This window comes from Salinimicrobium sp. CAU 1759 (assembly GCF_054482715.1).
In genome coordinates this window covers 576471-634141 of record NZ_JBTLRK010000001.1, presented here as the reverse complement: position 1 = coordinate 634141, position 57671 = coordinate 576471, and the positions used below count along the sequence as shown (strand labels likewise).

54 protein-coding genes, 1 tRNA gene and 1 pseudogene (2 of these 56 cut by a window edge) are annotated in these 57671 nt (G+C 42.6%); 26 read left to right on the top strand and 30 right to left on the bottom strand.

From position 1 onward, the window contains the following. The 3 genes in view from ACXYMT_RS02885 to ACXYMT_RS02875 are tightly spaced (at most 9 nt apart) and all read left to right on the top strand, a layout consistent with a single transcriptional unit that may run on beyond the window. Positions 1-807 carry the 3' portion of an efflux RND transporter periplasmic adaptor subunit gene (locus ACXYMT_RS02885; protein WP_459057581.1) on the top strand. Its footprint begins 309 nt before the window's first position, so only the last 807 of its 1116 coding nucleotides appear in the window; the start codon falls outside the window, past its left edge; it ends in the stop codon at positions 805-807. A gap of 9 nt (positions 808-816) precedes the next feature. After that, entirely contained in the window at positions 817-3954 is a 3138-nt protein-coding gene (locus ACXYMT_RS02880) for an efflux RND transporter permease subunit (protein WP_459057580.1), read from the top strand. Positions 3955-3957: 3 nt separating this feature from the next. Then, on the top strand, positions 3958-5361 hold the full coding sequence (locus tag ACXYMT_RS02875; RefSeq protein WP_459057579.1) for an efflux transporter outer membrane subunit: 1404 nt from the start codon (positions 3958-3960) through the stop codon (positions 5359-5361). 52 nt (positions 5362-5413) lie between these two features. Here ACXYMT_RS02875 and ACXYMT_RS02870 read toward each other — a convergent pair whose 3' ends face one another. The 4 genes from ACXYMT_RS02870 to ACXYMT_RS02855 form a co-directional block, all read right to left on the bottom strand. Then, positions 5414-6340: a DUF5996 family protein gene (locus tag ACXYMT_RS02870; protein ID WP_459057578.1), complete on the bottom strand. Its 927-nt coding sequence runs from the start codon at positions 6338-6340 to the stop codon at positions 5414-5416. A gap of 63 nt (positions 6341-6403) precedes the next feature. Further along, positions 6404-6907 (bottom strand): YciI family protein, encoded by a 504-nt coding sequence (locus tag ACXYMT_RS02865; RefSeq protein ID WP_459057577.1) that lies wholly within the window; start codon positions 6905-6907, stop codon positions 6404-6406. Beyond that, positions 6904-7389: a CYTH domain-containing protein gene (locus ACXYMT_RS02860; RefSeq protein WP_459057576.1), complete on the bottom strand. Its 486-nt coding sequence runs from the start codon at positions 7387-7389 to the stop codon at positions 6904-6906. The genes ACXYMT_RS02865 and ACXYMT_RS02860 overlap by 4 nt, the downstream gene beginning before the upstream one ends. Positions 7390-7398: 9 nt before the next feature. Further along, positions 7399-8061, bottom strand: coding sequence for an NAD(P)H-binding protein (locus ACXYMT_RS02855; RefSeq protein ID WP_459057575.1), 663 nt, complete (start codon positions 8059-8061; stop codon positions 7399-7401). A 150-nt stretch (positions 8062-8211) separates the two neighbouring features. On the opposite strand from ACXYMT_RS02855, the gene dinB reads away from it, so the two are divergent. Next, positions 8212-9309: a DNA polymerase IV gene (gene dinB, locus ACXYMT_RS02850; RefSeq protein WP_459057574.1), complete on the top strand. Its 1098-nt coding sequence runs from the start codon at positions 8212-8214 to the stop codon at positions 9307-9309. A gap of 169 nt (positions 9310-9478) precedes the next feature. Here the strand turns inward: dinB and pyk are convergent, their stop codons facing one another. From pyk to ACXYMT_RS02825, 5 genes are all read right to left on the bottom strand, one after another. Continuing rightward, positions 9479-10909 (bottom strand): pyruvate kinase, encoded by a 1431-nt coding sequence (gene pyk, locus ACXYMT_RS02845; RefSeq protein ID WP_459057573.1) that lies wholly within the window; start codon positions 10907-10909, stop codon positions 9479-9481. After that, the gene (locus ACXYMT_RS02840) at positions 10910-11398 is read right to left on the bottom strand and encodes an IPExxxVDY family protein (RefSeq protein WP_459057572.1); all 489 of its coding nucleotides are present in this window, start codon (positions 11396-11398) and stop codon (positions 10910-10912) included. A gap of 109 nt (positions 11399-11507) precedes the next feature. Then, a complete protein-coding gene (gene rnc / locus ACXYMT_RS02835) occupies positions 11508-12245 on the bottom strand; it encodes a ribonuclease III (protein WP_459057571.1) in 738 nt (245 codons plus the stop codon). A gap of 7 nt (positions 12246-12252) precedes the next feature. Then, positions 12253-13506 carry a beta-ketoacyl-ACP synthase II gene (fabF, locus tag ACXYMT_RS02830; protein ID WP_459057570.1) on the bottom strand — a complete coding sequence of 418 codons (1254 nt, stop codon included), beginning with the start codon at positions 13504-13506 and terminating at the stop codon, positions 12253-12255. A 17-nt stretch (positions 13507-13523) separates the two neighbouring features. Continuing rightward, entirely contained in the window at positions 13524-13760 is a 237-nt protein-coding gene (locus ACXYMT_RS02825; RefSeq protein WP_013069791.1) for an acyl carrier protein, read from the bottom strand. Positions 13761-13908: 148 nt separating this feature from the next. Between ACXYMT_RS02825 and purN the strand changes: the two genes are divergently transcribed. From purN to ACXYMT_RS02805, 4 genes are all read left to right on the top strand, one after another. Next, positions 13909-14511: a phosphoribosylglycinamide formyltransferase gene (gene purN, locus ACXYMT_RS02820; protein WP_459057569.1), complete on the top strand. Its 603-nt coding sequence runs from the start codon at positions 13909-13911 to the stop codon at positions 14509-14511. Next, positions 14504-14986 (top strand): ribonuclease HI, encoded by a 483-nt coding sequence (gene rnhA, locus ACXYMT_RS02815; RefSeq protein WP_459057568.1) that lies wholly within the window; start codon positions 14504-14506, stop codon positions 14984-14986. The genes purN and rnhA overlap by 8 nt, the downstream gene beginning before the upstream one ends. Positions 14987-15043: 57 nt before the next feature. Next, a complete protein-coding gene (locus ACXYMT_RS02810; RefSeq protein ID WP_459057567.1) occupies positions 15044-15967 on the top strand; it encodes a PfkB family carbohydrate kinase in 924 nt (307 codons plus the stop codon). A 64-nt stretch (positions 15968-16031) separates the two neighbouring features. Next, positions 16032-17930, top strand: a complete 1899-nt coding sequence (locus ACXYMT_RS02805; RefSeq protein ID WP_459057566.1) for an amidophosphoribosyltransferase — start codon at positions 16032-16034, stop codon at positions 17928-17930. Positions 17931-18364: 434 nt separating this feature from the next. On the opposite strand, the gene ACXYMT_RS02800 is transcribed toward ACXYMT_RS02805, so the two are convergent. Then, entirely contained in the window at positions 18365-19117 is a 753-nt protein-coding gene (locus ACXYMT_RS02800) for a UDP-2,3-diacylglucosamine diphosphatase (protein ID WP_459057565.1), read from the bottom strand. A gap of 129 nt (positions 19118-19246) precedes the next feature. On the opposite strand from ACXYMT_RS02800, the gene ACXYMT_RS02795 reads away from it, so the two are divergent. Next, entirely contained in the window at positions 19247-20200 is a 954-nt protein-coding gene (locus ACXYMT_RS02795) for a ring-cleaving dioxygenase (RefSeq protein WP_459057564.1), read from the top strand. Further along, on the top strand, positions 20200-20847 hold the full coding sequence (locus ACXYMT_RS02790) for an alpha/beta hydrolase (RefSeq protein ID WP_459057563.1): 648 nt from the start codon (positions 20200-20202) through the stop codon (positions 20845-20847). Before ACXYMT_RS02795 ends, ACXYMT_RS02790 begins: the two co-directional genes overlap by 1 nt. Here ACXYMT_RS02790 and ACXYMT_RS02785 read toward each other — a convergent pair. Next, complete coding sequence (locus ACXYMT_RS02785; protein WP_459057562.1) at positions 20844-21296, bottom strand: 6-pyruvoyl trahydropterin synthase family protein; 453 nt, start codon at positions 21294-21296, stop codon at positions 20844-20846. The two genes, ACXYMT_RS02790 and ACXYMT_RS02785, sit on opposite strands and share 4 nt — an antisense overlap. Positions 21297-21415: 119 nt before the next feature. On the opposite strand from ACXYMT_RS02785, the gene ACXYMT_RS02780 reads away from it, so the two are divergent. Beyond that, positions 21416-22036: a 2OG-Fe(II) oxygenase gene (locus tag ACXYMT_RS02780; RefSeq protein WP_459057561.1), complete on the top strand. Its 621-nt coding sequence runs from the start codon at positions 21416-21418 to the stop codon at positions 22034-22036. Positions 22037-22169: 133 nt separating this feature from the next. Here the strand turns inward: ACXYMT_RS02780 and ACXYMT_RS02775 are convergent. Next, positions 22170-22316 (bottom strand): annotated as a pseudogene (locus ACXYMT_RS02775) (DUF6090 family protein); the annotation flags it as partial. Positions 22317-22480: 164 nt separating this feature from the next. Here ACXYMT_RS02775 and ACXYMT_RS02770 point away from each other — a divergent pair. After that, complete coding sequence (locus ACXYMT_RS02770) at positions 22481-23995, top strand: tetratricopeptide repeat protein (RefSeq protein WP_459057560.1); 1515 nt, start codon at positions 22481-22483, stop codon at positions 23993-23995. A 201-nt stretch (positions 23996-24196) separates the two neighbouring features. On the opposite strand, the gene ACXYMT_RS02765 is transcribed toward ACXYMT_RS02770, so the two are convergent. Genes ACXYMT_RS02765 through ACXYMT_RS02745 form a run of 5 tightly spaced genes read right to left on the bottom strand, consistent with a single transcriptional unit; the run spans position 24197 to position 26867 of the window. After that, complete coding sequence (locus tag ACXYMT_RS02765; protein ID WP_459057559.1) at positions 24197-24325, bottom strand: hypothetical protein; 129 nt, start codon at positions 24323-24325, stop codon at positions 24197-24199. After that, the gene (locus tag ACXYMT_RS02760; RefSeq protein WP_459057558.1) at positions 24325-24501 is read right to left on the bottom strand and encodes a hypothetical protein; all 177 of its coding nucleotides are present in this window, start codon (positions 24499-24501) and stop codon (positions 24325-24327) included. Before ACXYMT_RS02760 ends, ACXYMT_RS02765 begins: the two co-directional genes overlap by 1 nt. A 33-nt stretch (positions 24502-24534) precedes the next feature. Next, the gene (locus tag ACXYMT_RS02755; RefSeq protein WP_459057557.1) at positions 24535-24717 is read right to left on the bottom strand and encodes a hypothetical protein; all 183 of its coding nucleotides are present in this window, start codon (positions 24715-24717) and stop codon (positions 24535-24537) included. 1 nt (position 24718) lies between these two features. Continuing rightward, positions 24719-25486, bottom strand: coding sequence for an enoyl-CoA hydratase/isomerase family protein (locus ACXYMT_RS02750; RefSeq protein WP_459057556.1), 768 nt, complete (start codon positions 25484-25486; stop codon positions 24719-24721). Positions 25487-25538: 52 nt separating this feature from the next. Next, the gene (locus tag ACXYMT_RS02745; protein ID WP_459057555.1) at positions 25539-26867 is read right to left on the bottom strand and encodes an MATE family efflux transporter; all 1329 of its coding nucleotides are present in this window, start codon (positions 26865-26867) and stop codon (positions 25539-25541) included. Positions 26868-27017: 150 nt separating this feature from the next. On the opposite strand from ACXYMT_RS02745, the gene ACXYMT_RS02740 reads away from it, so the two are divergent. Then, complete coding sequence (locus ACXYMT_RS02740; RefSeq protein WP_459057554.1) at positions 27018-28643, top strand: M14 family metallopeptidase; 1626 nt, start codon at positions 27018-27020, stop codon at positions 28641-28643. A 12-nt stretch (positions 28644-28655) separates the two neighbouring features. Further along, positions 28656-30395, top strand: a complete 1740-nt coding sequence (locus ACXYMT_RS02735) for a M14 family metallopeptidase (RefSeq protein WP_459057553.1) — start codon at positions 28656-28658, stop codon at positions 30393-30395. 172 nt (positions 30396-30567) lie between these two features. Here ACXYMT_RS02735 and ACXYMT_RS02730 read toward each other — a convergent pair whose 3' ends face one another. After that, complete coding sequence (locus ACXYMT_RS02730) at positions 30568-31074, bottom strand: GNAT family N-acetyltransferase (RefSeq protein WP_459057552.1); 507 nt, start codon at positions 31072-31074, stop codon at positions 30568-30570. A gap of 108 nt (positions 31075-31182) precedes the next feature. Between ACXYMT_RS02730 and ACXYMT_RS02725 the strand changes: the two genes are divergently transcribed. Next, positions 31183-31259 (top strand) — tRNA-Ala (locus ACXYMT_RS02725). A 208-nt stretch (positions 31260-31467) separates the two neighbouring features. Continuing rightward, positions 31468-32511 carry a redoxin domain-containing protein gene (locus tag ACXYMT_RS02720; RefSeq protein ID WP_459057551.1) on the top strand — a complete coding sequence of 348 codons (1044 nt, stop codon included), beginning with the start codon at positions 31468-31470 and terminating at the stop codon, positions 32509-32511. Positions 32512-32592: 81 nt separating this feature from the next. On the opposite strand, the gene ACXYMT_RS02715 is transcribed toward ACXYMT_RS02720, so the two are convergent. The 5 genes from ACXYMT_RS02715 to ACXYMT_RS02695 all read right to left on the bottom strand — a co-directional run bounded on the left by ACXYMT_RS02715 (position 32593) and on the right by ACXYMT_RS02695 (position 42347). Continuing rightward, the gene (locus ACXYMT_RS02715) at positions 32593-33444 is read right to left on the bottom strand and encodes an alpha/beta hydrolase family protein (RefSeq protein ID WP_459057550.1); all 852 of its coding nucleotides are present in this window, start codon (positions 33442-33444) and stop codon (positions 32593-32595) included. Further along, positions 33438-36197: a PD-(D/E)XK nuclease family protein gene (locus tag ACXYMT_RS02710; RefSeq protein WP_459057549.1), complete on the bottom strand. Its 2760-nt coding sequence runs from the start codon at positions 36195-36197 to the stop codon at positions 33438-33440. Before ACXYMT_RS02710 ends, ACXYMT_RS02715 begins: the two co-directional genes overlap by 7 nt. 63 nt (positions 36198-36260) lie before the next feature. Next, the gene (locus tag ACXYMT_RS02705; protein WP_459057548.1) at positions 36261-37667 is read right to left on the bottom strand and encodes an OmpA family protein; all 1407 of its coding nucleotides are present in this window, start codon (positions 37665-37667) and stop codon (positions 36261-36263) included. Positions 37668-37975: 308 nt separating this feature from the next. Then, positions 37976-39172 carry a glycine C-acetyltransferase gene (gene kbl, locus ACXYMT_RS02700; RefSeq protein WP_459057547.1) on the bottom strand — a complete coding sequence of 399 codons (1197 nt, stop codon included), beginning with the start codon at positions 39170-39172 and terminating at the stop codon, positions 37976-37978. Positions 39173-39203: 31 nt separating this feature from the next. Then, positions 39204-42347 (bottom strand): UvrD-helicase domain-containing protein, encoded by a 3144-nt coding sequence (locus ACXYMT_RS02695; protein WP_459057546.1) that lies wholly within the window; start codon positions 42345-42347, stop codon positions 39204-39206. A gap of 230 nt (positions 42348-42577) precedes the next feature. Between ACXYMT_RS02695 and ACXYMT_RS02690 the strand changes: the two genes are divergently transcribed. Continuing rightward, positions 42578-43186 carry a superoxide dismutase gene (locus tag ACXYMT_RS02690; protein WP_459057545.1) on the top strand — a complete coding sequence of 203 codons (609 nt, stop codon included), beginning with the start codon at positions 42578-42580 and terminating at the stop codon, positions 43184-43186. 280 nt (positions 43187-43466) lie between these two features. Here ACXYMT_RS02690 and recJ read toward each other — a convergent pair whose 3' ends face one another. After that, positions 43467-45164, bottom strand: coding sequence for a single-stranded-DNA-specific exonuclease RecJ (gene recJ, locus ACXYMT_RS02685; RefSeq protein ID WP_459057544.1), 1698 nt, complete (start codon positions 45162-45164; stop codon positions 43467-43469). A 155-nt stretch (positions 45165-45319) separates the two neighbouring features. Between recJ and ACXYMT_RS02680 the strand changes: the two genes are divergently transcribed. Then, positions 45320-45670 (top strand): hypothetical protein, encoded by a 351-nt coding sequence (locus tag ACXYMT_RS02680; protein ID WP_459057543.1) that lies wholly within the window; start codon positions 45320-45322, stop codon positions 45668-45670. A gap of 2 nt (positions 45671-45672) precedes the next feature. Here ACXYMT_RS02680 and rsmI read toward each other — a convergent pair whose 3' ends face one another. Together rsmI and ACXYMT_RS02670 are read right to left on the bottom strand one after the other, a co-directional pair. After that, entirely contained in the window at positions 45673-46341 is a 669-nt protein-coding gene (rsmI, locus tag ACXYMT_RS02675) for a 16S rRNA (cytidine(1402)-2'-O)-methyltransferase (RefSeq protein ID WP_459057542.1), read from the bottom strand. A gap of 9 nt (positions 46342-46350) precedes the next feature. Continuing rightward, complete coding sequence (locus ACXYMT_RS02670) at positions 46351-47142, bottom strand: hypothetical protein (protein ID WP_459057541.1); 792 nt, start codon at positions 47140-47142, stop codon at positions 46351-46353. 100 nt (positions 47143-47242) lie between these two features. Between ACXYMT_RS02670 and ACXYMT_RS02665 the strand changes: the two genes are divergently transcribed. The 8 genes from ACXYMT_RS02665 (at position 47243) to ACXYMT_RS02630 (ending at position 54656) form a co-directional block, all read left to right on the top strand. Next, positions 47243-47911, top strand: coding sequence for a thymidine kinase (locus ACXYMT_RS02665; protein ID WP_459057540.1), 669 nt, complete (start codon positions 47243-47245; stop codon positions 47909-47911). After that, complete coding sequence (gene alr / locus ACXYMT_RS02660) at positions 47883-48992, top strand: alanine racemase (protein WP_459057539.1); 1110 nt, start codon at positions 47883-47885, stop codon at positions 48990-48992. The genes ACXYMT_RS02665 and alr overlap by 29 nt, the downstream gene beginning before the upstream one ends. A gap of 35 nt (positions 48993-49027) precedes the next feature. Beyond that, positions 49028-49465 (top strand): large-conductance mechanosensitive channel protein MscL, encoded by a 438-nt coding sequence (mscL, locus tag ACXYMT_RS02655; RefSeq protein ID WP_459057538.1) that lies wholly within the window; start codon positions 49028-49030, stop codon positions 49463-49465. A gap of 1 nt (position 49466) precedes the next feature. Continuing rightward, positions 49467-49676, top strand: a complete 210-nt coding sequence (locus tag ACXYMT_RS02650) for a hypothetical protein (RefSeq protein ID WP_459057537.1) — start codon at positions 49467-49469, stop codon at positions 49674-49676. Positions 49677-49974: 298 nt separating this feature from the next. Continuing rightward, entirely contained in the window at positions 49975-50964 is a 990-nt protein-coding gene (locus ACXYMT_RS02645; RefSeq protein WP_459057536.1) for an aspartate-semialdehyde dehydrogenase, read from the top strand. Positions 50965-50986: 22 nt separating this feature from the next. Further along, positions 50987-51274: a hypothetical protein gene (locus ACXYMT_RS02640; RefSeq protein ID WP_459057535.1), complete on the top strand. Its 288-nt coding sequence runs from the start codon at positions 50987-50989 to the stop codon at positions 51272-51274. A gap of 149 nt (positions 51275-51423) precedes the next feature. After that, entirely contained in the window at positions 51424-53595 is a 2172-nt protein-coding gene (locus ACXYMT_RS02635; protein ID WP_459057534.1) for a prolyl oligopeptidase family serine peptidase, read from the top strand. Positions 53596-53687: 92 nt separating this feature from the next. Then, positions 53688-54656: an ABC transporter ATP-binding protein gene (locus ACXYMT_RS02630; protein ID WP_459057533.1), complete on the top strand. Its 969-nt coding sequence runs from the start codon at positions 53688-53690 to the stop codon at positions 54654-54656. A gap of 1 nt (position 54657) precedes the next feature. On the opposite strand, the gene ACXYMT_RS02625 is transcribed toward ACXYMT_RS02630, so the two are convergent. The 4 genes from ACXYMT_RS02625 to accC all read right to left on the bottom strand — a co-directional run. Next, a complete protein-coding gene (locus tag ACXYMT_RS02625; RefSeq protein ID WP_459057532.1) occupies positions 54658-55113 on the bottom strand; it encodes a hypothetical protein in 456 nt (151 codons plus the stop codon). Next, positions 55113-55781, bottom strand: coding sequence for a monofunctional biosynthetic peptidoglycan transglycosylase (gene mtgA, locus ACXYMT_RS02620; protein WP_459057531.1), 669 nt, complete (start codon positions 55779-55781; stop codon positions 55113-55115). Before mtgA ends, ACXYMT_RS02625 begins: the two co-directional genes overlap by 1 nt. 2 nt (positions 55782-55783) lie before the next feature. Continuing rightward, positions 55784-56899, bottom strand: a complete 1116-nt coding sequence (locus tag ACXYMT_RS02615) for an NAD(P)/FAD-dependent oxidoreductase (protein ID WP_459057530.1) — start codon at positions 56897-56899, stop codon at positions 55784-55786. A gap of 167 nt (positions 56900-57066) precedes the next feature. Beyond that, positions 57067-57671 carry the end of an acetyl-CoA carboxylase biotin carboxylase subunit gene (gene accC / locus ACXYMT_RS02610; protein WP_459057529.1) on the bottom strand. Its footprint extends 742 nt past the window's final position, so the window shows 605 of its 1347 coding nt (coding positions 743-1347); its start codon lies beyond the right edge, outside the window — the gene reads right to left on this strand; its stop codon occupies positions 57067-57069.

Here is a 57671-nt window from a genome sequence, read left to right as displayed (position 1 = left end):
GCGAATGTCAATGCAGCCCAGGTTGAAGTGGATAAGCTAAAACCTTTAGTTGAAAAAGGAATTATTAGTCCGGTACAGCTGGAAACTGCAAAAGCCAGGTTGGAGCAGGCAAAAGCGGGCTACAGCAGCATTGCCGCCAGCATTGGATACGCTAATATCAAAAGTCCGGTGGATGGTTATGTAGGGGCGATCAACTTTAGGGAAGGAGCCTTGGTAAGCCCGGGTGATCCTACGCCGCTAACCACTGTTTCAGATATTGATGAAGTTTATGCTTTCTTTTCCATGAATGAAAGGGATTATCTGAACTTCATCCAGAATGCAGAAGGAGAAAATCTTTCAGAAAAAATCAAGAATTTCCCTCCGGTGCAGCTGCAACTGGTGAATGACCAGATCTATTCAGAAACAGGAGAGATACAAACGGTAACGGGACAGGTAGATCCAACCACAGGAACAGTAGGTTTCAGGGCGATGTTCCCGAATCCGAATAACATTCTTGCCAGTGGAAACAGTGGCCGGATAAGAATCCCGCGGACCTATGAGAATGTACCTGTAGTTCCCGAATCTGCTTCTTTTGAGCAACAGGGAAGGGTCTATGTTTACGGAGTTCAGGGGGATACTCTTGCGGTGTCTATTCCGATTCAGGTGACAGACCGTGTACAAAACCTTATCGTAGTGGAATCCGGAATTAACCCCGGAGAAAAAATTGTTGCCCAGGGCGTTGGAAAGCTTCGAAACAATACTCCAATCGTTCCGCAGCCCATCCCTTTTGACAGTATTGCCGCTTCGGTTAAACCAATCTTTAAATAAGAAAGAAGAATGCTTAAGACATTTATTGAGAGACCTGTTCTTTCTACGGTAGTCTCCATAGTAATAGTAATGTTGGGGATCCTGGCCATCACAACCCTGCCGGTGACCCAATATCCCGATATTGCTCCGCCCACGGTGCAGGTATCTGCCAACTACCCCGGAGCCAATGCCTCTACCGTTCTCGAGAGTGTGATCATTCCAATTGAAGAGCAGATCAACGGAGTGGAGGGAATGGATTATATTACCTCAACAGCGAGTAACAACGGTAGTGCCAGCATTCAGGTTTTCTTTGACCAGGGTGTGGATCCCGATATCGCCGCGGTAAACGTGCAGAACCGTGTTGCCAGAGCTACTCCGCTATTGCCAAGAGAGGTGACACAAAGTGGAGTTACCACTCAAAAACAGCAAACCAGCGCCTTGATGTTCTTCACTGTAATTTCTGAAAGTGAAACTTATGATGCGACCTTCATTCAGAATTACCTCAACATCAATGTAATTCCCGAACTTAAAAGGATCAACGGCGTTGGAGACGTGAACGTCTTTGGAGCCAAGACCTACGCAATGCGCATCTGGTTACAGCCCGAAAAAATGGCGGCATATAATCTTATTCCTGCCGATGTTATTGGCGCCGTGAACGAGCAAAGTCAGGAAGCCGCAGCAGGTTCTCTTGGTCAAAATAATGCGGAAGCCTTTGAATATGTAATTCGCTACAGCGGCCGCTATAATTCTGAAGAAGATTACCGAAATATTGTCATAAAAGCTCTTGACAACGGAAGGTTCTTAAGACTCGAAGATGTCGCGCAGGTAGAACTTGATGCCCAGGGTTACAATGTGATCGGCTTTACGAATAACAAACCTGGTGTGAGTATGGGAGTTTACCAGACTCCCGGTTCTAATGCACAGGAGATCATTGAAAATGTCCATGAAAAACTTGAAGAACTTGAAAAGAACTTCCCTACGGGTCTCGAGGTGCGCATTAACTTTGACACCAACGAGTTCCTGAATGCTTCTATAAACAAGGTAGTTCTTACTATTTTTGAAGCCTTTTTGCTGGTGTTCCTGGTGGTATTCGTATTCCTGCAGGATTTCAGATCTACTTTGATTCCTGCCATTGCAGTACCCGTTTCCATTATCGGAACTTTTTTCTTTCTCAACCTGTTCGGCTATTCCATCAACCTGCTAACGCTGTTCGCCCTTGTTCTGGCCATCGGGATCGTTGTGGATGACGCTATCGTGGTCGTGGAGGCTGTTCACGCCAAGCTGGAACAGGGTGTCGAAAATGCCAAAAAAGCGACACATTCTGCCATGGAAGAGATTGCAGGTGCGATTGTTTCCATTACGCTGGTTATGGGCGCCGTTTTTATTCCGGTGACCTTTATCACAGGGCCTACAGGAGTTTTCTACGAGCAATTCGGGGTGACCTTGATGGTTGCCATCGCTATTTCGGCCGTGAATGCCTTGACATTGAGTCCGGCGCTTTGTGCCTTATTTCTGAAACCTCATGATGAAAAAGTAGCCAAGAAAAAAGGCTTTTTGAAGCGCTTCTTTGCAGCCTTTAATGTGGCTTTTGAAGCGACCACAGCGGAATATTTAAGATCGGTTTCCTTCCTCTACAGGCACAAATGGATCACAGGCGTGATCCTGGTTGCTGCCGTGGGAGCAATTTTCTGGGCATCGTCTACAACTCCTACCGGGTTTGTTCCCGATGAAGACCGCGGAATGATCTTCGCCAATATCGAACTTCCTGCCGGGGCTTCTCTTGACAGAACTGTAGAGGTTACTACTGAATTGAGCCGCAGAATTCAGGAAATTCCCGGAGTAGATGTAGCTTCCTTCGTTAACGGATTTAGCTTTTTAGGTGGTGCCGGAAGCAACTACGGAATAGGATTTATAAAACTTGACGATTGGGATGAGCGAACTGGGGAAGGCATGTCTGCCGAAGAGATCACCGGAAAGTTCTTTGCTACAGCTGCCGGAATAAGCGATGCCAATATTCTCTTTTTTCAGCCCCCTAGTGTGCCCGGGTTTGGAGCATCATCGGGATTTGAGATGAAAGTACTCGACCGTACCGGCGGTAGCTTTGAAGACCTAGATGCCGCTACACGAAATTATCTGGCAGATCTTTCAGCACGGCCTGAAATTTTATACGCCAACAGTTCCTTCAACACCAATTATCCGCAGTATGAAATAGATTTAAATATTCCGAAGGCGAAAGAGGCAGGAGTAGATATTGGAAGTATCTTCTCTACCCTTCAGTCTTACATCGGATCTGTTTACGCAGCCGACTTTGCACGCTTCGGAAAACAGTATCGGGTGTTTGTACAGGCACTGCCGGAGGATCGCGCTTCAGTAGAAGACCTTAATTCTATTTTTGTAAGAAATGCTCAGGGAGAAATGGCACCTATCACCCAATTCGTCACCCTAAGCAGAGTTTATGGGCCACAGTCGGTAACCAGGTTCAACCTTTTCAACTCGGCCAGTGTGAACGGGGCTGCAGCACCGGGATATTCTTCGGGAGATGCTATTTCGGCCGTTCAGGAAGTGGGGACAGGTTCGCTGCCGGAAGGTTTTGATATAGGATTTTCAGGTTTGACGCGGGAAGAGATTTCCGCAGGAGATCAGACAACTTTTATTTTTCTACTGAGTATTCTTTTCGTCTTCTTCATTCTGGCGGCGCAGTATGAAAGTTATCTCCTGCCTTTAGCAGTGCTTTTCTCTCTGCCAATCGGGGTAATGGGAGCTTATGTTACCACTGCCCTCACCGGACTTGAAAACAACATCTATTTCCAGATCGCGCTCATCATGCTTCTCGGCCTACTTGCCAAAAATGCCATTTTGATCGTGGAATTCGGAATACAAAGACGCGAGGCCGGAAATTCCATAGTTGATTCTGCAATGGGAGCTGCAAAAGCCCGACTACGACCCATTCTTATGACTTCCTTTGCCTTTATTGTTGGTCTGCTTCCGCTGGTGTTTGCCTCCGGAATTGGAGCTGCCGGAAACAGATCCATAGGTACAGGTGCAGTGGGCGGATTGCTGATAGGAACTGTGCTGGGAATTTTCATCATTCCTATTCTCTTTATCCTCTTCCAGTGGCTGCACGAAAAAGTGGCCGGGCAACCTAAAGCCGCAAATGATAATATTTAGAAAATGAAAAAACTGAAGATTTACAAGTTCATTTTAGTTCCGGCTGTTTTGCTTTCGCTGCAATCTTGTTTTGTGGCAAAAGAATATTCGCGTCCTGCCGAAGTAGTCGAGGCGGAAACTTATCGAACCGATGAACTTCCAACCGATACCATTTCCATGGCCAGGATCTCCTGGCGGGAATTTTTCACAGATCCTGTGCTAACAGATCATATTGAGCGGGCGCTGGAAAATAACCTCGATATTCGCATTGCGTTGCAGCAAATAGAGGCTGCCGGGGCATACCTGAAACAGGCAAAGGCTCAATACCTGCCGTCTTTAGGACTATCATCACAGGTAACTCATCAACAACTTGCACCAAACAGCCAGTTTGGGAGCTTCTTTGACGGTTCAATAACTCAATATGAAGCAACGGCCAACCTTTCCTGGGAAGCAGATATCTGGGGCAGGATCAAAAGCAACGAGAGAGCACAGAGAGCTGCATACCTGCAAACTGTGGCAGCGCACCAGGCGGTAAAAACCAGACTGGTGGCAAACGTTGCAAATCTTTACTATCAGCTTCTGGCTTTGGATGAGCAACTGGAAGTAACAAGAGAAACAGTTGCCAACAGGATGAACAGCCTTGAGACCATCAAAGCTTTAAAAGAAGCAGGAAATGTTACTGAAGTCGGCGTCAAGCAAACTGAGGCCCAGCTTTACCGTGCACAGGCAGTGGTCATAGATCTCGAAATCCAGATAAGGCTGCTGGAAAACACTTTTTCTATTCTGCTGGGAGAAGCCCCCCATCAAATAGAAAGAACAGCCTTAGAAGATCAGGTTCTGAATACCGAACTAAAGACAGGATTTCCGGTACAACTACTTAGAAACAGACCGGATGTTATAGCTGCGGAATATAACCTGGTAAACGCTTTCCAACTCACGAATGTGGCAAGAAGTAATTTCTATCCCTCCTTAAGTATATCTGCGACCGGCGGATTCCAAAGTCTGGATCTGGCAGAACTTATTGATGCCAATTCCCTTTTTGCAAATGTGATAGGCTCACTTGCGCAGCCACTCTTCAACAGGAGACAGATCAGGACTCAGTATGAAGTGGCGCAGGCACAGCAGGAGATCGCCTTTTTAGAATTCAGAAGATCTATTCTCAATGCCTCACAGGAAGTATCTGATGCCTTATACAATTATGCCGCAGCCGACAAAAAGCTGGAAATAAAACAGAATGAATTTGAGGCCTATGATCTCGCAACCTCATATTCTGAAGAACTGCTCAACAGTGGCTTTGCAAATTACCTGGAAGTACTTACAGCCAGAGAAAACGCTTTGAACTCCCAATTGGAGCTGGTGAATATCAGGTACGACGAATTAAGTGCAATAGTAGATCTATACCAGGCGCTTGGCGGCGGCTGGCAGTAGAAAATGATTTTATCCGTACAATTGCCCTGCCTCCTGGCGGGGCTTTCTTATTCTAAAGTGCCGATAAAGGCGGCACTCTAAGATCTTCGATATCCCATCCCGCAAGTCTGGCACCGGCCAAATATGCATTTTCCATAAAGTCGAGCAAAATTTCAGCAGGTCGCTCTTTTTTCAGAAGTTCATCGTAAGGCAGGATTGCCAGCCAACTGCCGTTATTCTCTACCCATTGTGCTTCAGCAAGTCCCAGATCTGTTTTTTCAATGCCTTTGGGAGCAGGACTGGTATAGGAGTAAAACGCAGGTTGCGGAATATTGGGATCTCCCGGCCAAAAGCCAAAGCTAATGCATTCGTGGCTGTATGCATCCTTGTCTGAAACCCTTGCTTCAGAAGGCATTTTTGGCGCCCTTTTTCCGGAGAACCTTGTAACCGCCAGGTCCATAGAATGCCAGTAAAGATGTACGGGACAGGTCTTTCCATAAAATCTGCCACTAAAGTTTCTGAAAACATTAGAAGCCCAAAGCATAACTTTGTAATAGCGCTGCACGTAGTCACTGTCGTAGGCTCCAATGTCGTGCAGATCCTTAAAATACCTGTCGATGTTGAGATCGAAAGGCTTATCAAGAAGTTTTAGTTCAATTCTGAATCTTTTTAAAATGCCCTGAAGCTGCAGGTAGAAATCGGCTACCGATGTATCTTCGGAAAGACCAAAAGACGCTTCTTCTCCCCTTGAAGTAGCTACCTCTAGTTTGTGCTGCTGTAGGTTCAAGAGCAGAGAAAAAGTCTCAAATTCATCTCCATAAGGAATAGGCCCGGTTGTAAAACCTTTGGTGTCCACATAAAGTGTGATATACCACCAGTGATTCTTACGCGGATTAAAGCTCATCCTTATCTTACCCATGATCTGAAAAAACAGGTGTAAAGTGAGCTTCTGTGTTTCGCTGCCTTTATACTGCAGCTTTGGTAAAAGATTTTTTTCCATAGCAATAAATTTTAATGACTCAAACCTGCCATAAAAAATTGCTAAGAAAAAGTAGATTGGGATTTACTTTAATTCACTGCCTTTCGCGGCCCACCAGGGATGGATCTCCACCTCAAGTCTACCGGCCTGCACTGCAGGATCAAGTCTTGCAAGGCTATCGGCCATTTCTAAGGTGGGAGTATTATAAACTGCAATACCACGAATGTCTCCGTCATCACCAAAAGGGCCTGCGAGGCTCATATAACCTTCGCTTGCCATTTGACTTAAGTGTGCCATATGCTGCTGCTGAAGTTGTGCCGCTGCTGTGGAATCCTGACTGCGATTCTCTCCCCTTTTCAGAAAGACGATGTAATACTGCTGCATGAGGTACTGTTCTCCTCCATCTTCATACACAAAGGTTTGGTAGCCTTTATTCTTAAGATCTTCTGCTTCCTGTCCTAGGTTAGGAATTGTATCGGGCATTCGCGCCTCTACTTCTTCGGGCCCCGGAATACCCCTGATGTCTTTGCCTTGATTACATGCTGCTAAGATCCCAATTGCAGCTATTAAAAAAAGTACTTTTTTCATGGTCTTTCTTTTTGCCATTCCCTGAACGGAAATTTACTTAAAAACGAATTATAATATTTTTGGTTGCCGGTAACTTCCTTTCCCAGCCACTGTGGTTTCTCAATTTCTTCATGCTTTTGCTTCAGCTCAACTTCGGCTAAAAGTAGGCCTTCATTTTCTCCCAGGAATTCATCTACCTCAAAAATATGCTTTCCAACTTTCACTTCATGTCTATATTTTTCAATCACTCCGGGCTCGCAAAGCTTCAGCATTTTTTCAGCTTCAAAAAGAGGAATTTCGCGTTCCCATTCAAACCGGGAAAGTCCGTCGCTGCTGCTCTTTCCTTTTACAGTCAAAAAGCCCTGATCTCCTCTTATTCTCACCCTCACAGTTCTTTCGGGTGCTGAGTTCAAATATCCCTGGACGATCCTGGTTTTATTAAGTGCTTCCTCCCTGAAATCGGGGGTGTCTAAAATGAGAAATTTACGTTCTATTTCCTGCATGTCCAATCTTTAACGGTAGCTCGTGGCGATTTCCATAATCTCATCTGATTTTATGCGGGTTGCCGAATATTTATTGTTGGCCACATAGGTCATCGCATCGGCTATTAAACCTGCATGAATGCTTTTATACTTCTTGAGCGGTCCCACCAGCAAGTGGTTACCAACACTCATGACCTTTTTCCATGCGGCCTCAAAAGGTCGTTTTTCCTCTCTTTTTCCGGCGATGAGCGATGGCTGAAAAATATAAGTCTCAGCAATTCCCTGCGCCAGCACATCCCGCTCCATCTCTCCCTTTGTGCGATTATAAAAGAATTTACTGTCCGCATCGGCTCCTAATGAAGAAATGACAAGAAAGCGCTCAATGCCGTTCTCCTTGGCCAGTTGTGCGGCTGTAACAGGAATTCCGTAGTCGATCTTACGGTAAGTCTCGTCATCGGGTGTCCTGGCCTGGGTGGTACCAATGCAGCAGTGCACTTCATCGGCTTTAAAGTCTTCAGCATATTGATCAAGCTCAAAGAGGTCAATTAAATGTTCCTCGATTTTGTCACTTTTGAGACCTGTAGTTGACCGGGAAAAAAGTTTGATCTTCTCATATCGCTCATCCTTCAAAAGCCGGTTGAGAAGCTCTCCGCCTGTAAGTCCTGTTGCTCCGAGTATGATCGCTGTTTTCATAGCTTTAGTTTTTTATGAAGGTAGAAGATTTATACTTCAAATCAAAGGTGGTCAAAAAGGGCAAATCAGGGTTAAATTTTTCTTCGGAAGAACTTAATTGCGGATGGACTTCAGCAAAGATGAAGCTGAAGTTTCACTAATTTTACAGCGATGGAGGAGACAAAACAGCGCAAGATCATTCACGTAGACATGGACGCTTTCTATGCCTCGGTGGAACAGCTGGATAATCCTGAATTACGCGGGAAACCGATCGCCGTAGGTGGCAGCTCCCAACGTGGCGTGGTAGCCGCGGCAAGCTATGAAGCGCGAAAGTTTGGCGTTAGAAGTGCCATGAGCAGCGTGTTGGCCAAGCGCAACTGCCCAGATCTCATCTTTGTCAAATCCCGCTTCGACCGTTATCGCGAACTTTCAAACCGCATTCGAAGCATCTTTTTTGAATATACAGACCTGGTGGAGCCGTTGTCCCTGGATGAAGCCTATCTCGACGTGACCGACAACAAAAAAGGGAATCCCAGTGCATCTCTCATTGCACAGGAAATCCGCCAGAAGATCAAAGATAAAACGGGTCTCAACGCTTCCGCAGGAATATCGATCAATAAGTTCATTGCGAAGGTTGCCAGTGACATCAATAAACCTAACGGACAAAAAACCGTACCTCCCGAAGAAGTTGAATCTTTTTTGGAAGAGCTTGAGATCAGGAAATTCTACGGGGTGGGCAAAGTAACCGCCGAAAAGATGTACCGGCTGGGCATCTTCACCGGAAAAGACCTTAAAAGCAAATCTCGTGATTTTCTGAATGAGAACTTTGGCAAAAGCGGGGAATATTATTTTCAAGTGGTGAGGGGAATTCACAACAGTGAAGTAAAACCTTCCCGCATTAGAAAATCCCTGGGTGCAGAACGCACTTTTGAGGAGAATATCTCTTCGGAGATCTTTATGCTGGAACGCCTGCAGAACATTTCCGAAGAAATTGAACGCCGACTGGCTAAAAGTAAAGTGGCTGGTAAAACTATCACCCTTAAGATCAAGTACAGCGATTTTACGCTTCAAACCCGAAGTAAAACTCTCTCTTATTATATCTCTTCACAAGATCTCATTTTAGAAACTGCAAAAGAATTGCTGTACCAGGAAAAGATGAAGGAATCGGTGAGACTTTTGGGTATTTCACTATCCAACCTCAATACAGACAAGGAGGAAAAGCAGGAAGAGAAAAAGGAAATCGCGGTACAGTTGAAATTTGATTTTTAAGAACGCTGCGCTTTCAGAAACAAGAGCCAAAAGACAAGACTAGAAGGTTGCGGGTTGCGGGTCAAAACGTTGCAGGTGGCAGGTTACAACTTCAGAAATAGAAAAAGCCACAAAGAGAATTTCTCTGTGGCTTTGCTTTATCTCAAATCTTAAGTCTAAGATCTAGTATCTACTCAATTTCAGAAATCCGCAGCGTGTTCACCATACCTTTATTGGTGATAGGCATTGCAGCCAGGTTGATCGTAAAATCCCCTTTATCCACGAACTTGTATTCTTTAGCGATCCTGTTGATATCATCAATAGTCTCATCTGTACTCACCATCTTATCGTAATAGAAAGCCCGTACTCCCCAAAGTAAACTCAGCTGATTTAAGATCCTTTTATTGGAAGTGTAAACGAGAATATTTGATTCGGGTCTCCATGCAGAGATCTGGAAAGCAGTATAACCACTATTGGTAAGGGTACAAATAGCCTGCGCCTTGATCTCATTGGCCATGTGAGCCGCGTGATAACAGATCGACTTGGTGATATATCTTTTTGTGCGTACGTGTGGCGGTTCATGAGGCACTTTAATAAGCGGAGAATTCTCAACACTGAGAATGATCTGACTCATTTTTTCAATTACCTGTACAGGATAGTTCCCTACAGAAGTCTCCCCACTAAGCATCACAGCATCGGCCCCGTCCATTACAGAGTTGGCCACATCATTCACCTCGGCTCTTGTTGGAGTAAGGCTGGTGATCATGGTCTCCATCATTTGAGTCGCAATGATCACAGGAATTCTTGCTTTTTTAGCTTTTAATACAAGCTGCTTCTGAATAAGCGGAACTTCCTGCGCCGGGATCTCAACTCCAAGGTCACCACGAGCTACCATGAGTCCGTCGCAATAGGCAACGATCTTGTCAATATTGTCTACACCTTCAGGTTTTTCAATCTTGGCAATGATAGGGATCTTGTGCTCTGTGTGTTCCTTTATGAGATTCTGAAGTTCAATAAGGTCATCGCTGTTCCTCACGAAAGAAAGAGCGATCCAGTCCACATCCTGCTTTACTGCAAAGATCGCATCCTGTATATCTTTTTCAGTAAGTGCCGGGAGAGAGATCTTGGTATTAGGAAGGTTTACCCCTTTCTTTGATCTTAAAGGACCTCCCTGGATCACTTTAGCCAAAACCTCATCTTTTTTATTGGTGCTTACCACTTCAAATATGAGTTTGCCATCATCGAGAAGAATTCTTTCTCCCGCTTTCACGTCTTGTGGAAACTGGTCGTAATTCATGTAGACCCTGGAAGAAGTTCCTTCAAACTCCTCTCCTGTGGCAAAGGTGATCTCGTCTCCTTTACTCACTACAACCTCTTCCTTCATTTTTCCAACCCTTAGCTTTGGACCTTGAAGGTCGGCAAGAATGGCGGTGGTATAACTGTGTTCTTCGTTGAGTTCCCTAATAAGCTCTATCCTTTGCTTTACATCGTCATAATTTGCATGGGAGAAATTGATACGAAACACGTTTACACCTGCCTCCATCATATCTCTCAAAACTTCCTTAGAGCTTGTGGCCGGCCCAAGAGTGGCCACTATTTTTGTCTTCTTCGTATTCGGCATTTATTCAAAAATTAAATTTTCCTTTGATTTTATTCGATCCAGATCGAACGCATAGGCAGTAGATACCTGTGGGATCTCCATTATCCTGGAGGTAAGTATTTTCTCGGATACTGCATCCAGTTCATCTTCGATCTTTACCAAGTAGTCTACCTGCTTAAATTCCGGTAATAAAAATGATTTTTTGACAGCCAGTTGTTCTCCAAAAAAAAGAGATTCTCCACCCGAACCCGACATTTCTTCTTCCCGGGCAACATTGCTCACCAGGTGATAGGTGCAATATTTTTGCAGATCTTCATAAAAAAAATGGGCAAAAAAAGCATTTTCTGAACCCTTGTGAAGATCTACGTCTTTTGGTGTTCTGGCCAGCTTTAGGTTTAAATGCTTGTTCAACAGGTAAGCCAGCTTATACTCCTCTACCGAAGAATGTATAGCAAAAAGCTTGTAGGGCTGTTCAAAAACTTCATCTAAGACCAGTTTATGCGCCGGCATATTTTTCTAAATCGAAGGTTAAAGGTACAGATTGTACCGCAGAAAATCGTAATTTTTAGCCTATAATTTCAGAATATGTTACGAAAACGTTGTAGTTTCTGCTATATTCTTAAGAAGGCGCAATTTTAGTCTGCAGGGCGTAATAAGCTCTTTTGGAAGCTTTTTCTTCCGCCTTTTTTTTGGAGGTCGCCCGGGCCTTCGCTACTACCCTACCTTCAATTCGAAGTTTTACAGCAAAATGCTTCAGTTCATCTTTACCCGTGTCTTCATAGATCTCATAATTGAAATCTTTTTTCTCTTTTTGACACCACTCGATCAATAAGCCTTTATAACTTATAACAGTACCTTCCAGTTGCTCAATATCAACATAGGGATCGATCACCCGTTCATAAATGAACTTTTTCACGTACCTGTATCCCCTATCGAGATAGATGGCGCCAATGAGAGCCTCGAAGAGATTACCATGAATGTTGGTCCCGAATTGTTCGGTTGGAATATTGGTTTGAATGTGCTTTATCAAATCGAGATCTTTACCGAGCTCATTAAGGTGCTTTCGACTCACGATCTTTGACCGCATTTTGGTAAGATAGCCTTCGTTACCCCCCGGAACCTCATTAAACAAATGAGAGGCTATTACAGCACTTAACATGGCGTCTCCCAGAAATTCCATCCTTTCAAAGTTAATGGCATTTCCTTCGGAATCTTTTTGGTTGAGTGACCGGTGCGTAAAAGCTTTTTTATAGTGGGAAATGTTCCTGGGTTTGAATCCCATGATCTTTGTTAGTTCCACAAAAAAATTCCCGCCTCTGGAGGAGCGGGAATTTAATATGTTTCTAATAACACTCATGGATACTTTATTCGTCCAGCTTTTTGAAGAGGACGCAGGCATTATGCCCTCCAAAACCAAAAGTATTGCTCATCGCAACTTTTACGTCTCGCTTCTGCGCCTCATTGAGGGTAAGATTAAGCTCCGGATCAATATTTTCATCGGCTACTTCATGGTTGATAGTAGGTGGCACCACGCCATGTTTCATGGCAAGAATAGAAGCAATGGCTTCTACCGCCCCGGCTGCACCCAGCAGGTGACCGGTCATGGACTTTGTAGAGTTGATGTTTATATTCTTTGCGTGCTCACCAAATACCTTCTTAATGGCCTTAAGTTCGGCCACATCACCAAGAGGTGTAGATGTTCCGTGGGTATTGATATGGTCTACATCTTCAGGTTTAAGTCCTGCATTCTTAAGACAGTTTTCCATTACAGCGACAACCCCAATCCCTTCGGGATGTGGTGCGGTCATGTGATGGGCATCTGAAGATAATCCGCCGCCAAGAACTTCGGCATAGATCTTTGCTCCCCTGGCCTTAGCATGCTCGTATTCTTCAAGAATAAGAGCACCTGAACCTTCTCCCAAAACAAATCCGTCACGTGTTGCATCAAAAGGTCTTGACGCAGTTTCGGGGCTTTCATTTCTGGTTGAAAGGGCATGCATGGCATTAAATCCACCCATACCTGCAGGAGCAACGGCTGCTTCGGAACCTCCTGTGACAATCACATCACTGTGACCTAACCTAATGTAGTTAAGCGCATCAATAAGTGCGTTTGCCGCAGATGCACAAGCCGAAACCGTAGTATAGTTAGGGCCCATGAATCCATGCTTAATGGAAATGTTTCCGGGAGCAATATCCGCGATCATTTTGGGAATGAAGAAAGGGTTGAATCTCGGGGTTCCATCACCTTTTCCAAAAGCCAATACCTCATCCTGAAATGTTTCAAGACCTCCAATCCCGGCACCCCAAATAACTCCAACGCGAAGTTTATCGATGGTGTCAAGATCAAGCTCCGAATCTTTGATAGCCTCATCTGAAGCTACCAAAGCATACTGAGCGAATTTATCAAGTTTCCTGGCTTCTTTGCGATCAAAATAGTCTTCAACTTTGAAGTTCTTGATCTCGCAAGCGAATTTAGTTTTGAATTTCTCGGTATCGAAATAAGTAATGGGTGCCGACCCGCTTTTTCCATTTACCAACCCTTCCCAATATTCTTCAATATTGTTTCCAATTGGGGTAAGGGCACCTAATCCAGTGACTACAACTCGCTTTAACTCCATAAGGATATGTTACTTTTTTATTTCTTTGCGTCTTCAATATAAGAGATTGCCTGACCAACCGTAGCAATGTTCTCTGCCTGATCGTCTGGGATCTGGATATCGAATTCTTTCTCGAATTCCATGATCAACTCTACAGTGTCTAATGAATCAGCGCCCAAGTCGTTGGTGAAGCTAGCTTCGTTTACTACTTCGTTCTCGTCAACTCCTAATTTGTCAACGATAATCGCTTTTACTCTTGATGCAATGTCTGACATAACTTGTGTTTTTAATTTTGAATTAAGTGGCAAAAATAAAAAACTTTATTTTAAAACCTGTTTTTACTTTAAAAATGTGAATGTAAATTAAACAATTTCCAGCTAAAGCCAGTATTTTTACCTGCTAATAATTGTTAAGACCTATCTCTTGCCAACCAGCCAAAATTCAGAAAAAAAGAAAATTGTGATCTTCGCCTCGGGCAATGGATCCAATGCTGAAAATATTATTAAATACTTCCAAAAAACCGGTACTGCCAGGGTGACGGCTGTTTTTTCGAACAACCGCACCGCCAAGGTTTTGCGCAGGGCTCATGATCTCGATGTGAAGGCACTGCATTTTGACCGGGAAGCACTGTATGATACTGAGGATGTTCTTCACCTGCTGAAGGATATGAAACCCGACCTTATTGTCCTCGCCGGATTTTTATGGATCTTCCCAAATAAGATCATTAAACGCTTTCCAAACAAGGTCATCAATATTCACCCTGCTCTCTTGCCAAAGTACGGTGGAAAAGGCATGTATGGAATGAACGTGCATAAAGCTATTTTAGAGCAGAAAGAAGTGGAGACCGGGATAAGCATTCACTTCGTCAATGAAAAATATGATGAGGGAGAGCTCATCTTCCAGGCCACCACAGCCATTGAACCCGAGGATACTGTTGAGGATATTGCCGCTAAGATCCATGAACTGGAATACGAACATTTTCCAAAGGTGATCGAGAAACTTTTATTAGCTTCAGAAGATGCATAATCCACAAGTACATATATACACAGACGGAGCTGCAAGAGGAAACCCGGGCCCGGGCGGTTATGGAATTGTGATGGAATGGGTGGGTAAGCCATACTTCAAGGAATTTTCCAAAGGCTATAAGCATACCACCAACAATCGCATGGAGCTGCTTGCAGTAATAGAAGCTCTTAAGAAGCTCAAAAATCCCGAAACCACGGCTACAGTCTTTACAGATTCGAAATATGTCGCCGATGCAGTAGAAAAAGGCTGGGTCTTTAACTGGGAAAAGAAAGGTTTTAAAGACCGGAAAAATGTAGACCTGTGGATAGAATTCCTCAAAGAATACCGCAAGCATAAAGTGAGGTTCAAATGGATAAAAGGGCACAATGACCACCCTCAAAATGAGCGATGTGACCGGCTCGCAGTAGAGGCTTCAAAAGGGAATAAACTTTTAATAGACAGTGGATTTGAAGAGGACTCAAAAAGCCTTTTTTGAGTACTATTGCTTGAAAAACAAAACCGTATATTTGCACCTCATTTTTAAAGAACACCAATGAACAAATTATTAATAGTGGGTACAGTGGCTTTTGATGCAATTGAAACCCCTTTTGGTAAAACAGACAAAATTCTTGGCGGCGCGGCTACATATATAGGTCTCTCTGCTTCACAATTCGAGATTAAGAGTGCAATTGTTTCCGTAGTAGGAGAAGATTTTCCGCAGGATTACCTGGACCTTTTAAAAAGCAGAAATATTGACCTTTCCGGAACCGAAGTTGTAAAAGGAGGTAAGACTTTTTTCTGGAGCGGAAAATATCATAATGACCTCAATTCCCGCGACACCTTAGATACTCAGCTTAACGTATTGGCCGATTTTCAGCCGGTGGTGCCTGAAGAATTTAAATCACCTGATGTTGTGATGCTGGGTAACCTTCACCCACTTGTTCAATTGAGTGTACTGGAACAAATAGAAAGACCAAAGCTTGTTGTCCTGGATACAATGAACTTTTGGATGGATAATACCTGGGAAGACCTTATGAAGGTGATTGCCAAAGTAGACGCTCTTACCATTAATGATGAGGAGGCGAGGCAACTCACAGGAGAATATTCTCTTGTAAAAGCAGCCCGAAAGATTTCTGAAATGGGTCCTAAATACGTAGTGATCAAAAAAGGGGAACACGGGGCTCTTTTATTTCACGAAGAGCAAATTTTCTTTGCCCCTGCTTTGCCGCTTGAAGAAGTTTTTGATCCTACAGGTGCAGGAGACACTTTTGCCGGTGGTTTTACAGGATATTTGGCGCACACAGGAGATATATCCTTCAAGAACATGAAAAATGCAGTGATCTTTGGATCAAATCTGGCTTCTTTCTGTGTTGAGAAATTTGGAACCGAGAGGATGCAGGAATTGTCAAAAGAAGATGTGCATCATCGCCTGGAGGAGTTTAAAGCCTTAACACAGTTTCAAATTAACCTAACTTAATTTCTACGCCCTGTAATTTCAGGGCTTTTTTTGTGACTAAAACCAGGTCAAATAATATCAATATATGAGTGACGCTTTAAAACACGAATGTGGGATTGCCCAGCTGCGACTGCTTAAGCCTTTGGAGTATTATAAGGAAAAGTATGGCACAGCATTTTATGGGGTGAACAAGATGTACCTGATGATGGAGAAGCAGCATAACCGGGGGCAGGATGGCGCCGGTTTTGCAAGCATAAAGCTCAACACTCAGCCGGGTGATCGTTACATTAGCCGAATCAGGTCTAATGCAGCGCAACCTATACAGGATATTTTTGCGCAGATCAACGACAGGATCAACGAAGAGATCAAGCAGAATCCCGAATATGCCGATGATGTTGCACTTCAAAAGAAGCATATTCCTTATCTGGGAGAACTATTCCTGGGACACGTTCGCTACGGTACATTTGGAAAGAACAGTGTAGAAAGCGTACACCCTTTTCTTCGGCAGAACAACTGGATGCACAGAAACCTTATTGTGGCCGGAAACTTTAACATGACCAATGTACACCAGCTTTTTAATAACCTGGTAGAACTTGGACAACATCCAAAGGAAAAGGCAGATACCGTCACCGTAATGGAGAAGATAGGCCATTTTTTGGATGATGAGGTGCGTAAATTGTATAAGAAACTTAAGAATGAAGGATATACCAAGGTAGAAGCCTCGCCAATTATCGCAGAGCAACTTAAGATAAGTAAGATCCTTAAAAAATCTGCGAAGAACTGGGATGGCGGCTATGCCATGGCCGGACTCATAGGGCATGGAGATTCTTTTGTATTAAGAGATCCCGCCGGAATAAGACCTGCATATTATTATAAAGATGATGAGGTTGTAGTGGTTGCTTCTGAAAGACCTGTTATTCAAACTGTCTTTAACGTAGATTTTGACAAAGTAGAAGAATTACCCCCGGGACATGCTATTATCACTAAGAAAAATGGAGAGGTTCGTATCAAGCAGATCCTTGAGCCTCTCGAAAGAAAAGCTTGTTCTTTTGAGCGGATCTATTTTTCCCGCGGAAGTGATGCCGAGATCTACAACGAGCGCAAGATGCTTGGCAAACTGCTAATGCCCGAAGTGCTTAAGGCAATTGATCACGATACGGTGAATACAGTCTTTTCCTTTATTCCAAACACTGCTGAAACCTCTTTCTACGGAATGGTGGAAGCAGCGCAGGATGAATTGAACAAACAAAAGAACGATACTATTCTTGCTGAAAAGGAAACTCTCACTGACGCCCGTCTTCAGGAGATCCTTGCACACAGGTTAAGAACTGAAAAGATCGCAATCAAGGACGCCAAGCTCCGTACATTCATCACCGAAGACAGCAGCAGGGATGATCTTGTCGCTCACGTTTATGATGTCACTTACGGCGTAGTACGACCCGAAGATAACCTGGTGATCATTGACGATAGCATTGTGAGGGGAACCACGCTTAAGAAAAGTATCCTTAAGATGATGGATCGCACCAATCCAAAGAAAATTATTGTGGTTTCCTCTGCACCACAGATCCGTTATCCCGACTGCTACGGAATTGACATGGCCAGATTAGAAAACCTCGTAGCATTCCAGGCTGCGTTGGAGCTACTTCAGGAAAACGACCTGTACCATATTGTAGATGAAGTTTATGAGAAATGCCGTTTACAGGTGGAGCTTGATGATAAGGATGTACAGAACTTTGTAAAGGAGATCTATGCTCCTTTTACAGATGAACAGATCTCCGATAAGATTGCAGAGCTGTTGAGTGATGAGAGTATAAATGCGGAGGTTAAGATAATCTTCCAATCGGTAAAAAACCTTCATAAGGCATGTCCAAAGAACCTGGGAGACTGGTATTTTACAGGGGATTACCCCACCTTTGGAGGGAACCGGGTGGTAAATCGTGCTTTTATTAATTTCTACGAAGGAAGCCTGGAAAGAGCCTATTAAGTTGAACTATTTTCTGACTTTTTTAAAGAGCGTTGTGTAGTTTAGCTAAAATATTTGCTTTTCATCTAAAAAGATCCTGAAGACAAAGAATAATATCTACTTTTACAAAGCCATAACATAAGTAGGTTAAGTTCATGGTAGATTTGGGGCAAAAAAGGTGGAGCTTTCCACCTTTTTTATTTGGTACTAACTCAACTCTACGCCTTTTCCAAAAAATCTCTTCAAAATGGCATTTTTGACACCCTATTAAAGACGAAAGACCGCCGGGCTACAAGAGACAGGAACCAAGGCAAAAAAACTGAAATTTTTTTCTCAGGGATGTGGAGTGGCGAAACCACTGAGACTGCATTCCCTAAAGATGACAGTCCCGTTCTTGATCTTTAATTAATTGAAGAATAATGAAACTATTCTCTTGACTCTTACGTCTTAGGAATTCACCATTCTTTAAGCTGAAGGCTTTCACCGTCGAACACTCCGTAAGTATAGAAATTTATCCAGTCTCCCAGGTTCATGTATTTTGAATTCTCCTGAAGCTGAATATCCAGCGGCAGGTGCCGGTGACCAAAGATGAAGTAGTCATAGTGTTGCGTCTCCAGCTTTCGGCGGCAGTACTGGATGAGCCACTCCTTTTCTTCTCCCAGAAAATTCACATCTTCCTCTCCTGAGATCGCTTTATTCTTTACTGAAAAATACTGAGCTAAAGGCATCCCGATATCAGGATGAAGCCAGCGGTATAGCCATTTGGCAATAGGATTCGTGAAAACTTTTTTCATGCGTTTGAAACCCTTATCGCCGGGGCCCAGACCATCGCCATGGCCTATCAGGAATTTCCTGTCATTGAAAAGGAATTCTTTTGGCTTGTGATACACCGGGATATCAAGTTCTTTTTGGAAGTAATCATTCATCCAGAGATCATGATTCCCAACAAAGAAGTAGATGGGAATTCCACGGTCCCTTAGCTGGGCTAATTTACCAAGAACACGTACAAATCCTTTTGGTACTACGTGCTTATATTCAAACCAAAAGTCGAAAAGATCTCCCAACAAAAAGATGGCAGCGGCGTCCTCGCTTACGTGATTCAGCCATGCCACGAACTTTTCTTCCCGCGGCCGACTTTCTTCGGGTGTAGGCGCTCCAAGATGATTGTCGCTGGAAAAGTAGATCTTTTTACCTTCAGGTATCTGCATTGACGGGATTTGTGGGTAAAGATAGTTTTAAAATTTCCGAAGTTAAAATCTTCAGAAAAAATGGCCTCCTTCCCAAGCCTCTTTGGGCATTTTCTCAAATAAGGCTATCTTTAAAAGAAACTGTATAGAATGGATAAATTGATCACGGGAATTCATCACGTTACTGCTCTTGCCGGAAATCCACAAAAGAATCTGGATTTTTACACCGGCATCCTCGGGCTGCGCATGGTGAAGAAAACTGTGAACTTTGATGCTCCCGATGTCTACCACTTCTATTACGGGAATGAAGCGGGAACCCCGGGTTCCATTATGACTTTTTTTCCATATGACGGGATCCAAAAAGGTCGCCACGGCAAGGGAATGCTCAATATCACTACCTTTTCTGTTCCCTCAAATTCCCTGCTGTACTGGGAGGATAGACTTCAGAAGTTTAAGATTGATTATCGACCCGCACAAGACCGCTTTGATGGAGAAGCCGTGATCTATTTCGAGGATCCTGATGGTCTGGGTCTGGAGCTCGTATTCAACGATAGGGACAGCAGGCCCGGCTGGACCTATGGCAATATTCCGCAGGAGCATTCCATTAAGGGTTTTTACAGCGTGGAGATATGGCAGGAAGGTTATGAACGAACAGCAGGCTTGCTCACAGAAGGACTGGACCACAATCTTATAGCTGAAAAAGGTAACCGCTTTCGCTTTGCAGCTACAGATGCACCCGGAAATTATATAGATATACTCTGTCGTCCCGATGCTCTTCGCGGCCTTGGAGGTGGCGGTACCGTCCACCACCTTGCTTTTTCTACGGCAAACAAGGAAAGTCAGCTGGAGGTAAGAGAGAAATTAACCAGGTTGGGACATAATCCTACTCCGGTTCTGGACAGGCAGTATTTTGAATCCATCTACTTCAGGGAACCCGGCGGAGTCTTATTTGAAGTAGCCACTGCCGAACCCGGTTTTGCCATTGATGAGCCGCAGGATAAGCTGGGAGAGGAACTAAAGCTTCCGCCGCAGTATGAATCCCGGCGCGATCTGATAGAAAAAGCGGTAACTCCCGTAGAATTGAATCTCACAAACTTTAAGTAATGCTACATAAGAAAGATTTTAGATACAATGGTACTCCTGTAGAACAAGCTAAAAAGGCGCTGATCATGGTTCATGGTCGTGGCGGATTTGCCGAAGACATTCTCGCCGTAGCCGACCATCTTAAAATTGAAGATTTTGCCCTGGTTGCGCCTCAGGCATACAACAACAGCTGGTATCCTCTTTCTTTTATGGCTCCGGAACAGCAAAATCAACCCTGGCTTGATTCGGCTATAGAAATGCTGCAATTGCTGGAGGCAGAGCTTAACGAGAAGGGAATTGCTTCCGAGAATATTTATTTTTTCGGATTTTCCCAGGGCGCCTGTCTTACTCTTGAATATGTTACCAGGAACGCCAAAAGATACGGCGGAGTAATTGCCATTATTGGAGGATTGATAGGTAAGAACATCAACACGGGAAATTACCTAACAGATTTCGATGGTACACCCGTTTACCTTGGCACCAGTGATCCTGATGCTCATGTTCCGGCAGACCGGGTAAAGCAAACAGCCGAAATACTGGAAAGCAAAAATGCGAGAGTAGAATTGCAGATCCACAAAGATGCCGGTCATGCGATCATTCCGGAAGAATTGGGCCGTGCCAATAACTTTATCTTTGGATATTCCGGAATGGAAAATGAGAAGCCTTAGGAATTATCCGAAGCAAACCATTCGGCATATGAGGTTTCGGTTTCCTGCAGCTTTAAAGAAAACAACTGGATATGATCTGGTAGTCGTTTCTTGATCCTTTCAGCAAAATCCTGGATCATATTTTCACTGGTTGGTTGATATTCCACCAGTATCACACTGTGTCCTCTCTTCTGTAGTTCTTCGGCCAGTTCCACATGCGGGGTGTTCTTGTTAAAAACAGTCGCATGATCGAATTTATCAACGATCTCCTGCTTGACGATCTTCTTTAAGTCCCCAAAATCAATCACCATCCCAAGTTTTACGTTATCCTCATCTTCTATAGGTTCACCAATCACGGTAACTCCCAACTTGTAGCTGTGGCCATGAACATTCCTGCACTTGCCGTCATAGCCAAAGAGTGCGTGCCCTGTCTCAAAAGAAAATTGTTTGGTGATGCGAATCAATGCCATATCAAAAATTTGTGCAAAGATAAGGCTTTTTGGCTGCCGTGATTTTAACTTTTTACGCTGAAAATAAAAGAATTGAATTCCATTTTTTGAGAATACATTTGCGGCCTTAAATTTTAGATGTGGAGATCATTGCAAACCCGGTTTACGAGAAGATCATTTCAGATCTCTTGGAGCAGCAATATTGTATAGTTGAAGATTTCTTTAGCCTGGCGGAAGTAGAAGAGCTGCGAAATTCCCTTTTATACAAGTATGAGGAAGATAACTTCAAGAAAGCTGCTATTGGGAATCGCACCAATGAAATTGTTGCCAAATCCATCCGCGGGGATTTTATCCTTTGGCTCAATGAAGCTGAAGCTGCCGAAACTGAGAAAACTTTCTTCAGAAAGATCAACGACTTCGTACACTACCTTAACATGACATGTTTCCTGGGAATTCTACATAAAGAATTTCACTACGCTCTTTATCCTGAAGGCACTTTTTACAAGCGACATCTGGACACCTTTCAAAATGACGACAGGAGAAAGCTATCCATGGTGTGTTACCTCAATGAACAGGACTGGCAGCCGGAGTATGGTGGCGAATTAATGATCTATACTGAAGAAAATGGTGTTGAAGTTCCAAAGACTATATATCCTTTCCCCGGCAGAATGGTCATTTTTGAAAGCCAGCTCCTGGAGCATGAAGTGAAACCTCTAAAGACTGAAAGGCTCAGTATCACCGGATGGTTGAAGACGAGGTAAATTCCTGAAGAACCACATGAAGTTGGGCAATTTTCCAGTCAGATAAGTGCTAAAAATCGGTCAGCATTTTTTTTGTTTATCTACTTGCACCCATTTCAAACATTATTTAGCCTCACCTCCATTATTAGAACATTCGGTTCTCGTTCCAATTGTTAATTTGAAGAGCAATTAAAATACCGATCACTACCAGGATAATTTCTCCGATAGCATAAAATAGATATTTCGTGAATCTATTTTCCCGAAGTAGTCGTCGGCGGATATTTCTAAAGAATTTAAACATTTCTCAGGTTAGTTTTCCTCAGTGTTTTTTTAAAAAAATTAATACATACACAAAAGTTAAAGCCGAATTCCAAATTTTAAACAATTGAAATCTAAAATAACTTTATTATCTGAAAATCACTAACTTAGTAAAATTAACATTGTACCAACCTAATATTTTCAATCATGTTTTATTTCAAAAAACTACCGATTTTTTTCACGTTGGCCGCTGCATTGTTCCTGGCGTCCTGCAAAGATTCTGAAAACAAAAGCGAAGAAGCTGAAGTTGAAGCTACTGCAGAATTACCTGTAAACACCGACTCTGAGGAGGCTCTCCAGGCCTTTGAGACAGGATTGAGATATTTTGATGAGGGTAATTCCAGAAAAGCCCGTGCTAAATTCGATGAAGCTCTAAAATATGATCCGGATTTTGTATCGGCACAATTGTATAGAAGCTATACGGCCAATTCGGCAAAAGACTGGGCTACTAATCGTGATAAATTTATGTCTATGCGTGATAAGGCAAATGATGCAGAGATTATGATGATGGACATGACTCAAGCCAACATGGAGAGTGATGTCGACAAAGAATTAGAAATTAGTAAAAAACTAGTAGAAAAGTATCCAAAGTCTGCCAGGGCAATGGATAATCTTGCGATCTATTATATTAATAACGATCAGGAAGAAAAGGCACGAGAACATTGGAAAAAAGCTTTGGAATTAGATCCGGATTTCGTACCGGCCATCGCAAACCTGGGTAGCACCTATTTATTTGATTCTCCAAAAGATAAGGATCAGGCTAGAAAGTATCTCGAAATGCTTGTTGAAACGGCTCCAAACAGTCCGCGCTCACACATTTTAATGGGAGATTATTACCGCGATCAGGACAATCTAGAGCAGGCATTGGCAAGTTATGAAAAGGCAGCATCCCTGGACCCGGAAGACGATATCGCGCTGGCCAAATCGGGACATGCGAATTCTATTTTAGGTAATTATGAGGAAGCCCGTAAGAATTTTAAAGAAGCGAGAGAAGTTAGTGAGTTTGGGACAAATCTTTCCGGAGAAGCGAACACGTATGTTTACGAAGGTAATTCAGATGAGGCTTATGCTTTTCTGGAAGAGGGAACCAAATCCTTTGATACACTGGACATACCTGAAAGCAATAAAAATATCGCTAAATATCAGGCGGCTACTGCCGCTGCTCATATTGCCATGCACGATGGTGATGTTGAACGACTGGAACAATTTGTAGAGAGGATGGCTCCAATTTCCCAACAATTGGCCAGGGAAGTAAATAGTCCTGTAGTTACAGCAAATCAAAATGCCAATATTAGTTACTGGAAAGCTATGGTATTGGTTAGTAAAGGAAAGTATCAGGAGGCCATGGAAGAGGCGGAAACAATAAAGACAGATGTTGCATCCATAAACAGTCCGGACAAGTTAGAGCCTTATCACAGGGCAATGGCCGTGATCAACTATCACTTGGATAATACTGAAAAGGCTATAGAACACATTGAGCAAACAAATGAGGACTACATTCACGATCAGTATTGGAAAGCCAAAATACATGAAAAGGCAGGTAATACTGCAGAGGCAATGGAATTATATGAAGAAATCGCAGAAGAAAGATTTAACTCCATTGAATTTGCCTTAATAAAAGATGAAGTAAATAAAAAGGTAAAAGAAAACAGTCAAAGTTAAAATAAGCTCTTTTTTACAAATTTACCCTTTAACTTCCGTTGAAGGGTTTTTTTATTGACTGAATTTTCCAGCACAAAATCAGTGGTATTTGTCCTTTATCGGGAAACCTTTTCACCGGTCTTCCGAAGTTTACAGCTCAAAAAACTGGAAAATGTAAAACCTAAAAGACATGGTATCAGCGGCTGGTAAAAGACGAGGTAGTTATTTCCGGAATTTCTTATAAAGCACCACTACCACAAGAAGTATGGCAATAAGTAACCACCAGCCATATCCACTCAGGAACGTGAGTAGATCAAAGGTTTTTTCGTTAACGGGTAGATCCTCCTGCATTAGCGCTCATTTCTTTTACGCCAGGCATAGCGGGCATAGAAAAACACTGCCAGGACTACGACGATAGCCACCAGGTAGATCCATTGATCTTCCAGGAAATCTTCTAATGAAAATCCATAGCCTTCCCTCTCCGTCGCCGGCTTGTCTTTTGGTAAATGTTCCTGTTGTAAATTCATAGTGCTATACATTAGGTGCCAAAAATGGCATTTTTAGACGATGTTCTTATTTCTTCTTCTGAAATAAAGCAGATAGAGAATGGCAGCCAGGATAACAACGGCTGCAGTTACCACTTCCCAGAAGTTGGAGCCTACAAAATATCCTACTTCGTATCCAAGTTGAAAGGCTTTTGAGTTCTCCATTTCCTGAAAAGCAAATATTATAGCTGCACTCATCTTATTTCCTGAATTTTGATAAAGCGTTCTTTGTAAAATCTGAAAGTACCAGCTCTCCTGATATTGCCGCTCTTTCCTCGAGCAGGGAATTCCAGTTCCCGGTTCCTTCCCACAACACCTTCTTCATCTCATATAGTGCCGCAGGATTGTAAGAAGCCAACTTTTCAGAAAAGAATTGCAGCTCTTTATCCATTTCACTTGTGGAGTCAAAAACCCTTGCATAAAGTCCTTTTTCCTGCGCCCAATAAGCACTTTTCCAGTCCTGAGCTGCCAGAGTCATTTCAGCCAACGCTGCAACTCCCATTTTTCGCTCAATGGCGGGGGCAATCACAAAAGGCCCAATGCCAATGCTTAGTTCGGAAAGCTTGATCGCCGCCTGCTCAGTAGCAAAGCAGTAGTCGCAGGCTGCCGCCAGTCCTACTCCGCCGCCGACGGTTTTTCCGTGGATGCGGCCAATGATTAGTTTCTTACAGCTGCGCATGGCGTTGATCACATTTGCAAAGCCCGAGAAGAAAACCTTTCCCTGTTGCATGTTCTCTACCGCCAACAACTCGTCAAAAGAAGCACCGGCACAAAAGGCTTTTTCACCTTCAGATTTCAGGATGATGACCTTTACCGCTTCATCTTCAGAAAGCTTGTTCAACTCTTTTGTCAGCCGTTCCAACAACACTCCCGGAAAGGAATTGCTGGCAGGATGGCCAAATTCAAGAGTGGCAATTCCGTTGACAACTTTAGTAAATAGGCTTCCGTTTTCCCTGTTTGTGGTCATTCTTTAAATCTCTTTTCCGTAAAGTTACATTTTATTTTCAGCCTTCAGAAAATTACACCTCTCTATGAAGGTATTTCCGGCGGAATTTTATCACCAGGGCAATACTGCGAATAAGCATCCAAATGAAAAATGCAATCCAGATAGCGTAGAGTTCAAGGCCAAAATAATCTCCGATCAAAAGCGCCGGCGTAAATCCCAGGAAGGTCGCTGCAAGTAAGACATTCCGAAGATATTTTGCTTCCCCCAGGCCCTTAAAGATTCCGTCGAACATAAAAGCGATGGCATTTACCGGCTGCATAAAAAGCACCATCCAAAATACTGAAGTGAACAGAACCAGCACTGAAGCTTCTTTGCTGAAAATTAAGCCGATTTGTTCATAAAACAAGGCACAGATCCCAATAAGAACAATTGCAATGGTCACAGAATATTTCGAGATCTTTTTGCTCAAGGTCCACAGGCCGCTGTAATCCCTGGCTCCCAAAAGTCTGCCGCCCATGGCATTTCCGGCATTGGCATAGCCGTCGATAAAGAAGCTGAAGAAGAGCCAGATGTTCATTAGAATACTTTGAGCGGCTATGTAATTCTTACCATAATCGGTAGCGTAGGCGTTGGCCAGATAAATTGCAAAATTGAGCGCTGCTGTACGAACAAATAGATTTCCGCTCATTAACAGCAGTATCCTCATCTGGGGATTTATGCTACGGCTGAGCCAAAGATGAAAGGGAGTCTTTTTAAAGAAGAAGTAGAGTGCCATAAGGAGCATCACCAACTGCGCGATCACACTTGCATAGGCAGCTCCTTCCAGATGCATGGCAGGTATCCATCCTTCCACCCCATACACCAGCAAAAAATCCAATCCCAAGTTTAGAAATGCTCCCGTTAAGCTACATTTCATTGCCCACAGGGTATTCTGCAAGCCGCGAAAGACCCCAAAAATAGCAAAAGTAACCAGCGTTAATGGATAGCCCAAAGCGCGGATCTGGTAATAATCGGCGGCATAATTGAGCACTTTACCTTCAGCATTATAGGCGCTAAAAATAGCTGCTGCAAAATATGCTGTCACGGCATAAATTAGGATACTGAGCAAAAAATTGAAAAAGATCGCCTGTGGCACCAGGGTTTTTACGGCGTGGATCCGTCTGGCTCCCAGGTGCTGTGACACCAAAGCAGAAATCGCAGTCTTGGTCTGCGCCACGATCCAGATTATAGCCGAAAGAAAAGAGCCTACAATACCAGCTGCTGCAAGCGCCTCTACAGGATCCTGGTCTACATTTCCAATAATGGCAATATCTGTAAGAGAGATCAATGGTTCGGCAATACCTGCAATGATTGCGGGAATCGCCAGACGGTTGATATTTTTAAAGTTGACTGCTGTTTTCACCGGAAATGGAAAAAAGCAAAGTTAAGATAAGCAGGAGAGTTGCTGCGGAAATTCTTTAGGAAATCCCTTACAAAGAGCTTAAAAATTCTATTTTTGAGGAATTTGAAAATTTTTGGTCTTTCAGAAATACTATATAACCCTCTTATAAAAATGAAAAACTATTTATTAATTCTTCTTTCAGCTCTATGCCTTGGAACTCTCCCGGCCACGGCACAGGATGATTACCCTACGAACAAAGAAGTTGCTCAAAAGCTTCAGCAAATAGCCTCCTCCCGCCATGCAAAGCTAATATCGCTGGTAAAATCGGAAGGTGGACAGGATATCTGGGCCTTGCAAATAGGAAAAGGAGATCTGGAAAATAAACCCGCCATTGCAATAACCGGTGGCGTGGAAGGTCACCATGTCCTCAGTGTCGAGCTTGCCTTACAGGTGGCCGGCCAACTTGTGAAAGATCATAGTGATCTTCTGGAGACTACGACCTTTTATGTATTTCCGAATATGTCCCCGGATGCATATGCGCAATACCACAACAAATTAAAGTATGAGCGCAGAGGAAATGCTGTGAAGGTAGATCATGACCGGGATGGGGAAGTTTCAGAAGATGGTTATGAAGATCTTAACCGGGACGGAATGATCACGCAAATACGGGTCGAAAGTCCTCTCGGGAAATACATCGCTCATGAAGATTATCCGCAGATCCTTGTGGAAGCCGAAAGGGCAAATGCTGCAGGAAAAACAAGGTATATCACATTTTCTGAAGGTATTGATAATGACAAGGATGAAAAGTTCAATGAAGATCTTACTGAAGGAATTGCCTTTAACAAGAGTCTCACTTATCAATTTCCGGTCTTTGAAGCTTTAGCCGGGGATTATCCTGTCTCACAAAAAGAAACACGTGCCCTGCTGGATTACCTTTTTGAGAGGTGGAACATCTTTGCTTTTGTGACCTTTGCTCCTGAAAATAATCTTTCTGCTCCTCTTAAATATAACAAGCAGGGAGCCGACAAACGGGTGGTCACCTCCATACTCGAAAAGGATGCAGAATTGAACAAAATGATATCAGACATCTATAATGAAACTGTACCCCTAAAAGCTTACAATCAGGAAAACCAGGGAAAAGGCGGAGATTTTTTCAAATGGGCTTACTTCCATTTTGGCAGATTGAGCTTCAGTACTCCCGGCTGGTGGGTTCCGGAGGTGAAGCAGGAAGAGAAGGATTCCTTAAGTCCCCAAAAGGCCAAAATCACACCCGAATCTAATTTTCTTGCCTGGGCAGAAAAAGAAGGAATTGACGATGTCTTCGTAAACTGGACAGAAGTAGAGCATCCCGATTTTCCTAACCGCAAAGTCGAAGTCGGCGGCATAAAACCTTTCGTAATGATGAATCCACCTTACAGGATGGTTGACAGCATCGCTCAACAGCATACTGATTTTGTAGTCAAACTGGCCGAAATGAAACCCAAGCTTGAATTCCACAACCTGGAGACAGAAAAGCTAAGCGGTGGACTCACCAGGATCACTGTCGACCTTTTCAATAATTCGCCTCTGCCCACTCATTCCGAAATGGGGGAAAGATCGAGATGGCTTCAAAAGTTACAGATCACAGTGGATAAAGACAAAGAAGACATCCTGGCAGGAAATACTATCAAGCTTTCCGGAAAACTGGGGGCTTATGAAAAGGAAACGATTTCATGGATAGTAAAAGGCAATGGCACAGCTACCGTGAAGGCAGGTGCACCGCATACCGGATATGCTACAATGAATGTAAAACTTTAATTTTTAGAAGAGATGAACTTAAATAAAGTAAGAACACTAGCTATTCTGGGAATTCTGAGTTTTCTTTTGAACATCCCGGCCCTTCAGGGACAGGAGAAATTCTTCCGTGCAATAGGTACACCTCATAAACCAAAAGTGGAAGTGAGCTGGAACAGGTATTATACCTATGAGGGAATAGTGGAGGTCATGGAAAAGATCGCAAAAGCATATCCCGAATTAGCGAAAATGGAGAGCATCGGAAAATCCTTTGAAGGAAAGGACATCTACTTGTTAACCATTTCTGATTTCAAAACAGGAGATCCCGATAAAAAACCGGCGATGTACATTGACGGAAATATCCACTCCAATGAAATTCAGGGAGCCGAATTCTCTCTTTACACCGCCTGGTACCTGACCGAAATGTTTGATGAGTTGGATTTTATTAAAGAGCTGCTTCAGGATAAAACTTTCTACATCAACCCAACGATCAATCCCGATGCACGAAACAACTACATGAACAAGCCAAACACTCCGCACTCGCCAAGATCGGGAATGATCGTACTGGATAATGATCAGGATGGACAGGCAGGAGAAGACGGGTTTGATGATCTCAATGGAGACAACGATATCACCATGATGATAAGAAAATCTTCTACCGGGCGATATATTAAGGATCCGCAGGATCCAAGAAGATTGATAAGAGTTGAAGCTGAAGAAAAAGGCGAATACGAGATGCTTGGCTACGAAGGAAAGGATACAGATGGCGACGGGGAAGTAAATGAAGATGGAATTGGATATTACGATCCAAACCGTGACTGGGGTTGGAATTGGCAGCCGGATTATATTCAGCGTGGAGCCTACAAATATCCTTTTAGCCTTCCTGAAACCAGAAGTGTAATGAATTTTGTAATGGATCATCCAAACATTGCCGGTGCCCAGAGCTACCACAATTATGGAGGAATGATCCTGCGCGGCCCAGGTGCAGAAGAGGACAAGGACACCTACAATGCCGAAGATGTGAAGATCTATGATGCCATAGGTAAAAAGGGCGAGGAAATGATTCCGGGTTACCGCTATTTAGTGGTTTACAAGGATCTTTATTCGGTATTTGGTGGCGAACTCGACTGGTTCTATGGCGGAAGAGGAATCTATACCTACACCAACGAACTCATGAATTCCTACCAATATTTCCATAAAAATGAGGGCAGAGGGAACCAGGAAGAACAATTAAAAGTTGACAGATTTCTCACTTTTGGAGATGCATTTGTGCCGTGGGAGGAATACGATCATCCGCAATACGGAAAGATCCAGATCGGCGGATTCAAAAAGAACTTCGGAAGGGCACATCCCGGATTTTTACTGGAACAGGATGCCCACAGAAATATGGCTTTTACCATCTACCACGCCTATCATACTCCAAAGCTTAGTATCACTGAAGTAAAGGAAAAGAGCCTGGGCGGCGGATTAAAACAGATCACTGCCACCATCTATAATGAACGGCTTATGCCTACACATTCGAGTCAGGATCTAAAGCACAACATTGAGAGACCTGATTATATCAGCATTTCGGGAGCCAATGTGATCACCGGAATGATAGTCAATGATGAGGATTTCAACAAGGTAGAAGAACAAAAGCACAATCCGGAAAAAATAAAGGTCAGGAACATTCCAGGTATGGAATCGGTAAAGGTGCGCTGGATCGTTTCAGGAAATGGCAATTACCGCATCAATGTAGATTCCGCCAAAGGCGGAACGGCAGAGTGGCGTAAATAATACCTCTCAAAAATGACATTTTTGAGGCTGTTTAAAAGGCAAATGCGTCATTCGCAATTTATTTCAGAATCTTGTTCAGGTGATTTTGCAAACTCTATAGAACCTGAAACAAGTTCAGGTTGACGGAAACCAGGTTTTTAGACAGTCTCTTTTTTATAGAGAAAGGGCATTTCTAATCCAGAACCAGCTCATAGCAGTAGAAAGGCTGCTCGCTTTGCTTCGGAAAATAGATGTTCCCAAGCCTCTTGTAGCCCCGTGCCTCATAAAATCTCTGGTTCCGTTGATTCTGGCTAAAGGTATCCAGTCGGACAGAATCATATTCATTTTCTCGCGCAAAGGCTTCGGCAAAATCCATGAGTTTTCTACCGTTCCCACTACCCCATTGCTCCGGCTTCGTAGCCAGGCGGTGCACATAAAGGTTCTTGCTGTCTTTAGGTGTTAGCCAATCAATGGGAATATACTCTTCATCCATGTGGGGAGTAAGCACAATAATTCCCTGTAGCTCAACATTTTCTTCCAGCAGAAATAACTCTTCCTTCTGAATGTCTTCCTGGAGTTTTTCAAGAGATGGATAATGCTCATTCCACTGAAAAATGCCTTTTTGCTGCATGCTTACAGCACAGGCTTCAGTGAGCTTTTTTATTGAGGCTAAGTCTTTTATTTCTGCTTTTCTAATCATAGGAGAGGTCATTCCACGACAAAAATAATTTTAATAGAAAGAATTTAAAGCCTTTACCTATTTAAATAAATTTAATACATTTGCCTCGTTGAATTCTTTCAGCACAATGGGGGATTAGCTCAGCTGGCTAGAGCGTTTGGCTGGCAGCCAAAAGGTCATCGGTTCGACTCCGATATTCTCCACCAAAAACCACTGCGAAAGCGGTGGTTTTTTTGATTTGAGGAAGTAGTCAAAAATGACATTTTCAAGAGGTTAACTTCCACTAGAATAATAACCAAAATATCGCGATATTCTTCACCAAAACTTACTACGGAATTGGTGCTTTTTTCCAGGTCTGCTCTAGCACGGATTTTTTCCTTAAGTTTCAACATTAACTTTTACTCTACTTTCATTATGCCTCTAAGATCTTCGATTCTCTTGCTGATTTCCACACTTCTCTTCGGATGTGCAAAACAGCCTACTGAAACAGTTATTAAGGGAGAAGTGGTGGGATTTACCACCAAATCTATTTTATTACTTAAACCACATCAGAATTTGCGCTTTGATAATATTTTGGAAATTCCTGTGGAAAACGGGGTTTTTGAACAGGCTTTAGAACTTGACCATCCGGAAGGTTATTATTTGCTTATTGGAGAAGCAAGAGAAAATGCGGGTGGTAGACTTATGCCTCTGTTTTTGGAGGAAGGGGAAATTGATCTTAAAATATATCCCGAGGCTGACTTTGAAAAGAACGTCGTTGAAGGAGGAAAATTGAACCAGGAATATCAGGAATACAAGCGCAGACTGGACCAGCAGAATTTTGAAAGTTGGAAGGACCAACAGGAATGGACCCGCAATTATATTTCAAGTAATACCAGCCTCGTGTCCTATTTTCTGCTTTTACAGGAACTTACAAGTGGATGGGAAATTGAAGATCTGGAATTCCACAGGAAAAGCTACAATAAGTTGGCAGCTGCTTTTCCCAAACATCCATATTCCATACTGGGAAAAAATTTGATAGAAGGACAGACCAGCAAGATCAAGCAGGACTTTATTGATTTCTCTGCTCCCGACCTGGAGGGAAATATGATTACCTTTTCAGACGAAATAGAGGGAGAAGTTGCTTTACTCAATTTATGGGCAACCTGGTGTGCGCCGTGCATAAAAAAAAGTCGGGAGATCATTCCGGTCGTGGAAAAGTATAAAGAAAAAGGTTTTAGTGTGATTGGAGTTGCGGGAGAGTTTAGAACTACCGAAAATCTCGAAAATTTCCTGGCGAAAAAGGAATTCCCATGGTTAAATCTGGTTGAGCTCGACCGACAGAATGATCTTTGGACAAAATATGGAGTGCCTAATTCCGGCGGAGCAATGTTCCTGATCGGCCGTGATGGAAAGATCCTCATGAAAAATCCAACAGCAGAGGAATTGGATGAAAAACTGGCTACATTACTTCCTTAGCAACTAAATGAACAGACCTCACAGGCCTTGGAGACCTATGAGATCTAAATTAAAGGTGTCAAAAATGACATTTTCAAGAGATCATCTTTTAATGAATTCTGTAGCTTTTTTGATGATCTTTTCCATGGCCGGTGGTAGCTCCTTCTGTTCCCAGGGATGAGAAGCTTCAAATACGTGGTCACTGCCTTCAAGTAAGAATAACTCCGACTGGCTTGCCCATTCATCAAGTTCATGGGCATTCTCAACATCAACAGTAGGATCATTGGTGCCGTGAACGATTAGGTAAGGGATGTTCAGTTTTTGAGCAGACCTGGAAATTGTAAGCCGTTCTTCATTTTGCTTGAAGTCCTCATAGAAATCGAACAGGTGCGGCATTTTCTGTTTTGTCCGGGCATTCTCTATGTATGAAATACCTTTTTGTCTCCAGGCTTCCAGCTCTTCTCCCTTGGGAAACCTGTCGCCGAAATCACTTACTGCAGCAAGGGAGATCAATTTCTGAATCCGCTCGTCTTCAGCAGCTTTTATCACCACAATTCCGCCGCCTCGCGAGTGTCCCATCAGTGTAAAGCGGGAGAGATCGGATAATTTGGAATACGGAAATTCTTCGCTGCTTATCCAGTCTATTAGAACCTTAAGATCGTCAAGTTCCTTGGTGTAAGTGTTCTCTCCAAATGCATCCAGATCGGGAAAATCTATGGGTTCTTCAAGAGTACCGCCGTTGAAAGCGAAATTGAATTTTATAAATAAAAAGCCGTTTTTGGCGAATTCTTCAGCCATTAAATTCCACGCGCCCCAGTCTTTGAAGCCTTTGTAACCGTGACAAAACAACAATATGGGCTTATTTTCACCTTCTTCAGTATAGAAAACATCTGTAGGAATGGGGCGGCCGTGGAGACCTCGAAGGCTTATATTCTTTTCTTTTTTAACTACCATGTGTTTTGTTTTATTTCCTTCTCTACAAAAGGAGTGTTGGGATCACAGATCTCTAAAATAAGGTTTTTGAGCTGAATTTTGAACGCCTCCAGGGTTTCTAAAGTTATGTCTGTATCCTTATCAGCCCCACGACCAGCCTTATCTTTTTTGCAAAACTTCAGAAACCCTTCTTTAAGATTCTTGAAAGAAATAATTCCTGCTTCAGCGGTTTCAGGCAAAGGATTTTGTTCATTCATCATTAGAGCGTAAGTAAGGATCTGAAAAGGTTTGCTATACCTGTCGTAGTCTGAAGTGATCTCTTCCCACTCTACCACCTCAACCTTTGACTGTTCTACCCTGCCGGTCTTGTAATCTATGATGCGCATTTTCCCGTTGAACTCATCCACCCGGTCCACAGTCCCTTTTAAATATACGGGAAAATCAAGCTCATCAACAGGCAAAAGACTCTTTAACTTTTCTTCTATTTTGAGCACCCTTATTGCATTCCCGGTCTTGACTTCTTCAATTTCTGATCGAAGAAAATTTCGAACGTACCTCCTTGCCACTTCAAAAATGAGCAGGTTTTTTCCGCTGTCCAGGGGAGCTTTAGTATAATGCTCTCTAAACTGCTTTTCGATCTCTGCATTTTTCGCCTTTAAAGCCTGCTCCAGTTTCTCTACCGTCACCTCTTCCTGTAGCCACTCCTTATAAAACGTCTCCAGCGTATCATGGACCACACTCCCTAAAGTATTATAAGCCACCGTTTCTTCCACTTCTTCCCGTTCCTTAAGACCAAGAACGTATTGCTTATAGAAGTCCAGCGGATTTCTAATATAAGTGGTAAGAGCCGAGGGGGAAAATCCTTCGGCTGCCCTTTGTTTGATCTTTTCCATTACTCCGGGAGATTTTGGAATGCTTTTAAGCTGTACGGGAATAGCAGGTACCAACGGACTAACATTAAATTTTTCCAGAGTATGATTCTTTTGTGCTTCTAATTCAAGCTGAAGTAAAAAGCGGCTTTTCTCACCCGCATTTAATCCGTCAGTTTCAGTATTGTAGAGCAAATGAACCTGCTCTGCCCGCTGAAGTAAATGATAAAAGTGATAGGTATAAACGGCATCCTTTTCCTTGTAAGTAGGCAATTTATAGGCGCATTTCAGGTCAAAGGGAATAAAAGAATTACTGCTTTTCCCTGCCGGAAGTACTCCCTCATTTACAGAGGTTAAAATGACATTTTTAAAATCCAGCACCCGGGACTCGAGCATCCCCATAAGCTGCAATCCTGAAAAAGGTTTTCCACGGAAGTCCACTGTTTTTGAAGACAGAAGATCTTTAAAGATGGAGGACAGGATCTTAACGGAACTGATATAAGGGTACTTCTCCAGCAGATTTGAAAGCTGATTGAGGAGCAAATTCAATTGATAGAGAAATTCCAAAGTAAGCTTGTCCTGCTCTACGTCCAGTCTTTCCTTTAAAAGCATTACCAGTTCCTTTAGTTCATTTAGAGCTTTTTTAGGATCATTGTTCCAGCTCCCGAAACAGATCTCAAACAGCTTATGAAATTCCTGGGGTAAGGAAGCAAATATTTCCTCCCGGGTTAGGTAAACGAGGTTTTCCCTTCGTATTTGTTCAAGTAGTCTCCGCGAGTAGCCGGTCGTAACCTGCTGTATTAAGGGATGGCTTAACACCAGCATGATATCCTTATAGTACCTGGATTCTTCTCCCGGTGTACTATGCAGCTTGAGCAGGTGCTCGAAAAGAAAAGCTACCGGGGCATTCTGTAACGCAAAACCCATGGTAATATTCACCTCATCCACATTTGGCGGCAGGGAATTCAAGACAGGTAACAAAAGGCTTTCATCGCCAAGGACAACAGCTGTTTGTTTTAACTCTTCCGGAGATGATTTGGAAAGCAGCTCCCCCACATATTTTGCCTGACCTATGTTCTTTGGAACTCCTACCGCTCTAATTTCTTTTGGGCTGTCATAAGATTTGGAAATCAATTTAAATTCATTGTTTTGATAGTGAGGCCATGTTTTCAAATAATTCCGAAGAAAAATGGAAACGTCGTGCTGTTCATCTCTTAAAAAAGCATCGTCTACATCCCAAAATACTTCAGCCTTTCCTGAGGCAAGCAACGTCTGGAAAATATTCTGTTCGGAGTTGTTTAGTGCATTGAAACCAATAAAGTAGAACGGCCCAGGTGCAACATCGGCATATTCAGCAATTTTTTCAGAAGCTCTTCTATACACCATTCCCTGGTAAGCGAGATCCTTCTTCTCAAGCTGCCTGTGTAGTTTTTCATAGTATTCGGGGAGCTTGTTCCAGAAGAGCAGATAGTTCTCCATCAACGGAGTTCTCTCTTCCTGAAGATACCAGTGATTCATTTCCTGAATGTCTCCCAGATATCCAAAAAAGGATTTATAGTCAATGAGGTAGCGATCTATTTCATTAAAGTCGTACAAAAGAGTTTGTGCCCAGGTGGAGAAAGTCTCGAAGTTCTCCTGATTCTCTTTTGGAGTACAGGCCAGGTAAGCTGAATAAAATTCGAATAAGGAAGTCACGTTGTCAATTGACTTCAATCTTGCCACTTCTTCAGCAAAGTTTTCAATACTCAAGATACGGGGAGCAAATAACGGGGTAGAAGAGAGTTGTGAAAGCTGGTGAAGCAGGTAAGCTCCCGCCCTCTTGCTTGGTAAAATAAAGGTAGCTTTAGAAATATCCTTCTTCTGTGATATTATCTCCCTAAGCACCTGTTCAATAAATGTAGTCATGCCCTAAAAATAAAAAACGCCCCGGTCAAACCGAGGCGTTTTTATCACTTTATTTATTCTGGGTTACATGTCTGTAGTATCCTCAACAGCTGTTGGTTTCATTTCTCTTTCTTTGTCAAGAGAAATTTCCACTCTTCTGTTTTCCTGTCTACCTTTAGCAGTCTGGTTTGTGGCAATTGGATTATTTTCTCCATAACCTTCTGCAGTAAGACGGTTTTGAGAAATACCTCTTTCCACAAGAGCTTCTCTTACAGATTCTGCTCTTTCTCTTGAAAGCTTCATGTTATATGATTCACTACCTGTACTATCTGTATGACCTCCAAGGTGAAAGATTGTCTGTGGATATTCCTCCATGATTTGTGCAATCGCATCAAGGGTTTCCTTAGATTCCTGACGGATCGTAGCTTTATTAAGATCAAAAAGGATTGTTCTTGAATATTCGTTCAATTCCTCGATCACTTCTACAGTTGGCTCAGGACATCCATTATTTGCAGCAGTTCCTGCTACTTCAGGACATTCGTCGTCTTTGTCAAGAACTCCGTCATTGTCCATATCTTGCCATGGGCAACCGTTATTCTCTTTTGGACCAGCTTCGTTTGGACATTCATCCTCGCTGTCTCTAATGCCGTCACCATCTGCATCTGGGCAACCGTTCATTTCAGCAAGACCAGCTACAGTAGGACATTCATCCTTAGGATCTGGAACACCGTCACCGTCTGTATCTGGACATCCATTATATTGGGCTAGACCAGCCTCATTAGGACACTCATCCATTCTATCTTCAATTCCGTCTCCGTCTGAATCTGGACAACCGTTGAATTGCTCAAGACCGGCAACTTCAGGACATTCGTCATCTTTGTCATAGATACCATCACCATCTGTATCTTTTCCACCAAATGCAAACTTAATTCCTGCTGCATGCTGGAAGTGGGAGTTCATCATATCATCTTCAAATCCATGCTTATATATGGTTTGAACTGAAAAGGCTATGTTATCTGAAAACCAGAAATTCAAACCTACTGTTCCATCTAAGGTTGCAAAACCTTCATCATCAAGCCAGGTATATCCACCCCCGACACCAATGATAGGATCCAGCCATCCTGCGTTCGCATCATTGCGGAAGCTGTAGTTAAAAGTACCATCTAAACCATAATACATTAGGTCTTCACGACCTTCATCTCCAAATTTATTGATCTGGTTAATAGAACCAGCTCCTTCAAAATAGAATCCGGCTCCAATGTTTCGCGCAACTGATATTCTGGAAAGACCTGCAAGTACGTTCCAGTGATCACCTGTGTTGAAAAATTCATCAAAATATCCACCTAAGGGAGCATCTTCTCCTGTAGGGTAAAAGTCCACCGCATTAATTCCTATGCCTACGGCCCAGGGATTATTGTCGTCCTGCGCCTGCACACTGCTAAAGCTCAGGATGAAAAGTGAAGCCAGTAAAAAAGTGCTTAGTTGTTTCATATTGAAGAGTTTAATTTTAATTAGTTAGTAGAAACAAAAGTAGACTGATAATCAATATTAACAAAGCTTAATTTAATAAAGTTTTCTTAATTGAACCGTGAATAGCGGTGCTTCAAAGGGTTTTTAAAGCATATTTTCTTGAAAATATCTCAAAAATTTAATAAATCTTTAAGGTTTGTAAATGTGCATTTTTCTGATTAGGAAGTAATTACAGGAGCAAGAGGTCCGCTTTTGTTTGCCTTTCAAAAATGGGAAAAAAGTAAAGCCTTTCCTGTAGGAAAGGCTTTACTTCTGTTAAGAACTTTTTCTTATTTAATGATATTAAGTTCCTTTCCAACCTTTGTAAAGGCTGCAATAGCCTTATCAAGCTGATCTTTAGTATGCGCTGCTGAAAGCTGAACTCTAATCCTCGCCTTACCCTTTGGCACTACCGGATAAAAGAATCCAATTACGTAAATCCCTTCTTCCAGAAGCCTGTCGGCCATATCCTGAGATAGTTTTGCGTCATACAGCATCACAGGAACAATGGCTGCTTCCCCATCAATAATCTCAAAACCTGCATCTTTAATTCCCTTTTTGAAGTACCTGGTGTTCTCCTTCACCTTTTTTCTAAGGGTATCATCATTGGCCAACATATCAAAGACCTTGATCGAAGCTCCCACTATTGCGGGGGCTAAGGAATTTGAGAAAAGATAAGGTCTGGACCTTTGGCGAAGTATATCTATAATTTCTTTTTTGGCCACTGTGTAGCCACCCATTGCCCCCCCAAGGGCTTTACCAAGAGTTCCGGTGATGATATCGATACGTCCCAAAACTCCTTTTTCTTCCAGAGTACCAATACCGTCCTGTCCTATAAATCCTGTGGCATGACATTCATCGATCATCACAAGAGCATCATATTGGTCGGCCAGGTCACAGATCTTATCCAGCGGTGCTACCAATCCATCCATGGAGAAAACTCCGTCTGTGACTATAATTTTAAAACGCGCTCCTTTTTCATTTGCTGCTTTAAGCTGTTGCTCCAGGTCATCCATGTTCCCGTTCTCATAACGATAGCGTGCTGCCTTACACAACCTAACCCCGTCAATGATGGAGGCATGATTGAGAGAATCTGATATGATAGCATCTTCAGCAGTCAAAAGTGGTTCAAAAACTCCGCCGTTTGCATCAAAAGCTGCTGCATAGAGGATGGTATCTTCCATACCGTAAAAATCAGCGATCTTGCGCTCCAGCTCCTTGTGGATATTCTGGGTACCACAAATAAATCTCACGCTGGACATCCCAAACCCATGGGAATCTAATGTGTCTTTTGCTGCCTGGATGACTTGGGGGTGAGACGAAAGACCGAGGTAATTGTTGGCACAAAAATTTAACACCTTCTTTCCACCTTCAAGAGTGATCTCTGCTCCCTGTGGTGAAGTGATTATCCGCTCTTTTTTATATAAGCCTTCTTCTTTAATGTTTTCTATTTCCTTTTCCAGGTATTCTTTCATTTCTCCGTACATATCTTGTGATTTTTTACAAAATTACATTCTTTTAAACATAAATTACCTCAATGTCATCGTTTATGTATACCAGGATCTTTTTATCTAACTGGTATTCCATTTTTTCAAGTTGTCTTCCGTACTCGCTTATTTGCTCACGATGTGCATTACTCGAAGCACCAGTTTTATAGTCAATGATACTTACAAAGTTCCCTGAAAAATTCAGGCGGTCTGGCCGCAAAAGAAAACCATCTTCAGAGATCATCTCCCTTTCATTAAAATTCACCACTCCCTCCTTAAAAAATTGATTTAAATGAGGGTGTTCCGTCACTTTTCTAATTGAATCTTTTAGTTCGTCTTTTTCTTCGGAAGTAAAAAGACCTTCATTTTCAGCATTTTTGAGCACCCTCTCCACATCGGCTTCGGTATTGATCTCAGCGAAAAGGTCATGGATAAGTTGACCTTTTTCAATTGCTTCTTTTTGTCTTGAATTCCACAGGAGTCCAGATCTGGTAATAAAGGATATGCCATTGCTTTCTGTGGGAGAGGAAAAGAAGTTCTCCTGCAGGAGAGAGTTTGTCGCAGTTTTCTCCAGCCCCCATCTTTCCTGAGGATCGCCAAAGTGGTATTCATTGCTGCCATCCCATTTTCCAATAGATCGGAGATAGGAGATCAATAGACCTGAAAACCGGTTCGTATTCTCATTGCCTTTTTTATCCAGCTCCATCTTGGACACCACATACAATTGCTGCTCGGGGCGGGTCATGGCAACATAAAGTACGTTTAGAGCGTCTAGCTGACTGTTACAGCACAATTCATGATAAAGCTCCGGCGCCTCACCTTCCCATTCCCTCATTTTTTCGGCTGCCCGTAAATAGGCGATACCAATATTTGTGTCGAGATCTTCGGGTAGATCTACCCATAAATTTTCCCTGGCGGTATCATTCAGCGAACTATTGGCAAAAGGATATATGACTACCGGAAACTCCAGTCCCTTCGCTTTATGAATTGTCATGATCTGGACCGCATCCTCTCCCTGAGGCACTACAATACTCAGCTCATCCTTCTTTCTCTCCCACTGTTCCAAAAATGCAAAAAATCCAGATCCTTCCTTGTTGGAAACCTCATAGACAAAATCCAGGAAAAATTGCAAATAGGCATCCGAGTTTGCTTTAAGGGAAAATGCTCTTATTATATATTCAACAGCTTCATATACTGAAACTGAGGTTGCCTTTTCCGTAGAAAAAGAAATTCCATAATTTTTCAAAGCCCGGAAAAACTGCTCTCCCTCCAGCTCAATAGTAGCCATAAGGAACTCGAATTCATTTTTGACCTCCAGTCCGCTGTTAAGGAGGTGATCCAGAATTTCAAACCTCAGGGTCTTATCACCGGGATCTAGACAATACTGTAAAACTGCAATTATGAATTGCACTTTAGGCGAACGGGCAAGGAGTAGACTTTCAGCAGAAATTACCGCAACGGAGTTCTCACTAAGATGATTGGCTACAGCAATACTCTCTCTTCGGGTGCGGGTAAGAATGCAAATGCCCGAAAGCGGCAAACCTCTTTCTTGCACCTCCCCAATGATCTCCAGAACCCTTTGTGGATATACTTCCATTTCTTCGGAAGCATTTTCGGCTTCTATAAAGGAGATGTTGACATAGCCCTCTTTATCGCTCACCGTCTCTTGACTACTCTTTAGAAACAGATCCTGATGCGTCTCATTTAAAAAGAAATCTGAAGCGAACCTAAAAAAGGAATTGTTGAAATTAACTATCGTTTTGGCACTCCGGTAATTTCTAGGCAGCACCAACATTTCTACATCTTCAATACTGAAAGGATGCCTTTTTTGGCACAGCTCCATAAATTGTTCTGCCTTACCACCTCTCCATCTATATATTGATTGTTTAGCATCTCCCACCAGGGTAAGACTTCCAAATTCCCCTTCGGGATGCCCTCCCGAAAGGGTATTATCCACCAGGGGAATTAGATTTTCCCACTGCAGCTTAGAAGTATCCTGAAATTCATCAATAAAATAATGCCTGTAGCGATCTCCGAGCCTCTCATAAATGAATGGCGCCGGTTGATCTTTTACCGCTTTCCCAATCGTAGCATTGAACTCGGAGATCAGGACCATGGAATTTTCGGCCTTTATCTCTTCTATCTGAGACTGAATGGCACTAAGCAAAGAAAGAGGAACAAGGTTCTTTTCTACTGCCTCCAAAAATTGAATTTTCGTGATCCCTCTTTTTACCTGCTCATAAAGCTCAACTATTTGCGGCTGAAGTTGATCAAGGATATCCCTCTTATCTGCAGCTACAGATTTTGAGTACAGAGGTTTATCTGCCAGATTTAATTGCCAGCCTGCAGAAAATTTTACATTAAAATCCCCTTTTTGAAGCTTCAGGAAAAATTTTGGGCAGTATGCGCCACTGAAGCAGCTATTATCCAGATCGTTTTTCTCGAGCAAACTGAAAAATTCGTTTGTCAGCTTAATGACCTCCCCTTCAAGATCCTGCCGCTGTTTTTTAATCTCCTCAGCCAGATTCTTAAAATCGCTTATATCGCTTGCCTTTAAAATGTCAAGAAACCTTTGACTGGTTTCCTGCGTGAGCAATTTCGCAATAGCAAAAAGATCCCGGGCTATGTCCCAGCTCTTATCATCATCTGTCTTTGAGAGCACAAAACTGACCAAAACCTTAGTGAGGGCTTTATCTTTTCCGGCTTTGCTTATCAACCTGTCCACTGCCTCATTAAGAACCTCATCTATTCGGAGTTCCACCTCAAAGTTGAGGGGAAGCCCTAGATCCCTGGCAAAAGTTCGCAGTACTCTGTGAGTAAAACCGTCAATAGTGGACACCTCAAAAGATGCATAGTTATGGATGATATGCTTTAAAAGCCCCCTACTCTTAGCCTGTATAGAGCTTTCTGGCATTTGCAGGCTTGCAGAGAGATCCTCCAATAGAGCTCGCTCTTTAGGAGAAAGGTCTGTTTTTGAAAGGGAATGAAGGTTCTCGATAATTCGGGACTTTAGTTCTCCTACAGCTTTGTTGGTAAAAGTAATGGCGAGAATATTTTTATACGCATCCCGCCGTGGAGAACCCAGTAACAGTATTAGGTATTCTTTAACAAGAGTATAGGTCTTTCCCGAGCCTGCCGAAGCGTTATAGATCTTAAAGGAATTTTGCTGCTCCAAATTTTTTCCACTAATGTAATAAATGCATCCCGAATCTCCAGAGAAGCTGCCGATAAGCCTCTTTTAATTAAATTATTTTCAAGGAGTTGAGATTTCCATTTTTTATTCTTCATTATTAAGCAAATTTCAGCCAAAGGTTTAAGGATTTTATAACATTTTATAATTTCAATTAAATGCGTTTATCCATAATTTTGAGGTTGACTGAATAATAACGTAAAAAAGATAAAACTATGGCTTTTGAGTTACCAAAACTAAAATACGGATTTGATGCACTGGAGCCTCACATTGACGCAAGAACAATGGAGATCCACCACGACAAGCATCACGCTGGTTATACCAGTAAATTGAATGATGCTGTTAAGGGTACAGATATGGAAGGTAAGAATATTGAGAACATACTTACTAACCTGGATATGGAGAACAAAGCTGTACGCAACAATGGTGGCGGATACTTTAACCACAACCTTTTCTGGGAAATCATGGGGCCTAACGGCGGTGGAAAGCCCGAAGGTGACCTTGCTTCTGCAATAGACAGGGATTTTGGATCATTTGATGCTTTTAAAGATGAGTTCTCTAAGGCGGGTGCTACACAATTCGGTTCAGGATGGGCCTGGTTATGTGTGCAGGAAGGCGGAAAGCTTGAGGTTTGTTCTTCTGCAAATCAAGATAACCCGTTGATGCCTGGAATTGGGTGCGGCGGATATCCTATTCTTGGCATGGATGTATGGGAACATGCCTATTATCTAAAATATCAAAACCAACGTCCTGCTTACATTGAAGCCTTCTTTAATGTAATTAATTGGGAAGAAGTGTCTAAAAGATACGCACAACATAAATAAAATAGACCTAAAATTTAGGTTATAAACTATGTCCAGAGCTGCCGGTAATTCCGGCAGCTTTTTTTATGTTCAGAAAATAACAGGCATAAAAAAAGGTGGAAAGCTCCACCTTTTTTTGCCCCAAATCTACCATGAACTTAACCTACTTATGTTATGGCTTTACTAAAGTAGATAAACATCTCATTACCAGAAACTTTTTTAGACCAACTACAGGGAAAATTGTTGAAGAGCAAGTGAGCTATTGCAACTGTAAGAATTCAGCAACAAGATCAATGGATAATTAATTGACTTCCAGATCCTTCAGCTTTAATTGAAGGCTGACATTCCCCTGGAATTCATTTTCCTCAATGCAATATGCAGCCTTAACGGTTTTACCTTTAGCTACCAGGTCGCACTTCTTACCAAGATCAAAACCAATAGCATCAAAACTACGGTTGTTTTCTTTCTGGAATAGCCGGGCCTTAAGGTGCCTGTCATCTCCACCAACACAACGGGCATAACCGGTATCTTTGAGATTTCGGGTCATAAATACGGGTGACATGTTTCCGGGTCCAAAAGGAGCAAACTGCTTCAGGATCCTATGGAATTTCGGGGTAATATCCTTAAGATCTATTTCAGCATCTATTTGTACCTCAGGAATGAGCAGGTGTGGATCTATGGTCGAAGAAACCACCTCCTCAAACTTCCTTTTAAAGTTCTCGTATTGTTCAGAGAGCAGGGTCAATCCTGCTGCGTATTTATGACCTCCAAACTGCTCAATGAATTCACTGCACCCTTCGAGGGCATCATATACATCAAAACCGCGTACAGAGCGTGCAGAGGCCGCCAGTTTTTCACCGCTTCTTGTAAAAACAAGAGTTGGGCGGTAGTAGGTTTCGGTGAGTCTTGACGCCACAATGCCTATAACACCTTTGTGCCAAGTCTCCCTGTAAACCACGGTGGTCTTCCTTTCCTGCTCATTGAGCTCTTCAATTTGAGCCAGCGCCTCTTCGGTAATAATCTTATCTGTATCCCTGCGGTTTTTGTTGTATTCTTCTATTTCGGCAGCAAAAATTCTCGCCTGTGCCATATTTTCTTCCGTAAGCAGGTTAACGGCATGCAGGCCGTGCTTCATCCTTCCGGCAGCATTGATCCTAGGTGCGATAATGAAAACGACATCGGTTAAAGTTAGATGATCCTTTTTCACCTGTTCGAGAATCGCCGAAAACCCTGCCCGGGGAGCCGCATTTATAACCTGAAGACCGTGATAGGCAAGAATACGATTCTCACCGGTCACAGGAACGATATCTGCCCCAATAGCTGTTGCAACCAGGTCAAGGTACGGAATGAGCAAATCAAAGGATTCTCCTCGTTTTTCATTCAAGGCTTGCAGCAATTTAAATCCAACACCACAACCACAGAGCTCCTTATAAGGATACTCACAATCCTGTCTTTTAGGGTCCAGCACTGCAACTGCAGAAGGAATTTCAGCACCCGGCCTGTGATGGTCGCAAATGATAAAGTCGATGCCTTTTTCTGAAGCATAGGCCACTTTATCTATAGCTTTAATTCCGCAGTCAAGGGCAATAATGAGGCTGATATCATTATCTGCAGCAAAGTCAATTCCCTTATATGAAACTCCGTAACCTTCTTCATACCTATCGGGAATATAAGTGGCAACATTGGGATAGATCTTTTTTAGATATGAAGAGACCAGTGCTACACTCGTAGTTCCATCAACATCATAATCCCCGAAGACCATAATATTTTCTCCTTTTTGAAGCGCCTGTTCAATTCGCTCTATTGCGACATCCATATCTTTCATAAGGTATGGATCGTGAAGATCTTCCAAACTGGGCCTAAAAAATTTCTTTGCCGCTTCGAAAGTTGTGATCCCCCGCTGAGCTAAAAGGGAAGCTATTGGCTTTTCTACCCCCAGTACTGCAGCAAGATGGTCTACAACTTGAGAATCGGGTTTTGGTTTGAGGGTCCAGCGCATAATTTTTTTTCAAAAATACATATTGTTACCAGAAATTATCCTCCTACAGAATTCCGTAATTGAAGAATTGAAGAAAATTCTCTCTCCTGATGTTCCAAAAATGATCTTTTTAAAGCTCTTTAATTTTTGAGTACATTGGCTGAAACAACATCGACATGAAATTAAAATTTATACTTCTCGTACTTTCCACATTTACTCTGGCCTGTAACTCCGATTCCATAAAAACGGAAAGAGCTGAGGAAAGCTTTACCATATCTAACTCTAACAGTCTGGAGTTCCTGTTATCCACCGGCATTCCTATTGAAGGAGGCTTTAGTATACATGAGCAAGCAGAACAGTTTAAAGTGAGTGAAATCCAGATCAAAGATGAAGGGGTATTTTATGTCTATACTCCGGAAGCAGGATTTAAAGGAACAGTTATCGTCAAAATTAAAAGAGAAGATTCAAATGGAGCTGAGATCTATGCTCAAACCATTACCACCCTAAAGATCACAGTCACAGAATAATTCTATTTTCCGGCAACTATAACTACAATTTCCCCTTTTGGAGGCTTTTTCTCATAATGGGCCAGAACCTCAGCTGCAGTACCTCTTACAGTCTCTTCATGTAGTTTAGTGATTTCCCTGGAAACTGAGACCTGACGATCTTCTCCAAAGTATTCGGCAATTTGAGCCAATGTCTTAAGCAGTTTATGTGGGGATTCATAGAGGATCATTGTACGGGTTTCCTGCGCCAGTAACTCCAGGCGGGTCTGTCTTCCCTTCTTTACCGGAAGAAATCCTTCAAAAACGAATTTATCATTTGGAAGTCCGCTGTTTACAAGTGCAGGGACAAAAGCTGTTGCCCCGGGAAGGCAATCCACCTCTATTCCGGCTTCCACACAGGCCCGGGTGAGTAGAAATCCGGGGTCACTGATGGCCGGCGTGCCGGCATCACTGATCAAAGCTACGTTCTTTCCATTTTGAATTTGCCTCACAATACCTTCCACCGTCTTGTGCTCGTTGTGCATGTGATGGCTCTGCATATGGGTATCAATATCGAAATGCTTCAGGAGTTTCCCGCTGTTACGGGTATCTTCAGCTAAAATAAGATCAACCTCCTTTAGAACCCGAATAGCCCGGAAGGTGATATCTTCCAGGTTCCCAATGGGAGTTGGCACCAGATAAAGTTTTGCCATGAATTTTGTCTAATCGAATTTCTTCTCAACAATAGCAAGGAACCTGCTTTCGTACTCTTCCTTGCCCTCCCAATTATTATAGTCGGGTTTTACCATATTGGAAACGAAATTGAAAGCTTCCTCTTTTGATTTGATGGTGTTGAGCTGGGACAACACCCGGTTGTAGTCTGATGTACTCCCCTCAAAAAGGTGCTTTACAAAGGCCATTCTATCATTAAGACCAATGTTGATGCCTTTTTTGAGTCGGTCGTTGAGAGAACGTGGTTTGTCCTGAGAAGAACCTGAACGGGTTACGGGTTCGAATTGCGGAAGGTTGTCGTAGTGCACACCTCCAATATCCTTCATGTCATTTTTCTTGTAATTGCCCGATTCTATATGGGCAAAGAGATCATCTATCTGCTGAGATTCGGGTGGCATCTGGGCCACGATATCCTTGATCTTTTCTGTGTTAGGTTCGGTGATCTCTTCAGAATCATTGTACTCAAGGCCGGTAGGGTTGTATTCATCCGGTTCGGGAGCAGTTGCTTCCTGTTTTACAGGTTCATGCCTTTTGGCAGGTGCTTTCTCCTCCTGCTTCTTTTCCTTTGGTGCTTCCACTTTTTGAGCAGTTTTCACTACTTCCCGCTCCCTCTTTTCCGCGGCAGTATAAAGACCGGATTCGGTAAAATTGTAAATGGTAAGTTTTTCGTACAACCCTTTAGCCAACTCCTTCAACTCTCCTGTAGAAACCTGTTCCTGATCTTTTAAAAGAGTAATTTTTTCGGCCAAAGCCACTAAATCTTCTTTCAACTGCTTTTTCATAACTTTCATACTTGCAAACTAATTGCGGTTGTATTTTTAATAAATTTGTGTCACCTTTATCAAAAGCGACATCTGCTTTTTGGGTCTTGAAAAATACAAAATGTTTCTCGAAAATACAGTAAATCATAAGGAGCAATTTGGGTGGATTGAAGTTATATGCGGTTCGATGTTCTCGGGAAAGACCGAAGAGCTTATACGCAGACTCAAGCGTGCCAAATTTGCCAAACAAAAGGTCGAAATTTTTAAACCGGCCATAGATACCCGCTATAATGAGGAAATGGTAGTTTCCCATGACTCCAATGAGATTAGGTCTACCCCTGTACCTGCTGCCGCCAATATAAGGTTGCTGGCAGATGACTGTGATGTGGTGGGAATTGACGAAGCTCAATTCTTCGATCAGGAAATAGTCTCTGTATGCAACGATCTCGCGAACAGAGGTGTAAGGGTTATAGTCGCCGGTCTCGACATGGATTTCAAGGGAAATCCTTTTGGCCCCATGCCTAATCTCATGGCAACTGCCGAATATGTGACAAAAGTTCATGCTATTTGCACCCGCACAGGAAATCTTGCTCAATACAGTTATCGCAAGACCTCAAATGAAGATCTCGTGATGCTGGGCGAGACCGAGGAGTATGAACCCCTTAGCCGGGGAGCTTTCTACAAAGCCCGGTTAAAGGAAAAACTAAGAAATTTCGAGGTAAGAGACCCTGAAGAATTAAGAGATACTAAAAGAAGTGAACATGCCGAAAGCCAGGGAGACCTTACTTGAGATTGACCTCAATGCCTTAGCGCACAACTACGATTACATAAGATCCAAAATAGATAAAGATGTCAAATTCATGGCTGTGGTCAAGGCTTTTGGCTACGGAAGTGATGTCAAAGGGATCGCTAAGAAACTGGTTGAACTGGGTGCCGACTACTTTGCGGTAGCCTATACTTCGGAAGGGATCGCTCTTCGACAAGCAGGTATTGAGACTCCAATTTTAGTACTTCACCCACAGTCGGCCAACTTTGAAGCTATTATTGAGAATTGCCTGGAGCCCAGTCTCTACAGTAAATTTGTTCTGGAGGAATTCATAAAGACTGCGGAAAAGGATAAACTGAAGGATTATCCGATCCACCTGAAGTTCAATACGGGCCTAAACAGGCTTGGTTTTTCAGAAAAAGAAACTCCGGTAGTCAGAGATCTGTTAAAAGGTACAACAGCAGTTAAAGCCAGGTCCTTCTTTTCGCATTTGGCAGCAAGTGAAGACTGGAGGGAAAGAGAGTTCACACTGGAGCAGATCCACACCTTCAGAAGAATAGCTTTAAAGCTTTATGACGAGTTGGGATACCGGCCTATGCTACACATTTGCAATACCTCGGGAATTATTAATTATCCAAAGGCGCATTTTGATATGGTGCGATCGGGAATTGGATTGTATGGCTTCGGAAATGATGCACCCGAAGATCAAAAGCTTAAACCAATTGGTACTTTAAAAACAATAGTCTCTCAAATCCACATTATGGAAAAAGGTGAGACTTTGGGTTATAATCGTGCTTTTACTGCAGAAAAAACTACCAAAACCGCCACTCTGCCCATAGGCCATGCCGACGGGATCAACAGGCAATATGGAAATGGTCGTGCAGGAGTAATGATCAATGGAAAGTATGCTCCCATTATTGGAAACGTGTGTATGGATATGATCATGGTAGACATTACAGGTATTGAATGTGATGAGGGAGATGAAGTCATTGTTTTTGGAGGACCTCAACATGCAACGGAATTCGCTGCAAAAGGAAATACTATTTCCTATGAATTGATAACCGGGATCTCGCAAAGAGTAAAAAGAGTATTAATCGAAAATTAATTTTTACATTTACTCGAACCCTAACCAACTAAATTATGTCTTTTTTCAAAGATTTTAAGGCCTTTCTCATGAAAGGTGACATTATCGCTCTGGCTACAGCAGTAGTTGTAGGAGCTGCTTTTAACAAGATCGTATCTTCTGTAGTTGCCGATATCATTATGCCGCTGATAGGCGTGATTACCGGCGGAGTTGATTTCTCTCAGAAGTTTATTTCGCTTGACGGTAATGAATACGAAACTCTGGACGCAGCAAAAGAAGCCGAAGCTGCCGTAATCACTTATGGCAATGTGATCCAGGCTATTATCTATTTTATTATAGTAGCATTTTTTATCTTCCTTGTCCTAAGAGCATATGAAAGAACCAAAACAAAGAAGGAAGCGCCGAAAGTAACAGAGCCCAAAGGCCCTTCACAAGAACAATTACTGACCGAAATAAGAGACGAGCTTAAAAAGCAGAATTCCGGTACGGCTTAACTTGAAGAATATTCTAATCTATTATTTTAGTCTTGTTGCGCCGCTTGTTCTCCTTATGTTATTTTGGGAGCAACTGGATTCCACTATAGCTCTAGCCTTTCTGGCCGGCTATGTTTTTATTTACCGCACCTGGCTTGCACAAGATTATTTCAAAAAGGTCTCATCCCTAAAGAGGAAATATGGAAGGTGTCATTTAATGGCTCACGAATGAACCATTTTAAAGCTTTATATTTGGAGAAATAGATAAAAAGACACGTAGTAACCGCTACGCTACATATCCTAACCTCAAACCCCCGCCAAAAGCGGGGGTCTTTTTTGAATTCTCCATTTTAACAATTTGTGAAAAGTGGTTATAAAAATGTTGTTACTACACAATTTTCCTTCCGGCATCGAGTTAGTTCTCTAAGAGTACAATACCTTTGCACTCAAAATTATAAGGAATTAATTTTCCCGGAAATTTCCTTCCAAAAATGACATTTTGGAGAGGTATTAAATTTAAAGAATATAATATGAAAATAGCAGTTGTAGGTGCCACCGGAATGGTGGGACAGGTGATGTTAAAAGTACTTGCAGAAAGAAATTTTCCTGTGACCGAATTACTACCGGTGGCTTCAGAAAGATCTGTGGGCAATAAGATCACCTTTAATAATAAGGAATATAAAGTCATAGGTCTTGAGGAGGCCGTAGCACAACGTCCCGATATCGCCCTATTTTCGGCAGGAGGTGAAACTTCTCTGGAGTGGGCGCCTAAGTTTGCCGAAGTAGGAACAACAGTGATCGACAACTCTTCGGCCTGGAGAATGCATCCCGAAAAGAAACTTGTGGTTCCCGAGATAAATGCTTCAGAACTAACAAAAGAAGACAAGATCATTGCTAATCCTAACTGTTCGACTATACAAATGGTATTGGCTCTTGCTCCACTCCACAAGAAATATGGAGTTCAGCGAGTCGTGGTTTCAACTTACCAATCCATTACAGGAACCGGAGTGAAAGCCGTTCAGCAACTAGAGAACGAATACAAAGGAGAACAGGGGGAAATGGCGTATCCTTATCCCATTCACAGAAACGCTATTCCGCAGTGTGACGTTTTTGAAGATAACGGTTACACTAAAGAGGAGATGAAACTTACTAAAGAGACCAAGAAGATCTTAAAAGATGACAGCGTTCACGTAACGGCTACGGCAATAAGGATTCCGGTTGTTGGTGGGCATAGTGAGTCTGTAAATGTCACTTTTAAAGAAGATTTCGAAATTAACGAAGTAAGAAGTTTATTAAATGATTTTCCGGGAGTGACGGTGCAGGATAATACCGACGTTAAAACTTATCCTATGCCTATTTATGCTGAAGGAAAAGATGACGTTTTTGTAGGTCGTATAAGACGCGATTTTTCTCAGCCTAATTCCCTTAACATGTGGATCGTTGCCGATAACCTTAGAAAAGGGGCAGCTACTAACGCCATTCAAATTGCAGAATATCTGGTAGAACAGAAGTTGGTATAAATTAAAACCTAACCTGAACAGAATGAAGGTGGAAAATTTGCTCAATGCATCAAAATTGTTGATAGCAACCTTGATCATAAGCGCCTATTTCCTCACTCTGTTCCTGGTAGACCATTATGAACTGGATCATTTCCTTATCGGCTTTTTTGGAGAACTACTTACAATTCCATTTCTCCTGGCCCAGATCGTATTTTTGGTCCTCGGTTTTTATTTACTCCTGACTCAAAAGCATCAAAGAAATTTGATCGTAGTTAGTATTTTGATCTTATCAATTTGCTCCCTTCTCACCTTCGGAAGCATATTTCGATAGGTGCTTAAAGGTTTAAAGGTGAAAAAATATTAAGTGCCAAAAATGTCATTTTTGGAACCTTTTTTAAGGCTGCACCTTCAAGTGCAGCCTTTCTTATTAAAGTTGTCAGGAATTTCTTTAATTTTAGGACCGTTCTTAAAACCTGAGATATGAAAAAAACAATATTTACAGTACTTGCTGCCGGAGCACTGGCTTCCTGTGGCGGCACACAACAACAGGAACCACCCGTTCCCCCAACACCTCAAACCCCATCTACAGCTTTGGAATATCCTCAAACACGTAAAGGTAACACCGTAGACACCTATTTTGGAACTGAAGTTAAAGATCCTTACCGCTGGCTCGAAGATGACCGCAGCGCAGAGACCGAAGCCTGGGTAAAGGCGCAAAATGCAGTCACATTTGCATATCTCAACCAGATCCCGTTTAGAGATGAGCTCAAAAAAAGACTTACCGAGCTTTGGAACTATGAAAAACTGAGCGCTCCTAATGAAGAAGGAGGCTGGATATACTTCAGTAAAAATGATGGTCTACAAAACCAAAGTGTGATCTATCGCAAGAAAACTGAAGACGCAGAACCAGAGGTTTTTCTTGATCCGAACAAATTCAGTGAAGATGGAACTACTTCCCTTGCCGGGATGAGCTTTTCTGAAGACGGAAAAACTCTTGCCTATAGTATTTCTGAAGGCGGAAGCGACTGGAGAAAAGTGATCATCATGGATGCTGAAACCCGGGAGATAAAAGAAGATACTTTGATCGATGTGAAGTTCAGCGGAATCTCATGGAAAGGTAACGAAGGTTTCTACTATTCAAGCTATGATAAACCTGAAGGAAGTGAGCTTTCAGCCAAAACAGATCAGCATAAACTCTATTACCACAAGTTAGGCACTCCCCAGAGCCAGGACAAGGTGGTCTTTGGAGCCACGCCTGAGCAAAAACATCGCTATGTAGGTGGCAATGTATCAGAAGATAACCGTTACCTGTTTATTTCGGCTAACACGTCTACATCGGGTGGAAAGCTATTCATGATGGACTTGACAAAAGACAATCCTACTATTGACACCATAGTGGGCCATGAGCGAAATGAAAGCTATGTTATTGATAACCGTGGTAGCAAATTGTTCATAGTGACAAACCTCGATGCTCCAAACAGAAAGATCGTAACTGTAGATGCTGCCAATCCAACTCCGGAAAATTGGGTAGATCTTATTCCTGAAACTGAAAATGTACTTAGCCCTTCAACCGGAGGTGGGTACATCTTTGCTGAATACATGCAGGATGCAGTTTCTAACGTGAAGCAGTATGATTACGAAGGTAAGCTGGTAAGAGAAGTAGACCTTCCCGGTATAGGAACTGTTGGTGGCTTCGGCGGAGAAAAAGATGAAAAGGATCTGTATTACAGCTACACAAATTATGTAACCCCCGGTAGCATCTATAAGTATAATGTTGAAAGCGGAACTTCAGAACTATACAACCGCCCCGATGTAAATTTCAATCCGGATAATTACACTAGTGAGCAGGTTTTTTATACTTCCAAAGATGGCACAAAGATCCCAATGATCATTACCTATAAAAAAGGTGCCAAAATGAATGGTAAGAATCCTACTATCCTTTATGGTTACGGGGGATTCAATGTGAGCCTTACCCCTTCCTTCAGCATCGCCAATGCAGTATGGATGGAGCAAGGCGGAGTTTATGCTGTTCCAAACCTTCGGGGAGGTGGAGAGTACGGCAAAGAATGGCACGATGCAGGAACAAAAATGCAGAAGCAGAATGTTTTTGATGACTTTATTGCTGCCGCAGAATACCTTATCGACAACAACTATACTTCAAGAGATTATTTAGCTATTCGAGGGGGGTCAAATGGAGGCCTTTTGGTAGGGGCTACCATGACTCAGCGTCCTGATCTAATGAAAGTGGCTTTGCCGGCTGTAGGAGTTCTTGATATGCTTCGTTACCATACCTTTACTGCAGGGGCAGGATGGGCTTATGACTATGGTACTGCCGAGCAAAGTGAGGCGATGTTCAACTACCTGAAAGGATATTCTCCGGTTCATAATGTAGAAAGCGGAGTAGAATATCCTGCGACCCTCATCACCACAGGGGATCACGATGATCGCGTAGTTCCTGCTCATTCCTTTAAATTTGCTGCCGAGCTTCAGAAAAAACAGGCGGGAGATGAGCCGGTTTTAATAAGGATAGAAACCAATGCAGGCCATGGTGCAGGCACTCCGGTAAGTAAGACTATAGAACAGTATGCAGACATCTTTGGTTTTACGCTTTACAACATGGGATTTAAGAGTCTTCCAAATAATGTAGAGTAACATAAACTTTATAATTTACACCTCTTTAAAAAGCCTTCCTACGAAGGCTTTTTTCTATTAAAGCCGTAAATTTACAATTCAATAATTAGCTTATGTTAAAGGTTAAAAACCTTTCTTTTGCCTATGGAGAAAAACCGGTTTTAAAGAACCTTAGCTTTGGTATTGAAAAAGGTGAGATCATTTCTATAATTGGCGCAAGTGGCTGTGGAAAAAGCACGCTTCTTCAATCTATTTATGGATTACATCACGTAGACGGAAAGATCTTTTGGAATGAAGAGCAACTCCTGGGACCAAATTTCAATATTGTTCCCGGAGAAGATTTCATGAAGTACCTCACACAGGATTTTGATCTCATGCCACCATTAAGCGTGGCCGAAAATGTTGGCAAGTACCTGTCTAATGCTTATCCCCGCAAAAAATTACAAAGGGTGAATGAACTGCTAGACCTGGTAGAAATGAGGGAGCTTTCGAAGGTGAAAGCAAAATTTCTTAGTGGAGGCCAGCAACAACGCGTCGCTCTGGCAAGAACCTTGGCCAAACCTCCCGAAGTCCTGCTCCTGGATGAACCCTTTAGTCATATCGACCACTTCCGGAAAAATAAACTAAGAAGAAATCTTTTTAGCCACCTTAAGCAAAATGGTGTTACCGTGCTCATTGCTACGCATGATAGTACAGATGCACTTTCTTATGCCGATAAAACTATTGTTATGAAGGGCGGTAGATTAATCGCTATGGGTAAACCCGGAGAACTTTACAATGATCCAAAAAATGCCTACATTGCTTCTCTTTTTGGCGAGGTCAATGAGTTGCCTGCAACACTTTTTTTTAAAGATGTGCCCTCTCGAAAAAAGGTGATCCTCTATCCTCACGAGATCCAGATTACAGATTCCGGCAGACACATAGCTATAGTCAGAAATAGTTTTTTTAAAGGCAGTCACTTTTTGATCGAAGTGGAAATGGAGAATCAAATTATTTTCCTTGAAGGTCCGGTAGCTCAGAAAATAGGCAAATCTCTCCACCTCAATTTCAACCCGGAGATACTCGAAAAAAGGATAAGGTAATTTAGAATATCTCCAGAATTTCTATTTTCCTGTCATTAAAGTGAATGGTGTCACCGGTTGATCTTCCTGTGAGATTTTTAGCTATTGGCGCTGTTGCCCCAATACTATAGAATTTTTCTCCTTCTATAATAAACTCTCCGGCAGGAATGGCGATAAAATAATTGGCCATTGAAGTTCGAACTCCACTACCAAAACCGGCATTAGCATCTATTCGGCCAGGCGGGATCATACGGAGAGTTTTTCGCAGCTTTTGAAATTCCTCATGCTGCCCGGCCAGCTTCTCAAATTCCAGGTGGAGCATTGCCCTTCCCGTTTCGTATTTATCCCCCATAGAGCATTTCGTTTCCAGCTTTAGGGCAGCTTGAAGATCATCTATGGCCGTCTGAACTGTTTGAAGCTTTTTCTCTACATAAGCTTCACAGGCGTCTAAAAGTTTCTGTTTTGTTCCTGCACTCATCAGTCCAGCTTTATTGGTCCCAAATTCCTCATTTGTCTCACGATCCATCCTTGTCTCCCCTGGATATAACTGCTGGCCGGTTTAGCGTTGTACTGCCTTGGATTAGGAAGAATAGCAGCAATAGCTGCGGCTTCATAGGCAGTGAGATTCTCTGCCGATTTCCCGAACCACACCCTGGCAGCAGCCTCTGCCCCATAGATCCCTTTGCCCATTTCAATACTATTGAGATACACTTCAAGAATTCGTTCTTTGCTCCAAAACAACTCTATTAAGAAGGTAAAGTAGACCTCAAGTCCTTTTCTAAACCAACTACGCTGCGGCCAAAGAAATACATTTTTGGCAGTTTGCTGGGAGATGGTGCTTGCTCCTCTTAGCCTTTTACCCTTCTTATTTTCCTCCATCGCTTTCTTAATGGCTTCGTAGTCAAATCCATTATGATTCGGGAAATTTTGATCTTCACTTGCTATTACAGCCACCTTAAGGTTGTTTGATATTTTTTCCATTGGAACCCACTCATGCCGTATATCTTCGTCGGGGTTTTCAAAATATCTTACTGCCATTAGCGGAGTAAAAGGCACGGGAAGCCACTTATACACAAGAACCATTAACAGGCTAAAAAGGAATAACCCCAGGAGCAGCTTTAGTATAAATCTGAAAAATTTTTTCATAGTTATTCTATTAGATCGGCCAGTTCTTTCCCTACGAGGCTGCCAATTGCCACACCCATTCCGCCGAGACGAACCCCGCAGAAGACATTTTTGGATACCTTCTTGATAACGGGTTTTTTCTGCTCGCCCACCCCCATTATCCCGCTCCAGCGTCTGTCGATCTTAAAAGGAGTGTCGGGTAAAATGACATTTTTGAGAAGGCTTTCCAATCGCTGTTGAATAAGGGCTGTAAGAGCCAATTCAGTTGTTTCTTCACCTTTCAGGTTGAGATTGCGGCCACCTCCCAGGAGGATCCTGTTGTTGATGTTTCTAAAATAGTAATAACCTTTATCCATGTGGAAAGTACCTTTGATAGGCAAATCAGGTATTGGTTCGGTCACCAGCACCTGTGCCCTGGCAGGCTTTACTTCCGGAATACCGAGCTGGGAGGCAAAGCCATTAGTGGCAATGATTAATTTTGCTGTATAAAAGCTCAAATGCTCTGTCTCTACTTCTACGGAATCATTTTCTTCGGAAAAATCGTTGACGGTTACAGAATTCAAGATCCTTACTCCAGCCGCCTGCACTTTCTGAAGTAAAGCAGACATCATTTTACCGGTGTCCAGCTGACCTTCAAATTTGTTGTAGATCAAATTCTCCTGCACCTTTCCGAAGTTGAATTTGTTCCCGGTAATACTGAAGACATCCTCTCCAAAAATAGGATTTAGAAGATCATTTACTTTTGCCATTTTTGAAACACAGGCATTGTACAAATCCTCCTCTGCAGTCGTGAAAAGCTCATAACCTCCATTTACCTGCAAGTCAATATTCTTACTACCCAGGTTATCTTTGAGTAGCTCCAGGCCGTGCATACGTTTTCTCACCAATTCAACCACTTCTTCTTCAGAGTGGTTTTCCAGGTCATCCAGAATTTCACTTAAACTTCCGAAGCAGGCAAATCCCGCATTCTTGGTGCTGGCTCCATTGGGTAACAGTCCTCTTTCCAGCACAACTACCTTTGATTCAGGAAACCTCCTTTTTAGGTGCAGTGCGCAATTGAGGCCGGTGATACCGCTACCAACTATGGTGAAGTCAATATTCGAGAACCAGGAATCCTGCTCCCAATAAGAAAAGCTCATGAATATGTCATTTTTTACACCTCTGGAAAACACTTGTTTCAGAAGCATCTAAAGGTATAAAAAAAGACCGCTGCGCTCCAAGAACGAAGAACGAGGACAATATCAAAAGAAAGACCCCACAGATTTTGAAAACCTGTGGGGTCTGGTATATGATATCTAAAAAAAATTTATTCTATTGGATTCATTTTAAATGACTCCATGAACTTTGTGGTGTAATTACCCGCAACATAATCGGGTTCATCCATTAACTGTCGGTGGAAAGGGATGGTAGTTTTTATACCTTCAATTACAAACTCATCCAATGCACGTTTCATTTTACTTATAGCTTCCTCACGGGTTTGTGCTGTAGTGATCAATTTGGCGATCATCGAATCGTAGTTTGGCGGAATCACATATCCACTGTAAACATGGGTGTCAATTCTCACACCGTGTCCACCCGGTGCATGAAGATTGGTGATCTTCCCCGGAGAAGGTCTAAAGTTGTTATATGGATCTTCGGCATTGATACGGCATTCTATTGAATGCAGTTGTGGCTCATAATTCTTTCCGGAGATTGGTACTCCTGCCGCTACTAGTATTTGTTCCCTTATAAGGTCGTAATCTATTACCTGTTCGGTAATTGGATGCTCCACCTGGATTCGGGTGTTCATTTCCATGAAGTAGAAGTTCCTGTGCTTGTCTACCAGAAATTCAACAGTTCCAGCACCTTCATACTTGATGTATTCGGCTGCTTTAACGGCCGCATCTCCCATTTGCTTTCTCAGCTTATCGG

Coding starts and splice junctions, on each gene's coding strand:
- ACXYMT_RS02880 (WP_459057580.1), top strand. CDS start 817: ATGCTTAAGACATTTATTGAGAGACCTGTTCTTTCTACGGTAGTCTCC.
- ACXYMT_RS02875 (WP_459057579.1), top strand. CDS start 3,958: ATGAAAAAACTGAAGATTTACAAGTTCATTTTAGTTCCGGCTGTTTTG.
- ACXYMT_RS02870 (WP_459057578.1), bottom strand. CDS start 6,340: ATGGAAAAAAATCTTTTACCAAAGCTGCAGTATAAAGGCAGCGAAACA.
- ACXYMT_RS02865 (WP_459057577.1), bottom strand. CDS start 6,907: ATGAAAAAAGTACTTTTTTTAATAGCTGCAATTGGGATCTTAGCAGCA.
- ACXYMT_RS02860 (WP_459057576.1), bottom strand. CDS start 7,389: ATGCAGGAAATAGAACGTAAATTTCTCATTTTAGACACCCCCGATTTC.
- ACXYMT_RS02855 (WP_459057575.1), bottom strand. CDS start 8,061: ATGAAAACAGCGATCATACTCGGAGCAACAGGACTTACAGGCGGAGAG.
- dinB (WP_459057574.1), top strand. CDS start 8,212: ATGGAGGAGACAAAACAGCGCAAGATCATTCACGTAGACATGGACGCT.
- pyk (WP_459057573.1), bottom strand. CDS start 10,909: ATGCCGAATACGAAGAAGACAAAAATAGTGGCCACTCTTGGGCCGGCC.
- ACXYMT_RS02840 (WP_459057572.1), bottom strand. CDS start 11,398: ATGCCGGCGCATAAACTGGTCTTAGATGAAGTTTTTGAACAGCCCTAC.
- rnc (WP_459057571.1), bottom strand. CDS start 12,245: ATGAGTGTTATTAGAAACATATTAAATTCCCGCTCCTCCAGAGGCGGG.
- fabF (WP_459057570.1), bottom strand. CDS start 13,506: ATGGAGTTAAAGCGAGTTGTAGTCACTGGATTAGGTGCCCTTACCCCA.
- ACXYMT_RS02825 (WP_013069791.1), bottom strand. CDS start 13,760: ATGTCAGACATTGCATCAAGAGTAAAAGCGATTATCGTTGACAAATTA.
- rnhA (WP_459057568.1), top strand. CDS start 14,504: ATGCATAATCCACAAGTACATATATACACAGACGGAGCTGCAAGAGGA.
- ACXYMT_RS02810 (WP_459057567.1), top strand. CDS start 15,044: ATGAACAAATTATTAATAGTGGGTACAGTGGCTTTTGATGCAATTGAA.
- ACXYMT_RS02805 (WP_459057566.1), top strand. CDS start 16,032: ATGAGTGACGCTTTAAAACACGAATGTGGGATTGCCCAGCTGCGACTG.
- ACXYMT_RS02800 (WP_459057565.1), bottom strand. CDS start 19,117: ATGCAGATACCTGAAGGTAAAAAGATCTACTTTTCCAGCGACAATCAT.
- ACXYMT_RS02795 (WP_459057564.1), top strand. CDS start 19,247: ATGGATAAATTGATCACGGGAATTCATCACGTTACTGCTCTTGCCGGA.
- ACXYMT_RS02790 (WP_459057563.1), top strand. CDS start 20,200: ATGCTACATAAGAAAGATTTTAGATACAATGGTACTCCTGTAGAACAA.
- ACXYMT_RS02785 (WP_459057562.1), bottom strand. CDS start 21,296: ATGGCATTGATTCGCATCACCAAACAATTTTCTTTTGAGACAGGGCAC.
- ACXYMT_RS02770 (WP_459057560.1), top strand. CDS start 22,481: ATGTTTTATTTCAAAAAACTACCGATTTTTTTCACGTTGGCCGCTGCA.
- ACXYMT_RS02765 (WP_459057559.1), bottom strand. CDS start 24,325: ATGCAGGAGGATCTACCCGTTAACGAAAAAACCTTTGATCTACTCACG.
- ACXYMT_RS02760 (WP_459057558.1), bottom strand. CDS start 24,501: ATGAATTTACAACAGGAACATTTACCAAAAGACAAGCCGGCGACGGAG.
- ACXYMT_RS02755 (WP_459057557.1), bottom strand. CDS start 24,717: ATGAGTGCAGCTATAATATTTGCTTTTCAGGAAATGGAGAACTCAAAA.
- ACXYMT_RS02750 (WP_459057556.1), bottom strand. CDS start 25,486: ATGACCACAAACAGGGAAAACGGAAGCCTATTTACTAAAGTTGTCAAC.
- ACXYMT_RS02740 (WP_459057554.1), top strand. CDS start 27,018: ATGAAAAACTATTTATTAATTCTTCTTTCAGCTCTATGCCTTGGAACT.
- ACXYMT_RS02735 (WP_459057553.1), top strand. CDS start 28,656: ATGAACTTAAATAAAGTAAGAACACTAGCTATTCTGGGAATTCTGAGT.
- ACXYMT_RS02730 (WP_459057552.1), bottom strand. CDS start 31,074: ATGATTAGAAAAGCAGAAATAAAAGACTTAGCCTCAATAAAAAAGCTC.
- ACXYMT_RS02720 (WP_459057551.1), top strand. CDS start 31,468: ATGCCTCTAAGATCTTCGATTCTCTTGCTGATTTCCACACTTCTCTTC.
- ACXYMT_RS02715 (WP_459057550.1), bottom strand. CDS start 33,444: ATGGTAGTTAAAAAAGAAAAGAATATAAGCCTTCGAGGTCTCCACGGC.
- ACXYMT_RS02710 (WP_459057549.1), bottom strand. CDS start 36,197: ATGACTACATTTATTGAACAGGTGCTTAGGGAGATAATATCACAGAAG.
- ACXYMT_RS02705 (WP_459057548.1), bottom strand. CDS start 37,667: ATGAAACAACTAAGCACTTTTTTACTGGCTTCACTTTTCATCCTGAGC.
- kbl (WP_459057547.1), bottom strand. CDS start 39,172: ATGTACGGAGAAATGAAAGAATACCTGGAAAAGGAAATAGAAAACATT.
- ACXYMT_RS02690 (WP_459057545.1), top strand. CDS start 42,578: ATGGCTTTTGAGTTACCAAAACTAAAATACGGATTTGATGCACTGGAG.
- recJ (WP_459057544.1), bottom strand. CDS start 45,164: ATGCGCTGGACCCTCAAACCAAAACCCGATTCTCAAGTTGTAGACCAT.
- ACXYMT_RS02680 (WP_459057543.1), top strand. CDS start 45,320: ATGAAATTAAAATTTATACTTCTCGTACTTTCCACATTTACTCTGGCC.
- rsmI (WP_459057542.1), bottom strand. CDS start 46,341: ATGGCAAAACTTTATCTGGTGCCAACTCCCATTGGGAACCTGGAAGAT.
- ACXYMT_RS02670 (WP_459057541.1), bottom strand. CDS start 47,142: ATGAAAAAGCAGTTGAAAGAAGATTTAGTGGCTTTGGCCGAAAAAATT.
- ACXYMT_RS02665 (WP_459057540.1), top strand. CDS start 47,243: ATGTTTCTCGAAAATACAGTAAATCATAAGGAGCAATTTGGGTGGATT.
- alr (WP_459057539.1), top strand. CDS start 47,883: ATGCCGAAAGCCAGGGAGACCTTACTTGAGATTGACCTCAATGCCTTA.
- mscL (WP_459057538.1), top strand. CDS start 49,028: ATGTCTTTTTTCAAAGATTTTAAGGCCTTTCTCATGAAAGGTGACATT.
- ACXYMT_RS02645 (WP_459057536.1), top strand. CDS start 49,975: ATGAAAATAGCAGTTGTAGGTGCCACCGGAATGGTGGGACAGGTGATG.
- ACXYMT_RS02640 (WP_459057535.1), top strand. CDS start 50,987: ATGAAGGTGGAAAATTTGCTCAATGCATCAAAATTGTTGATAGCAACC.
- ACXYMT_RS02635 (WP_459057534.1), top strand. CDS start 51,424: ATGAAAAAAACAATATTTACAGTACTTGCTGCCGGAGCACTGGCTTCC.
- ACXYMT_RS02630 (WP_459057533.1), top strand. CDS start 53,688: ATGTTAAAGGTTAAAAACCTTTCTTTTGCCTATGGAGAAAAACCGGTT.
- ACXYMT_RS02625 (WP_459057532.1), bottom strand. CDS start 55,113: ATGAGTGCAGGAACAAAACAGAAACTTTTAGACGCCTGTGAAGCTTAT.
- mtgA (WP_459057531.1), bottom strand. CDS start 55,781: ATGAAAAAATTTTTCAGATTTATACTAAAGCTGCTCCTGGGGTTATTC.
- ACXYMT_RS02615 (WP_459057530.1), bottom strand. CDS start 56,899: ATGAGCTTTTCTTATTGGGAGCAGGATTCCTGGTTCTCGAATATTGAC.